The 46,602-nt window shown below is 59.7% G+C and carries 44 protein-coding genes and 3 pseudogenes (1 of these 47 running past the window's edge); 26 read left to right on the top strand and 21 right to left on the bottom strand.

Annotated elements, in window-relative coordinates:
* The 3 genes from EAH74_RS29975 to EAH74_RS29965 form a co-directional block, all read right to left on the bottom strand.
* Positions 1–420: carbohydrate ABC transporter permease (locus EAH74_RS29975; RefSeq protein WP_140683765.1), on the bottom strand; the 420-nt coding region annotated here is incomplete at its 3' end.
* A 10-nt stretch (positions 421–430) separates the two neighbouring features.
* Positions 431–1,357 (bottom strand): carbohydrate ABC transporter permease, encoded by a 927-nt coding sequence (locus tag EAH74_RS29970; RefSeq protein ID WP_024164558.1) that lies wholly within the window; start codon positions 1,355–1,357, stop codon positions 431–433.
* Between the two features lie 144 nt (positions 1,358–1,501).
* Entirely contained in the window at positions 1,502–2,809 is a 1,308-nt protein-coding gene (locus tag EAH74_RS29965) for an ABC transporter substrate-binding protein (RefSeq protein ID WP_140683774.1), read from the bottom strand.
* A 287-nt stretch (positions 2,810–3,096) separates the two neighbouring features.
* Between EAH74_RS29965 and EAH74_RS29960 the strand changes: the two genes are divergently transcribed.
* The 3 genes from EAH74_RS29960 (at position 3,097) to EAH74_RS29950 (ending at position 5,607) form a co-directional block, all read left to right on the top strand.
* Positions 3,097–4,047, top strand: coding sequence for an AraC family transcriptional regulator (locus EAH74_RS29960; RefSeq protein ID WP_140683763.1), 951 nt, complete (start codon positions 3,097–3,099; stop codon positions 4,045–4,047).
* Positions 4,048–4,118: 71 nt separating this feature from the next.
* Positions 4,119–5,018: a carbohydrate kinase family protein gene (locus EAH74_RS29955; RefSeq protein WP_140683762.1), complete on the top strand. Its 900-nt coding sequence runs from the start codon at positions 4,119–4,121 to the stop codon at positions 5,016–5,018.
* Between the two features lie 148 nt (positions 5,019–5,166).
* Positions 5,167–5,607, top strand: a complete 441-nt coding sequence (locus EAH74_RS29950; protein ID WP_140683760.1) for a hypothetical protein — start codon at positions 5,167–5,169, stop codon at positions 5,605–5,607.
* A 16-nt stretch (positions 5,608–5,623) separates the two neighbouring features.
* Here the strand turns inward: EAH74_RS29950 and EAH74_RS33510 are convergent.
* A pseudogene (locus EAH74_RS33510) lies at positions 5,624–5,834 on the bottom strand (hypothetical protein); the annotation flags it as partial.
* A 97-nt stretch (positions 5,835–5,931) separates the two neighbouring features.
* Between EAH74_RS33510 and EAH74_RS29940 the strand changes: the two are divergent.
* On the top strand, positions 5,932–6,858 hold the full coding sequence (locus EAH74_RS29940) for a universal stress protein (RefSeq protein WP_140683758.1): 927 nt from the start codon (positions 5,932–5,934) through the stop codon (positions 6,856–6,858).
* Between the two features lie 135 nt (positions 6,859–6,993).
* Here the strand turns inward: EAH74_RS29940 and EAH74_RS29930 are convergent, their stop codons facing one another.
* The gene (locus EAH74_RS29930) at positions 6,994–7,809 is read right to left on the bottom strand and encodes a class I SAM-dependent methyltransferase (protein ID WP_140683754.1); all 816 of its coding nucleotides are present in this window, start codon (positions 7,807–7,809) and stop codon (positions 6,994–6,996) included.
* 37 nt (positions 7,810–7,846) lie between these two features.
* Complete coding sequence (locus EAH74_RS29925; protein WP_140683752.1) at positions 7,847–8,116, bottom strand: DUF4242 domain-containing protein; 270 nt, start codon at positions 8,114–8,116, stop codon at positions 7,847–7,849.
* A 183-nt stretch (positions 8,117–8,299) separates the two neighbouring features.
* Between EAH74_RS29925 and EAH74_RS29920 the strand changes: the two genes are divergently transcribed.
* Positions 8,300–9,292 (top strand): AraC family transcriptional regulator, encoded by a 993-nt coding sequence (locus EAH74_RS29920; protein WP_140683750.1) that lies wholly within the window; start codon positions 8,300–8,302, stop codon positions 9,290–9,292.
* Positions 9,293–9,301: 9 nt separating this feature from the next.
* Here the strand turns inward: EAH74_RS29920 and EAH74_RS29915 are convergent, their stop codons facing one another.
* The 3 genes from EAH74_RS29915 to EAH74_RS29900 form a co-directional block, all read right to left on the bottom strand.
* The gene (locus EAH74_RS29915) at positions 9,302–10,513 is read right to left on the bottom strand and encodes a cytochrome c biogenesis protein DipZ (RefSeq protein WP_140683748.1); all 1,212 of its coding nucleotides are present in this window, start codon (positions 10,511–10,513) and stop codon (positions 9,302–9,304) included.
* 171 nt (positions 10,514–10,684) lie between these two features.
* Positions 10,685–10,897, bottom strand: a complete 213-nt coding sequence (locus EAH74_RS29905) for a hypothetical protein (protein ID WP_140683746.1) — start codon at positions 10,895–10,897, stop codon at positions 10,685–10,687.
* 48 nt (positions 10,898–10,945) lie between these two features.
* Positions 10,946–11,209 (bottom strand): DUF2790 domain-containing protein, encoded by a 264-nt coding sequence (locus EAH74_RS29900; RefSeq protein ID WP_140683745.1) that lies wholly within the window; start codon positions 11,207–11,209, stop codon positions 10,946–10,948.
* A 305-nt stretch (positions 11,210–11,514) separates the two neighbouring features.
* On the opposite strand from EAH74_RS29900, the gene EAH74_RS29895 reads away from it, so the two are divergent.
* On the top strand, positions 11,515–12,255 hold the full coding sequence (locus EAH74_RS29895; RefSeq protein ID WP_033060285.1) for a response regulator: 741 nt from the start codon (positions 11,515–11,517) through the stop codon (positions 12,253–12,255).
* The gene (locus tag EAH74_RS29890; protein WP_140683743.1) at positions 12,252–13,553 is read left to right on the top strand and encodes a sensor histidine kinase; all 1,302 of its coding nucleotides are present in this window, start codon (positions 12,252–12,254) and stop codon (positions 13,551–13,553) included. The genes EAH74_RS29895 and EAH74_RS29890 overlap by 4 nt, the downstream gene beginning before the upstream one ends.
* Before the next feature lie 120 nt (positions 13,554–13,673).
* Here EAH74_RS29890 and EAH74_RS29880 read toward each other — a convergent pair whose 3' ends face one another.
* From EAH74_RS29880 to EAH74_RS29870, 3 genes are read right to left on the bottom strand one after another with little or no spacing between them, the layout of a single operon-like run.
* Positions 13,674–14,084, bottom strand: a complete 411-nt coding sequence (locus tag EAH74_RS29880) for an SRPBCC family protein (RefSeq protein WP_140683740.1) — start codon at positions 14,082–14,084, stop codon at positions 13,674–13,676.
* A 27-nt stretch (positions 14,085–14,111) separates the two neighbouring features.
* Complete coding sequence (locus tag EAH74_RS29875) at positions 14,112–14,909, bottom strand: SDR family NAD(P)-dependent oxidoreductase (protein ID WP_140683738.1); 798 nt, start codon at positions 14,907–14,909, stop codon at positions 14,112–14,114.
* A 2-nt stretch (positions 14,910–14,911) separates the two neighbouring features.
* Positions 14,912–15,928 (bottom strand): aldo/keto reductase, encoded by a 1,017-nt coding sequence (locus EAH74_RS29870; RefSeq protein WP_140683736.1) that lies wholly within the window; start codon positions 15,926–15,928, stop codon positions 14,912–14,914.
* Between the two features lie 118 nt (positions 15,929–16,046).
* Between EAH74_RS29870 and EAH74_RS29865 the strand changes: the two genes are divergently transcribed.
* From EAH74_RS29865 to EAH74_RS29830, 8 genes and pseudogenes are all read left to right on the top strand, one after another.
* Positions 16,047–16,961 carry a LysR substrate-binding domain-containing protein gene (locus tag EAH74_RS29865; RefSeq protein WP_140683734.1) on the top strand — a complete coding sequence of 305 codons (915 nt, stop codon included), beginning with the start codon at positions 16,047–16,049 and terminating at the stop codon, positions 16,959–16,961.
* A 163-nt stretch (positions 16,962–17,124) separates the two neighbouring features.
* Positions 17,125–19,194 (top strand): type VI secretion system tip protein VgrG, encoded by a 2,070-nt coding sequence (locus tag EAH74_RS29860; RefSeq protein ID WP_140683732.1) that lies wholly within the window; start codon positions 17,125–17,127, stop codon positions 19,192–19,194.
* On the top strand, positions 19,191–20,045 hold the full coding sequence (locus EAH74_RS29855; protein WP_170206648.1) for a DUF4123 domain-containing protein: 855 nt from the start codon (positions 19,191–19,193) through the stop codon (positions 20,043–20,045). The genes EAH74_RS29860 and EAH74_RS29855 overlap by 4 nt, the downstream gene beginning before the upstream one ends.
* Positions 20,042–20,824 (top strand): hypothetical protein, encoded by a 783-nt coding sequence (locus tag EAH74_RS29850; protein ID WP_140683731.1) that lies wholly within the window; start codon positions 20,042–20,044, stop codon positions 20,822–20,824. Before EAH74_RS29855 ends, EAH74_RS29850 begins: the two co-directional genes overlap by 4 nt.
* Positions 20,825–20,828: 4 nt before the next feature.
* A complete protein-coding gene (locus tag EAH74_RS29845) occupies positions 20,829–21,623 on the top strand; it encodes a hypothetical protein (RefSeq protein WP_140683729.1) in 795 nt (264 codons plus the stop codon).
* Between the two features lie 12 nt (positions 21,624–21,635).
* Positions 21,636–23,822: a lipase family protein gene (locus EAH74_RS29840; protein WP_140683727.1), complete on the top strand. Its 2,187-nt coding sequence runs from the start codon at positions 21,636–21,638 to the stop codon at positions 23,820–23,822.
* A 52-nt stretch (positions 23,823–23,874) separates the two neighbouring features.
* A pseudogene (locus EAH74_RS29835) lies at positions 23,875–24,045 on the top strand (DUF6124 family protein); the annotation flags it as partial.
* A gap of 164 nt (positions 24,046–24,209) precedes the next feature.
* Positions 24,210–25,130 carry a LysR substrate-binding domain-containing protein gene (locus EAH74_RS29830; RefSeq protein WP_140683724.1) on the top strand — a complete coding sequence of 307 codons (921 nt, stop codon included), beginning with the start codon at positions 24,210–24,212 and terminating at the stop codon, positions 25,128–25,130.
* On the opposite strand, the gene EAH74_RS29825 is transcribed toward EAH74_RS29830, so the two are convergent.
* From EAH74_RS29825 to EAH74_RS29810, 4 genes are all read right to left on the bottom strand, one after another.
* A complete protein-coding gene (locus tag EAH74_RS29825; protein WP_123366452.1) occupies positions 25,051–25,647 on the bottom strand; it encodes a DinB family protein in 597 nt (198 codons plus the stop codon). The genes EAH74_RS29830 and EAH74_RS29825 overlap by 80 nt on opposite strands.
* A 236-nt stretch (positions 25,648–25,883) precedes the next feature.
* The gene (locus EAH74_RS29820; RefSeq protein ID WP_140683722.1) at positions 25,884–26,999 is read right to left on the bottom strand and encodes an NAD(P)/FAD-dependent oxidoreductase; all 1,116 of its coding nucleotides are present in this window, start codon (positions 26,997–26,999) and stop codon (positions 25,884–25,886) included.
* A 16-nt stretch (positions 27,000–27,015) separates the two neighbouring features.
* A complete protein-coding gene (locus tag EAH74_RS29815) occupies positions 27,016–28,329 on the bottom strand; it encodes an MFS transporter (protein WP_140683720.1) in 1,314 nt (437 codons plus the stop codon).
* Between the two features lie 281 nt (positions 28,330–28,610).
* Positions 28,611–29,399, bottom strand: coding sequence for an SDR family oxidoreductase (locus EAH74_RS29810; protein WP_140683718.1), 789 nt, complete (start codon positions 29,397–29,399; stop codon positions 28,611–28,613).
* Between the two features lie 382 nt (positions 29,400–29,781).
* Between EAH74_RS29810 and EAH74_RS29805 the strand changes: the two genes are divergently transcribed.
* The 3 genes and pseudogenes from EAH74_RS29805 to EAH74_RS29795 form a co-directional block, all read left to right on the top strand.
* Positions 29,782–30,948 carry an iron-containing alcohol dehydrogenase gene (locus tag EAH74_RS29805; protein WP_140683716.1) on the top strand — a complete coding sequence of 389 codons (1,167 nt, stop codon included), beginning with the start codon at positions 29,782–29,784 and terminating at the stop codon, positions 30,946–30,948.
* Between the two features lie 13 nt (positions 30,949–30,961).
* The gene (locus EAH74_RS29800) at positions 30,962–31,276 is read left to right on the top strand and encodes an NIPSNAP family protein (RefSeq protein ID WP_046055817.1); all 315 of its coding nucleotides are present in this window, start codon (positions 30,962–30,964) and stop codon (positions 31,274–31,276) included.
* A gap of 125 nt (positions 31,277–31,401) precedes the next feature.
* Positions 31,402–31,632 (top strand): annotated as a pseudogene (locus EAH74_RS29795) (cyclase family protein); the annotation flags it as partial.
* Between the two features lie 22 nt (positions 31,633–31,654).
* Here EAH74_RS29795 and EAH74_RS29790 read toward each other — a convergent pair.
* From EAH74_RS29790 to EAH74_RS29760, 5 genes are all read right to left on the bottom strand, one after another.
* Positions 31,655–32,584 carry a LysR family transcriptional regulator gene (locus tag EAH74_RS29790; protein ID WP_140683714.1) on the bottom strand — a complete coding sequence of 310 codons (930 nt, stop codon included), beginning with the start codon at positions 32,582–32,584 and terminating at the stop codon, positions 31,655–31,657.
* Between the two features lie 227 nt (positions 32,585–32,811).
* Complete coding sequence (locus EAH74_RS29785) at positions 32,812–33,750, bottom strand: cyclase family protein (RefSeq protein ID WP_140683712.1); 939 nt, start codon at positions 33,748–33,750, stop codon at positions 32,812–32,814.
* Positions 33,751–33,913: 163 nt separating this feature from the next.
* The gene (locus EAH74_RS29780) at positions 33,914–34,282 is read right to left on the bottom strand and encodes a DUF6124 family protein (RefSeq protein WP_140683711.1); all 369 of its coding nucleotides are present in this window, start codon (positions 34,280–34,282) and stop codon (positions 33,914–33,916) included.
* A gap of 1,333 nt (positions 34,283–35,615) precedes the next feature.
* On the bottom strand, positions 35,616–36,956 hold the full coding sequence (locus EAH74_RS29765; RefSeq protein ID WP_140683707.1) for a PQQ-dependent sugar dehydrogenase: 1,341 nt from the start codon (positions 36,954–36,956) through the stop codon (positions 35,616–35,618).
* Positions 36,957–37,208: 252 nt separating this feature from the next.
* A complete protein-coding gene (locus EAH74_RS29760) occupies positions 37,209–38,132 on the bottom strand; it encodes a LysR family transcriptional regulator (RefSeq protein WP_059406013.1) in 924 nt (307 codons plus the stop codon).
* Between the two features lie 175 nt (positions 38,133–38,307).
* On the opposite strand from EAH74_RS29760, the gene EAH74_RS29755 reads away from it, so the two are divergent.
* The 8 genes from EAH74_RS29755 to EAH74_RS29715 all read left to right on the top strand — a co-directional run.
* Positions 38,308–39,447, top strand: a complete 1,140-nt coding sequence (locus tag EAH74_RS29755) for an iron-containing alcohol dehydrogenase (RefSeq protein ID WP_140683705.1) — start codon at positions 38,308–38,310, stop codon at positions 39,445–39,447.
* A 75-nt stretch (positions 39,448–39,522) separates the two neighbouring features.
* Complete coding sequence (locus tag EAH74_RS29750; protein ID WP_140683703.1) at positions 39,523–40,302, top strand: enoyl-CoA hydratase-related protein; 780 nt, start codon at positions 39,523–39,525, stop codon at positions 40,300–40,302.
* A 1-nt stretch (position 40,303) separates the two neighbouring features.
* Positions 40,304–41,509 carry a CaiB/BaiF CoA transferase family protein gene (locus EAH74_RS29745; protein WP_140683701.1) on the top strand — a complete coding sequence of 402 codons (1,206 nt, stop codon included), beginning with the start codon at positions 40,304–40,306 and terminating at the stop codon, positions 41,507–41,509.
* A 166-nt stretch (positions 41,510–41,675) separates the two neighbouring features.
* Positions 41,676–42,719 (top strand): TRAP transporter substrate-binding protein, encoded by a 1,044-nt coding sequence (locus EAH74_RS29735; RefSeq protein WP_140683699.1) that lies wholly within the window; start codon positions 41,676–41,678, stop codon positions 42,717–42,719.
* Between the two features lie 15 nt (positions 42,720–42,734).
* Positions 42,735–44,633, top strand: coding sequence for a TRAP transporter large permease subunit (locus EAH74_RS29730; protein WP_140683697.1), 1,899 nt, complete (start codon positions 42,735–42,737; stop codon positions 44,631–44,633).
* Between the two features lie 40 nt (positions 44,634–44,673).
* The gene (locus tag EAH74_RS29725; RefSeq protein ID WP_140683695.1) at positions 44,674–45,132 is read left to right on the top strand and encodes a thioesterase family protein; all 459 of its coding nucleotides are present in this window, start codon (positions 44,674–44,676) and stop codon (positions 45,130–45,132) included.
* 15 nt (positions 45,133–45,147) lie between these two features.
* Positions 45,148–46,107, top strand: coding sequence for an amidohydrolase family protein (locus tag EAH74_RS29720; protein ID WP_140683693.1), 960 nt, complete (start codon positions 45,148–45,150; stop codon positions 46,105–46,107).
* Positions 46,100–46,602, top strand: partial view of an amidohydrolase family protein gene (locus EAH74_RS29715; RefSeq protein ID WP_140683691.1) — the 5' portion only. Its footprint extends 457 nt past the window's final position; the window shows 503 of its 960 coding nt (coding positions 1–503); it begins with the start codon at positions 46,100–46,102; its stop codon lies off the right edge, out of view. The genes EAH74_RS29720 and EAH74_RS29715 overlap by 8 nt, the downstream gene beginning before the upstream one ends.

Raw genomic sequence — 46,602 nt, 5'->3', positions numbered from 1 at the left:
GCGCGTATCGAGCAGGCCGAAACTTTTGGCCAGCAGGTAGATCGGCATCAGTACGCCCACCGGCGGCAGCATCTTGGTGGAGAGCATCCACAGCAACGTGCCTTTGGTGCGCTTGGTTTCGTAGAACGCCATCGAGTAGGCCGCCGGCACCGCGATCAGCAGGCACAGGGCCGTGGCGCTGAACGAAATCACCACCGAGTTCCAGGCGAAACTGAAGTAATCGCTGCGCTCGTTGATGTGCAGGTAGTTCTCCAGCGTCGGCGTGAAGAGGAACTGTGGCGGCGTGGCGAAGGCGTCGATTTCGGTTTTGAAACTGGTCATCACCATCCAGAAGATCGGGAAGAAGATCAGGATCGCGATGGCCCAGGCCAGGGTGCCGAGCAGCAGGCTTTGCAGACGGCGGGATTGTTGAAGGGTCATGGCGCAGGCCTCAGGCTTTGTCTGTCAGGTTTTTGCCGATCATGCGCACCAGCACGATGGCTGCGATGTTGGCGATCACCACCGCGATCAAACCACCGGCGGACGCCATGCCGACGTCGAACTGCACCAGCGCCTGGTTGTAGATCAGGTAGGCGAGGTTGGTCGAGGCGTAGCCGGGACCGCCGTTGGTGGTGGTGAAGATTTCGGCGAACACCGAAAGCAGGAAGATGGTTTCGATCATCACCACGACGGCAATCGGCCGTGCCAGGTGCGGCAGGGTCAGGTGCCAGAAAATCGCGATCGGCCCGGCCCCGTCGAGGCGCGCGGCTTCTTTCTGTTCCTGGTCGAGGGACTGCATGGCGGTCATCAGGATCAGGATCGCGAACGGCAGCCATTGCCAGGACACGATGATGATGATCGACAGCAGCGGGTAGTGCGCCAGCCAGTCCACCGGCTGCGCGCCGAACAGCTTCCAGACGTAGGCGAGGATCCCCGAGACCGGGTGGAAAATCAGGTTCTTCCAGATCAGCGCACCGACGGTGGGCATGATGAAAAACGGCGAGATCAGCATCACCCGCACGATACCGCGACCGAGAAACTCACTGGCCTCCAGCAGCGCACTGATCAACACGCCGAACACCACGCTGATCAGCAGCACGCTGCCAACCAGCAACAAGGTGTTGGTGGCGCCGGGCAGGAAACCCGAGTCGCTGAGGAAGTAGCTGAAGTTTTCCAGCCCCACGAACGCGTTCTCGCCGGGGTAGAGCAGGTTGTAGCGAATCAGCGAGAAGTAAACGGTCATGCCCAGCGGCACGATCATCCACAGCAGCAACAACGCCACCGAGGGGCTGACCAGAAACCAGCCGGGGTTGGCCAACCGGCTTTTACGCACCGGTTGGGGAATGTCCATGTGAGCTTTGGCAGTTGAAATATTCATGGCTTCAAACCGATTAGGAACAGACATACAAAGATCGAAATGTGGGAGCGAGCCTGCTCGCGAAGAGGCCGGTACATCCGATGCCTCTTTGGCGATTGGAATGGCGCTTTCGCGAGCAGGCTCGCTCCCACAATAGGTTGCGGGTTACTTGGGATAACCGGCGCGCTTCATTTCACGTTCGGTGGAGGTCTGTGCGGCGGCGAGGGCTTGATCAACCGACATCTGCCCGGTGAGCGCCGCCGAAAACAGTTTCCCTACAGACGTGCCGATCGCCTGGAATTCGGGAATGGTCACGTACTGGATGCCAACGTAAGGAACAGCCTTGATCGATGGGTGCGCAGGATCGGCGTGCTGCATCATCTGCAAGGTCACTTGCGCGAACGGTGCGGCCTTCAAATAGGCCTTGTTGTAGGTGGACTGCCGAGTGCCTGGCGGCACGTTGGTGATGCCGTCTGTTTTAGCGACAAGTTGAATGTATTCTTTTGACGTTGCCCACGTGATAAAGGCCTTTGCTGTGTCTTTGTGCTTGGAGGTTGCCGGTATCGCCAGCGACCACGCATACAGCCATGACGAACCTTTGTCGGTGACCTCAGTTGGTGCAGGCGCAAAGCCCACGCTGTCGACAACCTTGCTCTGCTCTTTATCGGTGGTGAACGAGCCTGCGACGCTGGCATCCACCCAGATGGCGCATTTACCGCTGTTGAACAGCGCGAGGGTTTCGTTGAAACCATTGCTCGACACGCCTGGCGGCCCAAACTTCTTGAGCGTATCAATGTAGAAGTGCGCCGCTGCTGTCCACTCCGGGCTGGACAGTTCCGGCTGCCACTTTTCATCAAACCAACGGGCACCAAAGGCGTTGGAGATGGTGCTCATCAGCGCGATGTTCTCACCCCAACCGGCCTTGCCACGCAGGCACATGCCGTACTGCCCTTTGTCAGGCTGGTGGAGCCTGGAGGCAAATTCGCCGAGCTGCGTCCAGGTCGGGTGCTCCGGCATGCTCAGGCCTGCTTGCTTGAACAGATCGGTGCGGTAATAGGTGATCGTGCTTTCGCCATAGAAAGGCAAGGCGTAGAGCGTGTTGTTGACTGACAGGCCTTGGCGTACCGAAGGGAAGATGTCTTCCAGGTCGTACTCCGGTGGCAGCCCCGTGATCGGCTCGAGCCAACTCTTGGCGCCCCAAAGCGGCGTTTCATAGGTACCAATCGTCAGCACATCAAACTGTCCGCCCTGAGTGGCGATGTCGGTGGTCAGGCGTTGACGCAGGACGTTTTCTTCCAGCACCACCCAATTGAGCTTCACATCAGGATGCTGCTGTTCAAACACTTTGGAGAGCCGCTGCATCCGGATCATGTCGCCATTGTTGACGGTGGCAATGGTCACTGTTTCAGCGGCTTGACTGACAAGGGCGAAGGATAGGCCAGCGGAAAGGAAAAGCGCTTTCGGGATGTTCATCGTAGTGCTCTCCGCTCCGCGCCTTGGACGACGGGAGCTATTATTTTTGTTTGTTAACCACCGCTGATCAAATACGTCTGACCGGCAATGGTGGACGACTGGATTACAACAGCTTAAAAAAGCCCGGACAAACGCGTAGCGGATGCTCATCTGATACTTTTTTAACCGAACGCGGTATAGCGGCCCGAGATCAAAAAAGTATCAGTTGCAGGCAATACGTGAGCTAGCAGGTGCCGGACGAGTAGGCGTATGTTGGTCGCATTCGAAGAACAAAAAAGGGGCATGAGATGCCTGATTCCCGAGCAGCCCTGTTTGAGCAGCGACCCGCCGAGCTGGAGGTCATTCTTCCAGAGCCCGATCATTGCTTTCGCTGGTACGAACACGATTACCCCTACTCCCTGGCTCGCTGGAACCATCACCCTGAATTCGAAATCCATCTGATCCGCCAGGGCAGCGGCAAGCTCGTCGCGGGCGATTACATCGGTGCGTTCGGTGCAGGTCACGTGGCGCTCATCGGCCCCGACCTTCCCCATGACTGGATAGGGGATCTCGCGCCAGGTGAGTACCTGGCGGGGCGCGATGTGGTGCTGCAGTTTGATGGCTCAGCCATTTTGGCCTTACGCGCAACGATGCCTGAGCTGGGCGAGCTGCAACACCTTTTCGAACAAGCACGTCGCGGCCTGGAATTCACCGGAGCAACGGCTGCACAGGCAGCGCGACTGCTGGAGGACATAGGCCCGGCGCAAGGGCTCGAGCGTTTGATTCTGTTCCTGCAATTGATCAACGCGCTGATGAAAGCACCCTCGCCTGACGTTCACTTGCTCGCCAGCGCGTGTTACGCGCCCACCCTGGATGCCCGTAGTTCCGAGCGCATCAATAAGGCATTTGACTATCTACTGACTGAGCTCACAGGCGACATTCGCCTGTCGGTTATCGCTCAGCGCCTGGAGATGAGCGAGCCCGGTTTTTCGCGTTTCTTCAAAAGGATTACCGGCCACGGCTTCATCGATCTCATGCGCAAGCTCAGGGTTCAGCGCGCGTGCAGGCTGTTGCTGCAAACGGAGATGTCAGTGGCGGACATCTGCTTTGAGGTTGGCTATGAAAACCTGTCCAACTTCAACAGGCACTTTCGCATCGAAATGGAACAGACACCCAGCGAATATCGTCGCGAAACGGCGATGACGATGTTCAACCGCAACGGTGCTCACCCCTCCCTGCCTTTCACCAGAACCCATTGAGTGAGTGATACCCGGCGGTCGACTCTGATCAGCCAGCAGTAATCGCTCTGAGAAATATTGAGGAAATGACCATGGTATTGCCTCGCGCAGTCGTATTTGGCGAAGCCCTGACCGACCTTGTCCAAGGCATCCCCGGACAATGGAAAGGCTATCCAGGCGGCGCGCCCTGGAACGTTGCACGAGCGCTGAGTCGCTTGGGCATCAGCAGCGCCTTCGCAGGCTCTATCAGCACGGACTCCCTGGGCGACGAGATCGCCAGGCAGTCAGAGGCGGCAGGTCTGGACGGGCGATTTATCCAACGAGTAGACCGAGATCCGTTGGTGGCCATCGTTCCATCGAGCCGTCCTCCACGATATTTTTTTGCTGGAGATGCCGATCAGTTTTTCGACCCGGGTCTGATGCCAGATGGATGGATTGACCATGCCCAGGTGTGCCATTTCAGCTGTATCAGCCTGGCTCGTCAGCCGATTGGAGACAGATTGGTAAAAATCGCTCAGTTGGCCAAAGGAGTGGGCAAACGGATTAGCTATGACCCGAACTGGCGTAATTTGATGGACAGCCGTTATCGGCAGCAGACGTTCCCGACGATGACCGCCCTGGCCGACATGATTAAACTTTCCGACGAAGACCTTCGGCACATTTATCCGGGGCTGACCGAACACCAGGCATTGGACGAGCTTCGCGCACTGAATCCAGTGGCTGAAATCCTGTTTACCCGAGGTGAACACGGCATGGTTCTCTATACCCCCGACAGGCGGTACGAGCAGCCGGCTATCGCCGTAGACGTCGCAGATACCGTAGGTGCAGGAGACGCTTGCATGGCCGGCTGGCTGGCATCGGAGTTGCTCGGAATGACCGACTTGGCGGATCGCTTGCGATTTTCATCAGCCTGCGCATCCCTCTCCTGCCGCCATGCCGGGGCCCATGCTCCGACGTTGGTCGATGTTGAAGGGTTACTTAATGCGCCATAATCTTGAAGACACGCAGCTCCTTTACTACTGTAATTTGCATTGACATTGGACGGGGCTGGACCGGGTTCCGGTGCTACGCTTTCATTTCCTGATAGAGAACGAAGCGATGCCCACCGAACTCTCAACCCCCGGACTCACGACTGTAGCCATGAAACGGATCCTGATCGGTGGTATCACCGTAGCGATTATCGGCACGATGACGTATGGATTTTTCCAGTGGAAAACCGTCGAAAGCCAAAAACACGAGATGCTGTGCGGGCAGGCCAAGCAGACGCTGAAAGGCGTGGAAATCCGGGCGCGGGCGTTGGCTGCCGGACTGTCTGTAGAAGACTATGGCAAGGCTGAAGAACACGAAGTGGCGACACTCATTGGTGCGCTCGACGCCGCCAAGAGCGACGCTGAGGTCGACTCGGTCATAGAGGCTCATGCTGCCACCATAGAAGCAGAGGATGCGGCTATTGACGCTCAGGTTGATACCCGAGGCGATCAGACATTCCTCGAGCAACGACTGGTGAAACAGCGGATACCGGTCGACGTCAAACAAGAACTGCAACGCGCCGCGAAGGCCGTTAGCGTCATGTGCAGCTAGTGTTCAACAATGCCCTACCCCACGGCCCCAAGTAATAGTTCTGGATATCCTCGCGCGCGGCCAACTCGGCAATATCGCCAATCTTGACCTCCCCGCGTTCCGCCCCGGAAAACCCGGAGCACATGATGTTCGGGGCACATCAGCACCTGTTTGTCGCTGAGTCCATCGGGGATCGGGCACAGGTTCGCCAACGCATCCGGCACCCGTACGAACCTCAGCCTGCTCCCGGTTTGCGGACGGGAGGTTGATCATGGTCAATACTTAGAGACTGGATGTACGTCGCACGAGCCGCACGTCGGGCGGCTAATCCACGGGAGGTTCGTCATGTCTGGTCAATCCCGCTTCATGCTGGTTGCATCACCGCTGATGGAACACAGCCCCGCTTTCGACAGGGCCGCTGCGCTGGCCAAGGCCGAAGACGCCGCGCTGCACATCGTCGCCTTCGATTACCTTGAAGGCCTGGCGACCGCCAGTCTGGTCAACGAAAAGGCCCTGGAACAGATGCGCGTGGGCTACGTCGAGCGCCACCGCCAATGGCTTGAGGAACAGGCCCGCCCCTTGCGCAAGATCGGGGTCCACGTCACCACCGAAGTGGCCTGGGTAGAACGCCCATTGGAGGAAATCCTGATTCACCTCAAAGAGCAGCCGATGGATGTGCTGATCAAGGCGCTGGAGCACGAATCGCTGCTGTCGCGGCTGATGTTTACCCCGCTCGATGTGCACTTGTTGCGCGAATGCCCGGTGCCGCTGCATTTCGTCAGCCATGCCATGCACGCCTTGCCGCGAAAGATCGTCGCGGCGGTGGACCCCTTTCATCGCGATGACCATTACAAAACCTTCAACGACCGGATCCTTCACGAGGCGGCGAAACTGGCGAGCGCCTGTAATGCCGAGCTCGATGTGGTCTACGCCTATGACCTTTCATCCATCAGCGCCGACGAATTCGGCTTCGACAACGGTTCGGCGTTCTTCTCATCGGGCAAGGCCAAGACCGTATTCGATTACCAGGAGGATGCCTTCAACGACCTGGCCGAGCGCAACGGCATCGCGCCGGAGCAGCGGCACATGATCATGGGCAACCCGGCCAAGGTCCTCACCCGCTATACCGATGCCTATGACGTTGACGTGATTGTCATGGGCCGGATAGGCCATCGCGGCATGGGCCGGCTGATCGGCAGTACGGTTGAGCATCTGCTGTACAAAATGCCGTGCAGCGTTTGGGTGGTGTACACCGAGCGGCTGGATGAGTGATTACTCTCTTAGACACCACTATCCAATGTGGGAGCGAGCCTGCTCGCGAAGAGGCCATTACATTCAACATTGATGTTGAGTGAACGACCGCCTTCGCGAGCAGGCTCGCTCCCACAGGGGGGTTGTGTTGGCAGTTCAACGCAGGGTGATCACCACCTCCAGGTATTCACTCGGCACCACCATCGATTTCTCTCCCGCTCTGTTCATGCGGTTGATCAGTTCGGTCATGTCGTTTTCCAGCGCTTTGGCGCCTTCAGGAGGCAGTGCCGCGAAGGCTTTGTGGACCGGGCCGTACCAGGTGCGGAACGTGTCGATGAAGTGCGCGGCCGAGCGGTAACGGAAGTTGAAGGTCTTGCGCGTCACCTGGAGCAGAAAGTCACGTTCGTCGAACTGCGTGTGCAGCCAGGCTTCGGTGCCCCAGTTCGAAGGCGGTTGTGCCCCCGGCGGTGGCGGCGGCAGGTGGCGACCGAGGGTCTTGAACATCTGGCCGACAAACCCTTCGGGCGTCCAGTTGGCCAGGCCGATCCGCCCTCCGGGGCGACAGACCCGCGCCAGCTCCGCGGCGGCCTTGGGTTGGTCCGGCGTAAACATCACCCCGAAGGTCGAAAGCACGGCATCGAAGCTGGCATCCTCGAACGGCAAGGCTTCAGCGTCAGCCACTTGAAACGTGACTTCCAGGCGTTCCGCCCTGGCCCGGTCTTCGCCGCGTTCCAGCAGCGTGGCCACGTAGTCGGTCGACGTGACATGGCAACCACGGCGCGCGGCAGCGAGCGTCGCGTTACCGTTGCCGGCGGCCACGTCGAGCACGCGTTCATCGCAAAGCAGGTCGCAGGCCTCGGCCAGTTGCTCGCCGACGATCTGCAAGGTGGTGCCGATCACGGCATAGTCGCCGCTGGCCCAAGAGGCCATCTGACGGTTTTTCAAGGCAGAAAGATCAATGGGTGTACTCATGAATTCCGCTCCGTTGCGGGTTGGAACGCAACCCGGCTTACTCGGCCGTGGTGGGATCGATGATGGCCGTGACCTGGGAAATGCGGTTGGCCGGGAAACCGCTCTGCCTGGCGTGTTCCTTGATCGACTCTTCGTTGGGCGCGATGTACACGCAGTAGAGCTTGTCACCGGTGACATAACTCTGCTGCCACTGCACTTCTGGCAAGTCGCGCAACGTCCTGCAGGACTTTTGCGAAGCCGCTTTCAAATCCCTTTCTGACAGTGTTCCAGCACCCGGAATCTCGCGTTCTATAACGAACTTAGGCATGGCAACCTCTCATTCTTGTTATTGATGACAGGGTCGGCAGACCCTGTGTGCCAACTATCGCGCCGGGCAACGCTGGCGTCCTGCCCGATCGTCGGCCAACCCTGTCCGATCGTCCGGAGATTTCGCGTTACGCGGCGACAGGGTCACAATCAAAAGCCGCCCCGCCAACACGGGAAAACCACCATGGATGCCTTGTCACAGACGCTGCGCGTCGTCCGCCTGGTCGGCGCGATTTTCATCAATGCCAGGTTTACTGCACCCTGGTGCTACCAATCGCCGAGCGCCGACACGGCGGCGCCGTTTCTGGAACCCGGCGCCGAACGCGTGGTGATCTTCCACTTGATCACCGAAGGCGAATGTTATGTCGAACAGGGTGATGATCCCCCGCTCCTGCTGACGGCCGGCGATGTGGTGGTTTTCCCTCAGGGAGATGCCCATCGCATGAGCTCACAACCTGGGCTCGCGCCTGCCACCGGTGCACGGCTGGACGTGATGCTGGCGCGCCGTCCACGGCAATTGAGCTATGGCGGTGGCGGCGCGGTGACGCGTCTGGTGTGCGGCTATCTGGCCTGCGATACCCGTCTGGCCGGCATGTTGCTGACCGGGTTGCCGGCGGTGGTCCGGGTCAATGTGCGCGGCTCGAATGCCGGTATCTGGCTGGAATCGTCGGTCCGTTATGCGCTGGCCGAAGCGCGCTCGCCCCGCCCCGGCGGCGAAGGTGTGCTGGCGAAACTGGCCGAGGTGTTGTTCATCGAGGTGCTGCGCCTGTACATGCACGAACAGGGCGAAGGCCGCACCGGTTGGCTGGCGGGTGTGGGCGACCGGATTGTCGGCGCCGCCCTCAACGCGTTGCACAAAAAACCGTGTCACGCCTGGACGCTGGATGAACTGGCGCGCACTGCCGGCACGTCAAGATCGGTGTTGGCGGAGCGCTTCCAGCAACTGGTGGGGAGTTCGCCGATGCAATACCTGACGCAATGGCGCATGTTGCTGGCGGCTAACCTGTTACGCAGCAGTAACAGCTCGTTGATGCGGATTGCCGAAGAGGTGGGCTACCAGACCGACACGGCGTTCAGTCGGGCCTTTCGCCGAGAGTATGGAGCGCCGCCAGCGGCGTGGCGACGCAGTCAGGAGAAAAAACCAATGGCCCACCGCGTGCAGCCTGTGAGCCATTGATTTGAAGCATTACGCAGCGGGTGCTTTAGCCTCTTCCAGCAACTGCTGGATCACTTTCTCCTGAGTCTCGTAGCTGCCTTCACCAAAGTGGGTGTAACGCACCTGCCCCTTGGCATCGATCAAGTAGTGAGCCGGCCAGTACTGGTTGTCGAAATTACGCCAGATCGCATAGTTGTTGTCGATCGCCACCGGGTAGGTAATGCCGAGCTTTTTCACCTGATCCTTGACGTTGTCGATGATGCGCTCGAAACCGTACTCAGGCGTGTGCACGCCGATCACCACCAGGCCATCCTTCTCGTATTTCTTCGCCCAATCCTTCACGTAGGGCAAGGTGTGCTGGCAGTTGATGCAGTCGAAGGTCCAGAAGTCCACCAGCACCACTTTGCCTTTCAGGGACTCGTTGGTCAGGGCTGGCGAGTTAAGCCATTGCACTGCGCCGGCAATGGACGGCATGGCGCCTTTGGCGTTGTCCATGGACGCGTCTGCGTTGACCTTGCTGACGAAGTAATCGACGACTTTCGGTACGGTTTCCAACACCCCCTTCTCAATGCTGCTGACGCCTTCGGACGAAGTGCCAGCCAGCAGTGTTTTGTCGACGCCGGTGGAAATCACCGCCGCAGCCGCCAGCACCGCAACACCCGTGCCACGACGCAGCCAACCGGTGACCGGAATCGACGACTTCAAGCGATTGACCAGGCCGCGACCGGCGAAGATCAAAGTGCCCAGGGACAATGCGCTGCCCAGGCCGTACGCCACCAGCAACAGGCTGGTTTGAGCGTTTGCGCCTTGCAGCATGGCGCCCGTGAGGATGACCCCGAGGATCGGCCCGGCGCACGGTGCCCAAAGCAGACCGGTAGCAACGCCGATCATGACCGAACTCAACGGGCCGGACATTTTGCGAGTGTCCGGATCGAGGCGGTTGCCCAGCGCCACGAAGGGACGGGCCAGCCAGTCACCGACACGGGCGGAAATCAGCGACAGGGCGAACAGCACCATCACGATCAGCGCTATGTGGCGACCGGTGTTGTTGGCGTGTACCACCCACTCGCTGCTGACCACGGCCAGGCTGGAGATCAGGGCGAAGGTCAGGACCATGCCGCCGAGGGTGAGCAGGATCGAGGAACGTGTACGTTTAACACCGGCGAACAGGAATGGCACGACCGGGAGGATGCAAGGGCTGAGGACGGTCAATATGCCGCCCAGGAAAGCGATGAGAAACATGGGGATCACCTTTGAATATAGAAAGGGCGACACACCACACATCCCTGTGGGAGCGAGCCTGCTCGCGAAGAGGCCATCACATTCAACATTTTCGTTGACTGACACCCCGCTTTCGCGAGCAGGCTCACTCCCACATTGGAACTGTGGTGTTCACAGAAACAGTGTCAGGCCTCAGGCCGTCTGGTTTTCCAGTTGCTGCCCCTGCGGCGTACGGCTCGAACCATCCTCTGCCAGAAAAGCGTTCCCGCCCTTCTCCGCCACCGGCGTCAGTTGGAAGCAAGTCGCGCTGCCGCAGCTTTTTTGTTCAACGGCAGCGTTGGCATGGGCAGCGGCGCCAGCCGCGGAGAAGGCAATGGCAGTCAAAAAGCGGCTTACGTTGTTCATGATGTGCTTCCTGTTTCAATTGGGATGGGCAATGGGTCAGCGCAGGACTCAGTTGTCCGAGTTGCAGCCATCAGCCAATTTGCGATAGTCCAGAACCTGGGTTTTGTTATGGGAATCCAGGTAAGTCAGCTGGGCATCCACAACCCCACAGGAAGTCGAGGCGTCCTGTTTCAGCGACACCACTTTCTTGATGTCCAGGTTTGTGCCGTAGGTGTAGGTTTTAGCGGTGACATCGGCTTCGGCGCGGGCCGACAAGGTGCAGATGTTCAGGGCGGCAAACAGGCAAGCGGCGTAGACGGCTTTGGTGTTCATGGTGGTTTCCTCAAGGCTTCAATAGGTCAATCGTTGATTGGGCCGAGGCGGTTTGATTTGCCTCGATGGAACCTATTAGAAGCCCGCGAGGTATCTCGACTGTGTCGGGAACAGGCGCGTGTAAATCGGTACGTATCAGAACCGGGCCGGGATACAGAGCGATACAAAAGCCCTGAAAATGGGTGTTTTTGCGTCCACGTGTATCCGCCGACAGGCCAGATACACTGCAATACAAAGGACTGCGGGCGAGCGGGCCAAGGCTCGATAGACTGCGCGACATCCCCCATCTACAGAGGCCTGGCCAAATGGAACACGTCGATCACATTCTCATCGTGGACGATGACCGCGAGATCCGGGAACTGGTAGGCAACTACCTCAAGAAAAACGGCCTGCGCACCACCGTCGTGGCGGATGGACGACAAATGCGCACCTTCCTGGAATCCACGCCGGTGGACCTGATCGTGCTTGACATCATGATGCCGGGCGACGATGGACTGATGCTGTGCCGTGAGTTGCGCGCCGGCAAACACAAGGCCACGCCGGTGCTGATGCTCACCGCGCGCAACGATGAAACCGACCGCATCATCGGCCTGGAGATGGGCGCCGACGATTACCTGGTCAAGCCGTTCGCCGCCCGTGAACTGCTCGCCCGAATCAACGCCGTGCTGCGCCGCACCCGGATGCTGCCACCCAACCTGGTGGTCACCGAAAGCGGTCGCCTGCTGGCCTTCGGGCGCTGGCGCCTGGACACCTCGGCCCGGCACCTGCTCGATGAGGACGGCACGATGGTCGCGCTCAGTGGCGCGGAATATCGGTTGCTGCGGGTGTTCCTCGATCATCCTCAGCGTGTGCTCAATCGCGATCAATTGCTGAACCTGACCCAAGGCCGCGATGCCGACCTGTTCGACCGTTCCATCGACTTGCTGGTCAGCCGCTTGCGCCAGCGCTTGCTGGACGATGCCCGCGAACCGGCCTACATCAAAACCGTGCGCAGCGAAGGCTATGTGTTTTCGCTGCCGGTGGAAGTCCTCGGGGCGCCCTCATGAACTTCACCGTTCGCTGGCCCCGCACCCTCGCCTCGCGGCTGTCGCTGATCTTCCTGATCGGCTTGATTCTCGCGCAGGCGCTGTCCTTCGGCGCGCAGTACTACGAGCGCTACGAAAGCACGAAGAACACCATGCTGGGCAATCTGGAAACCGACGTCTCGACCTCCATCGCCATCCTCGACCGCTTGCCGGCCGAAGAACGCATGAGCTGGCTGCAACAACTGAATCGACGTAACTACCGCTATTTGTTGAACGAAGGCTCGCCGGGCCTGCCCATGAGCGATTCGCCAATCGCGATGACTTCAATCAAAGAGGCCATCGGCAAGGATTACCCGATGACGGTGACCGACATCCCCGGACCGGATAAACATTTTCAGGTCCACCTGAAACTGGCGGACGGCAGCCCGGTGACCATCGACGTGCGACCCTCGATGGTGCCGTTGTCGCCGTGGTTACCCATCGTGTTGCTGGGGCAACTCGCACTGATGCTCATCTGCACCTGGCTGGCCGTGAGAATTGCCATCCGCCCCCTGACCCGCCTGGCTCAGGCGGTGGAGACCCTGGACCCCAACACCCACGCGGTGCACCTGGACGAAAAAGGCCCGACCGAAGTCGCGCATGCCGCCATGGCCTTCAATTCGATGCAGGCGCGCATCGCCGCGTACCTCAAGGAACGCATGCAACTGCTGGCGGCGATTTCCCACGACCTGCAAACGCCGATCACCCGCATGAAACTGCGTGCCGAATTCATGGACGACTCCGCCGAGAAAGACAAACTCTGGAATGATCTTGGCGAGATAGAACACCTGGTGCGCGAAGGCGTGGCCTATGCCCGCAGCGTTCATGGCGCCACCGAGGAAAGTCGCCGCACCAATCTGGATTCGTTCCTCGACAGCCTGGTGTTCGACTATCAGGACATGGGCAAAGACGTTCAGCTGGGCGGTAAAAGTGACGCGGTGATCAATACCCGGCCGCACGCCTTGCGGCGGGTGCTGGTGAACCTGACGGACAACGCGCTGAAGTTCGCCGGCGCCGCCGAATTGAGGGTGGAAGCGAAGGCTGACGGCAGTTTGTCGGTGAAGGTGATGGACCGCGGGCCAGGGATTGCCGAGGAAGAATTGGCTCAGGTGATGGAACCGTTTTATCGCGTGGAGAACTCACGTAACCGCAGTACCGGCGGGACCGGGTTGGGGTTGGCGATTGCACAGCAGTTGGCGTTGGCGATCGGGGGATCGTTGACGTTGAGTAATCGTGAAGGGGGTGGGTTGTGCGCGGAGCTCAAATTACCGGCTGCATGATCGTTCCCACGCTCTGCGTGGGAATGCCTCAAGGGACGCTCCGCGTTCCAGCTCTGGAAAGGGACGCGGAGCGTCCCGGGCTGCATTTCCACGCGGAGCGTGGGAACGATCAGTACGGCGTCAGGCCGGGTAATTGGCGCGCAGGGCTTCGAGGCCGCCTTGGTAGATACCGGTAAACAGCGCCACCACTTCCTCGTCACTCACACCGACAGGTGCAAACCGCCCGGACCACGTCACTCGCGCGCCCTGCCCCTGCGCTTCAACACTGATAGTCGCCAGATAGTCAGTAGCCGGAAACGGCGCCTGCAAAATCGAATAACTGTAAGTCTTTCCAGCGTTATCAAACGCCTCCAACCGCTCAACCACCACCGCCCCGTCCGCCGTTTGCAGGCTACGCACCCGGCCGCCTTCACTCAGCTCGCTTTGGGGAATAAACGGCAGCCAGTCCGGCAGCGAGTTAAAGCCGCCAATCAATCGCCAAACCTGGTCGGCGGTCGCCGGGATATCAATAAACGCTGATGCAGTTGCCATGAAATGTTCTCTCTTAATCAATAAGGTTCAGATCGCCATGCTGTCGACGACGCCGCCGTCGACTCGCAACGCCGCGCCAGTAGTGGCCGAAGACAGCGGCGAGGCGATGTAGGCCACCAGGTTGGCGACCTCCTCGACATCCGCCACACGCTGGATGATCGAGGTCGGCCGAGCCTTGCGCACGAAGGCGTCGGCTTCTTCCCGAACGCTGCGCCCCGATTTGGCAGTGGCGTCTTTGAGCATCAGCTCCAGGCCATCGGTCAGCGTCGGGCCAGGCAGGATCGAATTGACCGTCACCCCGGTGCCCGCCAGCCGCTTGGCCAGACCATGGGACACCGCCAGGTTGGCGCTTTTGGTCACGCCGTAATTGAGCATGTCGGCCGGTGTTGCGACCCCGGATTCCGAGGACAGGAAAATCACCCGCCCCCAACCCTGCTTGACCATGTCTGGCACGTAATGCCGTGACAGGCGCACGCCGGAGATCACGTTGACCTCATAAAAACGCGTCCACTCGCTGTCCGGTGCGTCGAAGAAATCCACATCGTTGAAGATCCCGAGGTTGTTCACCAGGATGTCCGCCCGTGGTTCGGCGGCGAACAACAGCTCGGCACCTTCGGCAGTGCCCAAGTCGGCGGTCAGGCCACGCAACTGCGCGTCCGGCACGCTCTGGCGAATGCTCGCCAGCGCCTGTTCGACTTTGGCCGTCTCGCGGCCGATCACCACCACCGTGGCGCCGGATTCGGCCAGCGCCTTGCTGATGCCCAGGCCAATGCCGGCGGTGCTGCCGCTGACAATGGCGAGTTTTCCACTCAGATCGATTTTCATGCTCAACCTCCAATAATCGGCAATGGCGCACGTTCGGACACCAGTTTCGCGTCGCGCATCGCCTGCCAGAAAGCAGCGGGAATGACAGCCGCAATCGCCGCAACGTCTTCAGCAATCCGGTCCGGACGGCTGGACCCCGGAATCACCGCCGCCACGGCCGGGTTAGCCAGGGAGAACTGCAACGCAGCTGCCTTGATGTCGACACCATGCGCGGCAGCGATGCGTTTGATCTGCTCGACTTTATTGATGATCGCCGGGCTGGCTTTCTGGTACTCGAAGTGTGTGCCACCGGCCAGAATGCCCGAGCTGTAAGGACCACCGACCACGATCTCGACGTCCTGCGCCAGCGCGGCGTCCATCAGACGTTGCAAAGCACGGTCGTGGTCGAGCAGCGTGTAGCGACCCGCCAGCAGAAAACCGTCCGGCTGGGCTTCGGTCAGATCCAGGGTCAGCTCGCACGGTTCAACCTTGTTCACGCCCAGGCCCCAGCCCTTGATCACGCCTTCTTCGCGCAAGCGGGTCAGCACTTTGAAAGCGCCGGTGCGGGCCTGGTTAAAGTATTCCAGCCATTGATCGCCATAGAAGTCCTGGGCGATGTCATGCACCCAGACAATGTCCAGACGATCGGTTTGCAAGCGCTTGAGGCTGTCTTCGATGGAGCGCATCGTGGCGTCGGCGCTGTAGTCGTTGACGATCTTGTTCGGGCGGCCGTGTTCGAACACACCGCTCTTTTCGCCCAAGTCACGGGCCGCGGCGTCTTCGACTTCATCGAGAATCACTCGGCCGACTTTGCTGCTGAGTACATAGTCGTCGCGGTTGTACTGGGCCAACGCGGCGCCCAGACGAATTTCCGACAGGCCCGAACCGTAAAACGGTGCGGTGTCGAAGTAACGCACACCGGCATCCCAAGCGGCGTGCACGGTGGCCAGCGCCTCGTCTTCAGGAATGGCGCGGAACATGTTGCCCAATGGAGCGGTGCCGAAACCCAGCGCGCCGGGCAGTTTGTCTTTCAAGCTCATGGGTGAATCCTCTTGAGTGTCAGGGGTCAGCTGATGTGACCGATGAGCAGATCCTAGATTGCGATGATCGGACCGTCCAAGACATAATGCGCACCACTTGAGTCCCTAGAGGTCTGACATGATCGACATTCGCCAATTGCGCTACTTCGTCGCTGTCGCCGAAGAAGAACACGTCGGTCGCGCCGCCGAACGCCTGCACATTTCCCAATCACCCCTGAGCCGGCAGATCGCCCAGCTCGAGGAACGCCTGGGCCTGACCCTATTCGAGCGGAGCCAGCAGCGCATTCGTCTGACCCGCGACGGCCAGACGTTTCTGGCTGAAACCCGTGCCCTGCTGACCCATGCCAATCGCCTGGAATCCCTGGGCAAGCGCCTCGGTCGTGGCGAAGAAGGCGGCTTGTGCATCGGCTACATCGAAAACGCCATGCACGCCGGCGTCTTGCCCAATGCCTTGCGGGTACTGCGGGTCGACCGACCGAACGTGCACGTCGCGCTGTACAACCTCAATTCCGCCGAACAACTCGAAGGCCTGCGTCAGCGTAGTCTGGATATCGCACTGGTCAGCGAACCGCCCGTCGCCGACGACCCGGACCTGCTGGGTTTTCAGGTGCTGGACGATCCGATGCTACTGGCCTTGCCCGAACATCATCCTTTGGCGAACCACACAACACTGACCCCGGCGGACCTGGCCGACCAGGAATGGATCGGCGTGCAACCCCGCCAAGACGCCGCCAGCCGCGACGACTTCGTCAGCGCCTGCATCCGCGCCGGTTTCACCCCGGACATCCGCATGGAAGCCACTGAACCATTTACCGCGTTGGGATTAGTGGCGTCGGGGCTGGGGATCGCGATGATCCAGAAAGGCTTGAGCCGCAACGCACCACCCGGCGTGGTGCTGCGGGAAGTGCCATGGATTTCCTTCACCACACCGCTGTGGGCCGCGTGGCACCGGATCAATTTGCGACCGTTGGTGGAGACGTTCAGGAAAGTGCTGACGGAGCCAGGCCCGGGTCACACCCAGACGGTTGTGTAACAGCATTTTGGGAAGCGTCTGACATCAATTCCTATGCGCCCTTGGTAGCGTTGCACCGAACCCGGCTCCAGGACGTCTTTGTGATCTGGCCATGGAAGGCCTTTCACACGTGTTGCATCAACGTCCCGGAGCCTGTGCCACGTCACAGGACAAGGAATCATGGATGTTCGACGCTAACCCTCATTCCCGTTTCAGCCTCACGATCAAAGACTTTGAACATGACCTTCAGGTGCTCACGTTCACCGGCAAGGAGTTCATCAGCCAGCCTTACGCCTTTGAGATCGAACTGGTCGGCGACAGGCAGGACCTGAACCAGGACAGCTTGTTGAACAAACAAGCCTTCCTCGCCTTCAACGACGCTGGCAACGGCATTCATGGGCAGATTCATTGCGTGGGCAAAGGCAGCCTCGGTAATCGCCTGACCCGTTATACCGTGACTCTGGTGCCTCGATTGGCGTATCTCGACCACCGCACCAATCGCCGTATTTTTCAGCAAATGACCGTCCCGCAAATCATTGCGCAGATACTGGAAGGCCACGGCATCAATCGTGATTTTCACCAGTTTCAGGTGGGCAGCGTTTATCCGGATCGTGAGTATTGCGTTCAGTACGGCGAGTCAGATCGCCAGTTCATAGAACGCCTATGCCAAGAAGAAGGCCTGCACTATCACTTCCAGCACAGCCGCGAAAAACATGTGTTGGTGTTTGGCGACGACCAGACCGTTTTTCCCAGGCTCGACCGTCCAACGCGCTATAAGCATGACAATGGCATGGTCGCCGAAACACCTGTGATCAACCACTTTGACGTGCAAGTGAAAGCCGGTACCAGCCGCACCACTCGCCGCGATTATGACTTCAACAAAGCGCGTATCTTGCTGGAGGCCGAGAGCAGGTCTGATATTTCCAGGACTCAGCCGGATCTGGAGGATTACCAGTACCCCGGCCGTTTTTCCCAGCGCGATCGCGGCAAGCTGTTGAGTCGACGCGCACTTGAGCGTCACCGCGCCGAGTGCCGTGTGGCGCGGGGTAAAAGCGATCAACCAGCGCTGCTCTCCGGGCACTTCCTGCCACTGTCCGAACATCCGGATGAAGAATGGAACGACCTGTGGTTGCTGACCGAAATCGAGCATGAAGGGGCGCAACCGCAGGTCCTGCAACAGTACGCGGCCTACACCGGCACCGGCGATAAAAACGGCTTTCAGGGTTATCGCAACCAATTCCTCGCCACGCCTTGGGATGTGATCTACCGCTCGCCGCTGACCCATGACAAACCACGCATCGCCGGCAATCAGAGCGCAGTGGTCACCGGCCCGAAAGGCGAGGAAATCCACTGCGACGACTATGGTCGGGTCAAGGTGCAGTTCTTCTGGGATCGCGAAGGCTGTCACGACGATAAAAGCAGTTGTTGGCTGCGGGTCTCCTCCCTACTGGCCGGTAATTCCTTTGGCGGCGTCGCCGTGCCGAGAGTCGGCATGGAGGTCCAGGTCAGTTTTCAGGAAGGCGACCCCGATCATCCCGAAATCATTGGATGCCTCGCCAACAGCGCCAACCCGGTGCCCTACGAATTACCTGCAAATAAAACCCGTAGCGTATTCCGCTCCCGCAGTTCGCCGGACAGCACGGGGTTCAACGAACTGCACGTTGAAGACCGTGCCGGCCAGGAGTTGATTTACCTGCGCGCCCAGCGGGACATGGAACAAAGAATAGAAAACGACAGCCGTCTGGAAGTCGGCAACGAGCTGCGCACAACCGTCAAGGGCGACAGCTTTACCGTGCTGCAAGCCACGGAGCATCGAACCACGACCGGTGATCGGCACATACAGCTCAAGGCCAACGATTACCTGCAAGTTGCTGGCAACAGCCACACCCACGTTGATCAAACGCTTGCTCTTAGCGCCAGCCGGGTAGTTGTTATTGAAGCCGACCTAATCATTCTGAAGGCCGGGACCAGGTTCTCGATCGAAGCCGGTGGTGAACATTTACAGGTAGGCGGCGGCGGAATATTCGGCAGCAGCGAACTCCAGATCGGTGGTACTCCAATGCGAGTGCCAGCCGTTTCAGTCGCTGCGCCTCGGTCAGTTGACGGCTTGTCTGTTCCACCTGAACTGCCGCCTATGCTCGCGTCGTCCCAGCCCGCACTGATGGCGGCAAGCAACGCGCTGGCGGCGGACTTTTGCCCGATCTGCGAAGCCTGCCGTGATGGCGTCTGCCTGACGGAAGGAGCGGCCGCATGATCAACGCACTCCCCCGCCAATGGATGAACGAACAACGCCGCTCGGGCCATGAGTTGTGCCTGGTGCTGGACTCGCAGAACGAACGCGAAACCCGTCAGCTGCTGTTGAAGTCCAGCGGACATGACCAGTACTTGCGCGTCTACAACGGCACCAGCATCGCGAATCTGTCCGATGCCGGTCCATTCATCTTCATATTGGATCCGTCCGGCGACAGACGCCTCGATGACCTACTGAATCATCCCGAACGCAACTGGGGCTGGCTCGCGAGCGCGGAAAAAGGTGCCTTGCACCAACTGGTCAGTCACTGGCAAGACCGGTTGATTGTCGGGACGCGTCCCTATCAGGCGCTGTACCGCTTTCACGACAACCGGGTGTTGAGTCGCGCGCTGCAACATTTGCCGGTCGAAGCGTATCCGGCCTTCCTCGGGCCGGCGATCAGCGTGTGTTACTGGGACGGCACAGCCTGGAAAACAACTCTTAACCCCGCCCCCGGTACGTATCCGGTGCCGGACAACCCCCTCTGGTTGCGCACGCCCCTGCCTCAACCGCAGGCCTCGGAAATTCGCCGGCTCAACGCCCACCGTTACTTGTTGGCCGAGCACGTGGAGGCCTACGCCAACCTCGCCGAAGTGCATGACCCTGACGTGTGGTTGCGTGAGCGCTTGGCCCTGGCGGAAGCATGGGGCTGGTTGGAGCCGCAGCAGTTGGAATTTCTATTGATTCAGAGTTTGCAGGCGCCAGGTTTTACGTTGTCACCGCAGTGGGAGGTGCGAGGTGATGAGAGTCCGGTGGAGCACTTTGAACGAGTGCGGCAGTTGGTGGGTTTTTGGCAGGGGGATGCGCCGATATGAAACGGATAGCAGGCATTGCAGGTGTGGGTTGTCGTCTTGCGTTGGTCACGGGTTGCTCTACTGGGCAGCCTAGTACATTCACCTTCACCGCCGATTTACCGCCCGATTTTGCCTATAAGGCCATCGCCGAGTATGTACCCGCCAAAGGTGAAACCTGCACCGTGCCGGGGGGAAGAAATACTGCAGTCGGATACAACATGAAGTGGCGTGAAAGTTACACGCCGAATTCTAAAGTTGCCATGTATCGGACAGTCAATGGGTGTCCGCTGGTGATCAGGCGCATCAACCTGGAAATCAACTCTTCGTATTGGACACATCGGGGGGATTTCGGTGGGGACAGCGCAATGGTCGTCGTCCGCGAGGACTTGGAGGAACAATACAAAGGCACGTTCAGTGAGTCTGGTGAAAGCACTTTTTATGGTCAGTGCCAGTGGCTATTTCGTACTTCGGGTGCCCAGCGACGCATCGTCAAAATCCTAGATTGCAAAGAAACCAACGCTCGAGGCGAGCTGGAGCGTGGCCACCCAGTTTCGGGGTATAGCCTCGATCAGCTACCGGGTAAGACCGTGAAGATGAAGATTACGTTGGCTGGCGAGGAAAGGCCTTATATGGATGATACCTGGGTAAAAGTTCCCAAAGGCTGGAAGCGCTGCATGGGAGACAACTTTGAAGATCAATACGCCTTTTGCTTCGGCAACTTCAAAGACTTCAGCAGTTTCCGGATGCCGGATGGGCGCATCTGCACTATTTACCCCGGTTGCACGGAACAAGGATCTTAATCAAATGCCAATTTTGTCTTCGCAGTTGAAGTTGCTGCTGAAATTTTCTGCTTTGAGTTGCTGCATCGCACTAACCACTGGCTGCGCAAAGAACAAGCCAGACACATTCACTTTCACCGCCGACTTACCGCCCAACTTTGCCTATCAGGCAGTCGCCGAGTACGTGCCCGCCAAGGGTGAAACCTGCACCGTGCCGGGGGGAAGAGATATGGAAGTTGGGTACAACATGAAATGGCGTGAAAGTTACGCGCCGGACTCTGAAATCGCGATGTACAGGACAGTCAGTGGCTGCCCGTTGGTGATCTGGAAAATTGATCTGGAAATCAATTCGTCTTATGGCAAAACACGACGGGATTTTAGCGGAGATGGCGCCGCAGTAGTCATTCGCGACGAGGTGGAAGACCAGTACAGAAGTACTTTCAATGAAGCGGGCGAAAGTACCTTTTACGGTCAATGTCAGTGGCTGTTTCGCACTTCAGGCAAGCCTCGCATCCTTAGAAAAATCCTTGACTGCAAAGCAGCTGATGCACAGGGCAAGCTGGATCGGGGCCATCCATTTTCGGCTTACACCCTTGACCAACTGCCGGGTAAAACCGTGAAGATGACGATCAAATTGGCGGATGAGGAAAAACCCGGCTGGGGAGACACATGGGTCAAGGTGCCCGGTGGCTGGAAGCGTTGCATGGGCAAAGGTTTCGAGGATCAAGACGCATTTTGCTTCGGTAACCACACCGATTTCAGCACCTTCCAAATGGTGGATGGGCGCATCTGCACTATTTACCCCGGTTGCACGGAATAAGGAAATATTGACATGACGTCATTAGAAAAGGATTTGGCATCAAGTTTGAGCAGTCGCGTGCTCGCCTGCCCTGTACAAGGTAAATGGACCGGTTTTCAGTTGGTCGACGAGTTCGGCTCTGGCGAACCGTATGCCGGGTTGGCCTATACCGCGATTGACTCGGAAGGCCAGAGATATAGTGGCCATCTCGATATTGCGGGTGCAGGTACAATCACCAACCACTTTGCGGGGCCTGTTACGTTAGTTCTCGAGCAGAAATACGAAGGACAGGAAACGGTATATGTGCGAGCTAAAGAACGTCCGCACTATCCTCTCGAAATTACCGAACTCCAAGTTCGCGCCGAGCAAACCCGCTACCTGAATAAAAATTCAACCCGCACCAAAGAAAACCCCGCACAAGCCTGCGCCGACGCATTCTTTCAGGTAGAAGTGCGTAATCTGGTTAAACATGTCACGCATTTACCTCCCGAAGTTTATCGCCATTACCCCCACAGCACGGGGACGGCGAAAATCATGGGCAAGCATCGCAAGCTAGGCGTTGCCCTGATGCCACAAAAACACACAGTCCTGGAAGTGCGCCCTTTGCGGGCCTTACGCCCTATGCTGTCTACGGGTCTCGAGTTCTGTGCCCTGAATCTCTATCAACTCGCATTGATGGCTACATTGAGCTATTGCCCCTTTGGCATGAAACCGGAAAAAAACCCCATTGAAGAAGCGCCTGTAAGTTTTCCATTGCAACCCAGCATAGGAAACTGGTTCGGCGATGCACTGGCAAAGTCGGATGAGCTATGGCGTGTCGATGCGGCGCAAACCAAAGCTTTCTACCCGCTGTATGAAGATGTGCCGTACTCCAAACATCTGGAAATAGTGCCATTCGATCCAGATCTTTATGCCGTCAACAAACCTGGTCTGAAAGATGATCAGGAAAATCCTGCGAAAATTCACTTTCTCGATGACAGAAAGCAAGGGGCGAAAGCGACTGATACCCAAGCATTCATCACCCACAACGACGAACTGATCCTGATTGCCGTGCGTGGCACATCCGAACTATTGGCGGATGGCTTGCGCGATGCCGATGCCTCTCAAGTGCCTTTTGAAGATACGGAAAGCAAAGTACATCGTGGCTTCTACGAGTCTGCGCAAAAAGCTCACGACTTCGTCGTAAATTATCTGGATAGATTCTACGCCGGGCAGAAACTGCTGATTTGTGGCCATAGCCTGGGTGGCGCAGTGGCACTGTTACTCTCTGAGATGCTCCGTCGCAGTCCTGAAAGCTACTCCATCCAGCTCTACACCTACGGCGCCCCCCGCGCGGGCGACGCCAACTTCGTCGCAGGCGCGAAGGACCTGGTGCATCACCGCATCGTCAACCACAACGACCCGGTGCCGAGCGTGCCCGGTAGCTGGATGGACACCAAGCCCGGTCTGTTCGGGGCAGGTTTGGCGTTGACATTTGTCAACGTGCCAGCCGGATTGTCGGTGTTTTTTGCGGGCATCACTAACTGGACGGGCGAGCCATACGATCACCATGGCTCGTTGCGGCACTTCATGCCGGTGGAGTTTGAGCGTGGGAAAATGTCCGCGATCCTGTGGGACCCTGGCTGCGACACCATCACTCAACATGCGGCGTGCTCCTTGGCGCTTCAGCAGAAAAACGGGTTGCCGAATCGGCCGCCATTGCTGGCGCAGATATTCCAGGCTGGGAATCATTCGATGACCGGCGGGTATATTCCGGCGTGTTGGGCCGTTCTGCTGCGATGGAAGGAAGCGCACGAATCGAAAAGGTCGCGGGTTACAGAACTCGAGTTCAATTCGGTCGCCGGGGCGCTGGCACGAATCACCCGACAGCTCAGTGATGAAGAAGATAATTTGCCGGCGCGTTCGGACGCTTACGCTCGCACCCGAGAGAACAATATCCGCGCGTTGAGACTTGAACGGAGCAAGATCGAAACCACCGTCAACCGACTGAAAAAGATTCGACCTGAGAGGATTAGCGCACAAGCGCTTTACGGATCGCTGTCAGAACAGCCCGAGGAACTAACGAAAAACGTCGATCGTTGGCTGGCGCATCCTGAGAACAAGGTCAAGGACCCATTGGCCATGGCGCCGGTGGACCCGGATCGGGACGCGCTGATGGGTTCGATCTATGGGCAGACCATCGGGGCGCCGTATACGCTGGATATCGATTCGATCTGTTAAACATTCCCTTGTTTAAAAGCCTTCCAGGTTGCTTCGCGAAAGCTACAGCGCCTTGCTAGCCCATGCGTGCGAATCGCTGGCCTCGGCCAATGTCATGACCATGGATCTGGCGGATCATATGGACGGGCCGAGCCGCAACTCCCTGCTGGCCATCGCGCAAATCATCATGCTGGGTGAACTCGCGGTAAACCGGGCGCTGGATCAACTCGACCCGCCGGAGTAACCACCTAACCCCGTGGCGAAGGGGCTTGCCCCCGTCGGCCGGTCCGCGCTCTGGCGCAACAGTCCCATTTCCGGGACTGCTTCGCGACCGAGGGGAGCAAGCTCCCTCGCCACACGTTTGGTGCTTTACTGAAAAGACCCCCGAAATCCTGCGAGTAACCCCGCATGAACCGCAACGACCTGCGCCGCGTCGATATGAACCTGCTGGTGATTTTCGAAACCCTGATGTTCGAAAAGAACCTGACCCGGGCCGGGGAGAAGCTGTTTCTCGGTCAGCCCGCCGTCAGTGCCTCACTGGCCAAGTTGCGCGACCTGTTCGACGACCCGCTGCTGGTGCGTAACGGTCGGGTGCTGGAGCCGACCCAGCGGGCCCTGGCGATTCTCAAGGAGTTGCAGCCGGCGATGGACACCATCTCCGGTGCGGTCAGCCGGGCCAAGGATTTCGACCCGTCCACCAGCCGCGATGTGTTTCGCATCGGCCTGTCCGACGACGCCGAGTTCGGCCTGTTTCCGCCGCTGCTCAAGCAAATACGCGAAGAGGCGCAGAACATTGTGGTGGTGGTGCGGCGGGTGAATTTTCTGCTGATGTCGTCGATGCTCTCCACCGGGGAGATTTCCGTCGGGATCAGCTACACCACGGAGCTGCCGGCCAACGCCAAGCGCAAGAAGTTGCGTGACCTGAGCGTCAAGATCCTGCGCGGCGATAACCGTCCCGGCACCCTGACGCTGGATGAATACTGCGAACGTCCGCACGCGCTGGTGTCGTTTTCCGGGGATTTGACCGGTGCCATCGACAATGACCTTGCGCGCATCGGCCGCTCGCGCCGGGTGGTGCTGGCGGTGCCGCAATTCGCCGGCCTGCGCGCCTTGCTGGCCGGCACCGATATGCTGGCCACGGTGCCGGACTACGCGGCGTGCGCGCTGATCGAAGGCAGCAGCCAGCTGCGGGCCGACGACCCGCCGTTTGACATCGTGCTGTCCGAACTGTCCATGGTCTGGAACGGCGTCAACGATAACGATCCGGCAGAACGTTGGTTGCGCTCGCGAATTTCCCAACACATGTCGGCGCCGCTGCCGGGGCATTGACCGATTGGAAAGCAGCAGGGTCGGTCTCACGCAGGTATACCGGCAGGTCAGTGACCGGAGGCATGACCGGGATCTCGAAATACATCTGGATCACCCAACCGCGGTGATAACTGGCGTGATTGACCACATGCATCAGTATCGCGCCGGCGCTCATGATGCCGCTTTCCCCCGAGACAAAGCTGAACTCGACGGGTTTATCCAGCGAAGCATCGGTCTGCCGTTCGCTCCAGTCGCAGTACCAGTGATCGATGTCCTTTTGCGCCAGGCGCAGCTCGGCGAGGTCGGGATGCAGCAGATCATGTGAAGTTTTAAAGCCGTGCCCTCGGCCTTCGAGGTGGGCCCGCCAGATGCAGTCCACCACGTAGATGTGGTTCAGGGTGCCGATCATGTTCTTGAACACCGATACGCGCTCTTTATTGACCTCACCCGGCGGCAGTGCGGCCAGGCTGTCAAAGAGGCGTTGATTGGCCCAGCGTTTGTAATCGGCAAGCATGCGGGCAGTGCGTACGTTGATCATTGGAGGTCTCCCATTGTGATGGGCGCACTGCAAAGCATAGCCCTCAGGGCGAGCGGCATTGCAAACGCTGATTACCGGTAGCTTCGCGACCTGTGTAGCAGCTGCCGAGCAACGCGAGGCTGCGTTCGGCGGCGAAGCAGTCGTAGTCCGGCGAATGCGGTCTACCTGATGCAACGCGGTCTCAGGTTTTACGACGGCTTCGCCGCCGAACGCAGCCTCGCGTTGCTCGGCAGCTGCTACAAAGAATGCAGAGTCAGATGGTCCACCACCCGATCAGCCAGCGCGAGGCAACTGGTCAAGCCCGGTGACTCGATTCCAAACAGGTTCACCAGCCCCGGCACACCATGCTCGGCCGGACCACTGATGACAAAGTCGGCCGCCGGCTCGGTCGGCCCGGTGATTTTCGGGCGGATGCCGCTGTAGGCCGGTTGCAGGCTGTTATCAGGCAATGCCGGCCAGTAGCGTCGGATCGCCTCGTAGAAGCCATCGGCCCGGCGTGGATCCACACGATAATCGACCTGATCGACCCATTCGACGTCCGGCCCGAAGCGCGCCTGGCCGCCAAGGTCCAGCGTCATGTGCACGCCCAGCCCCGCACTTTCCGGTGCCGGATACACCAGATGCCGGAACGGCGCCCGACCACTGAAACTGAAATAACTGCCCTTGCACAATCGTGCCTCGGGAACGTGCTGCGACGGCAAGCCTTCAATCCGGCTCGCCACCTCAGGCGCAAACAATCCGGCGCAATTGATCAACTCGCGGCAACTCAATGCCATCGGTTGGGCGCCGCCCATTTGCAGATCAAAACCTTGCTCTGTGCAACGGGCCGACGCCAGTGGCGTATGAAAAACCAGCGACGTGCCGCTGGCCTCGGCATCTGCCTGAAGCGCCAACATCAGGGCATGGGAATCGACAATCCCGGTGGACGGCGACCAGAGCGCAGCAACGCAGGACACTGCCGGTTCAAGTTCCCGCGCCTGTCCGGCATCAAGCCATTGCAGGTCATCAACGCCATTGCGCCGGCCCTGCGCTAACAACTTCTGCAAGGCTGCGCACTGACCGTCATCGGTGGCCACGATCAGCTTGCCCAGGCGCTGGTAATCAACGCCGCGTTCATCGCAATAGGCGTAAAGGCGTTGCTTGCCCTCCACGCACACTTGCGCCTTGAGGCTGCCGCTCGGGTAGTAAATGCCGGCGTGGATCACTTCCGAGTTGCGCGAACTGATGCCCACGCCGATGCCCTCGCCCGCCTCGACCAGGATCACTTCCCGCCCGCTGCGAGCCAGGGCTCTGGCGACCGCCAGCCCGACCACTCCGGCCCCGACCACCACGCATTCGATATCGACGCTCACCTGCCCTCCGCTCCTTTCACGCCAACCCTCGTTCCCGATAATCGATCAGGCTGGAGAATATCGCCAGCAGCATGGCCATGACCACGAAGAAGATCAGCACCAGGAAATACGACCCGGTGAACTGCACGATCAGCCCGATCAGAATCGGCACGATCACCCCGGCCATGTTCCCGCAGAAGTTCATGGTGCCGGCCAGTACGCCGGTTTTCGAGGTGCCGCCGAGGATCGAGGGAATGCACCAGTACATGCCGCACCACCGAATGAAAAACATCGCCACGCAGAGCAAGCCGATCGCTTTGCTGGCCTCACTCGCATACGCCACCGCCAGCATGCACAGGGCCGCCACAAGCGCCGAACCGCTGAACATGCTGCGCATCACCAGGTTTGGCGAAGCACCGCTGGACTTCCATTTATCCCCCAGATAACCGCCGACCAGCTCGCCGACAAAACCGCACATGAAGATCAGGAACGTCGCCCCGCCCATGCTCGAAATGTTCAGGCCGTGGGTCTGGTGCAGGTAGCTCGGCATCCAGGTCAGCAGCCCGTAGAACACGCTGAGAATGCAGCAATAACCGGCGAACATCGCCAGCACCGAACGATCCTTGAGCAGCTCCTTGAGAGCAATGCTGGTGACCGCTCCGGGTTGGCTGACTTTGATATTGCCCTCGGTGATGTGCGCCAGTTCTGCGGCGTTGACGCCGGGGTGTTCGCCGGGATGGTTGCGGATGTATTTCCAGGCCAGCACGCCGGCAAGCATGGTGCCGATGCCGGCAATCACGAAGGCGATGCGCCAGGAGTCAAACCAGCCGATCAGGCCGGCAATGATGATCGCGCCGAAGGCACTGCCCAGCGGTGCGCCACCGTCGACCAGCACTGCGCCGCGCCCACGTTCGTTAGGCGTCAGCCAGGCGCCGTTGAGCTTGGCCCCGGCCGGCATGATAGGCGACTCGGCAATGCCCAGGCCCATGCGGGTGATCAGCAGCGTGATCCAGTTGTGCGCGCCGGCAGCCAGGGCCTGAAAGGCGCCCCAGGCGACGGTCGCGATGACGATCACACGGCGGGTCTGGAAACGATCCAGCAGCATGCCGCCGGGAATCTGCATCAACGCGTAGGACCAGAAAAACGCACTGAGCATCAAGCCTTCCAGCGCCGGCGGGATCTGGAACTCACTGGAAATCAGCGGCAAGGCCACCGACAGCGAGGCGCGGTCGATGTAGTTGATCGCGGTCAGCAGCAACATGATGAGGAAGATCCGCCAGCGCACGCTGGTCGGGCGCTCGGTTGCAGACGCGGCGGTCAGCCGCAGGGTTTCGGCACTCGGATTGTTCATGAGGGGCGCTCTTATTGTTGTGGAGACAAGCGGCCCAATGCCTGTCAGTCAAGGTTCTGAACACCGCAATCCCTGTGGGAGCGAGCCTGCTCGCGATAGCGGTGCATCATTCAACAGGGATGTTGGCTGACAGTCCGCTTTCGCGAGCAGGCTCGCTCCCACAGGTTCTGCGTCTTGACTGACTGGCATCAGGCACGCGGCCCCACTCTAATCACGCACCCGACAGCTGAATAATGAGGGGATCTGATGGGGGGATCACCAATCGTCATCCCCCCATTCGATCAGAACGTACCGGGGTAACTGCCGCCGTCCAGCAACAGGTTTTGCCCGGTGAGGAAACCGGCGTGGGCGCTGCAGATGAACGCGCAGTAGGCGCCGAACTCGTCGGGCTGGCCGAAACGCTGGGCCGGCACGTGCTGGCGCCGCTGCTCGCTGATGCTCTCAACCGTGGTGCTGTTGGCTTCGGCGGCGGCACTGAGGGTTTTGTGCAAGCGCTCGGTCTCGAACGGACCTGGCAGCAGATTGTTGATGGTCACGTTTTTGCCGGCCAGCCGCGACTGACGCGCGAGCCCGGCGATGAAACCGGTCAGCCCGCTACGGGCGCCGTTGGACAGGCCCAGCACATCGATCGGTGCCTTCACCGCCCCAGACGTGATGTTGACGATGCGCCCGAACCCACGCTCGGCCATGCCATCGACGCAGGCCTTGATCAGCTCGATGGGCGTGAGCATGTTGGCGTCCAGCGCCTTCAACCAGTCTTCACGCTGCCAGTCACGGAAGTCACCCGGCGGCGGACCGCCAGCGTTATTGACCAGGATGTCCACCTGCGGACACGCCGCCAACACCTGCTCGCGCACCGCAGGCGTGCTGATATCCCCGGCCACCGTGCGCACTTCAATGCTCGGTGCCAGTTGGCGCAACTGGTCGGCGGCAGCCTGCAGCGTTTCATCGCCGCGAGCGTTGATCACCAGATTGACGCCCTCCTTCGCCAAGGCACGCGCGCAGGCCAGACCCAAGCCCTTGCTGGCGGCGCAGACGATGGCCCAGCGACCCGAAATAGCCAAATCCATGATGGTGCTCCTGTTGGTTGTGAGTTGAGGAAGACATGCGTTTAGGGTGGGGACGTGGTGTTTTGGGACTTTTCACCTGGCTTCAGAACCATCCCTCACCCTAGCCCTCTCCCGGGGGGAGAGGGAACTGACCGAGGTGTTTGCTCGGAATACGGCGACCTGAGAAATCGAGTCGAACTCAGGCTTCGAAAGCGACAGAGATCGGCTCCCTTTCCCCCTCTCCCCCGTGGGGAGAGGGCTGGGGTGAGGGGCTGGATCTTGAAGCCAACACATCCCGATCGGCAAGTGATGACAAACGGTGATCCCCAGATCAGACCTTTTCATTATCAGCCGCCTCCCACGCTAATTACTGTCTCCAGACCAATAAGAACCGGAGACACCCATGAACCCGTTTCAGTTTTATTTCCCCACAACCCTGAAAAGCGGTAACGGCCTGGTACGTCAGGCCGGTGCGCTGCTCAAGCCGCATGTTCGAAAAAAACTGCTGGTGGTCACCGACGAAGGGCTGATGGCGTCGGGCGTGATGGAAGGTTTTTTCACCTCGCTGGCTGACAGTGACATTCATTACGAAGTGTTCTCCGGCGTAGAACCCAACCCCACCACCGACGTGCTGGAGCGCGCCGTGGAGTTCCTGAAAAACCACGACTGCGACTCGGTGATCGGCGTCGGTGGCGGCAGCAGCATCGACACGGCCAAGGGTGTGGCGGCCATGGCCACCAACCCTGGCAACATCCTCGACTACGAAGGCTACGACAAGCTGCTGCACCCTCCTCTGCCGATCTTTGCCATTGCGACCACCTCCGGCACCGGCAGCGAATGCACAGCCTCCACGGTCTTCACCAACACCAAAACCCTGTTCAAGACCGTGATCATCAGCCCGGCGCTGTTTCCGAAACTGGCGATTCTCGACGCCGAACTGACGCTCAAACTGCCGCCGTCGATCACTGCTTCCACGGGCATGGACGCCTTGACCCACGCCATCGAATCCTACGTATCCAAGCAGGCCAACCCGGTCAGCCAGGCCCTGGCGCTGCAAGCGATCAAGATGATCTGCACCCACCTGCCGAAGGCATTTTTCAGCGGCTCCGACCTGCACGCCCGGGAACAGATGCTGCTCGGTTCGTTCCTCGCCGGCGTCGCGTTCGCTCAATCGAAACTGGGCAACGTGCACGCGATCTCCCACACCTTCGGCGGCGTTTTCAACATTCCCCACGGTATCGCCAACGCGACGCTGCTGCCCTACGTCATCGAATACAACCTGGCGGCCTGCCCGGAGCTGTTTCGTGAAATCGCCATGGCCATGGGCGAGAACGTCGATGGCCTGAGCGTTGCCCGCGCCGGGCACAAAGTGGTGGAGCACGTGGTGGCGCTGAACAAGGCCATCGGCATTCCCGACAACATCAAGGACCTGGGCGTGGACCTGGACTACATGCCGCAAATGGTCAGCGACTCGATGCGCAGCGGCAACGTGCTGGTCAATCCACGCCTGACCACCGCCGCCGATATCGAACGAATCATCAGCAACGCCTGGCACGGCACTCATTCTTAAAGAGACGACGCCCATGTTTTACGAAATGCGCACCTACACGATTCAAATCGGAAAAATGCAGACCTACCTCAAGCACTTCGAGGAAACCGGTCTGCCGGTGATCTCCCGCTACACCACGCTGGTGGGCTGGTGGTACACCGAAATCGGCGAGCTGAATCAGGTCATCCACATCTGGGCCTACGAGAGCCTCGATGACCGGATCAAGAAACGGGCCGCGCTGTATCAAGACCCGGACTGGCTCGAAGGCTTCGTGCCGAAGGCGTTCCCGATGCTGGAAAAGATGGAATCCAAATTGCTGATCGCAGCGGATTTTTCGCCCATCAAATAATCCCTGACCTGAAGCCATGCACAGAACCTGTGGGAGCGAGCCTGCTCGCGAATAGGGACTGTCAGTCAACATTGATGTGTCTGACACACCGCTTTCGCGAGCAGGCTCGCTCCCACAGGGGAACTGTGCAGGTCTGCCATCCAAAAGGCGAACCGTTATGGCCCGGCCGACGTCCATCGATGCGCGTCAACGTGCTGGACAAGGGCCATTTCCTGGCCGGCAAGACCCACTTCGACGGCCATCTGGAATACGCCGACGACGTGATCTTCATGCACCTGCAAGGCTCGACCCAATACGACGCGCTGGGCCACGTCTGGCACGACAACAAACTGTGGAATGGCTATGACGCCATGAGCGCACCGGTGAATCCGATCGTGATCAAGTAATCAGGTCCTGCTGCAGTTCGTTGATCAGCAAGGTCGCCGCCGGAGAAAGATCGGCGCCGGCCCGGCTGATCACACCGTAAGGCTCGATCAATGCACGCATCGACACCGGCAGCTTCACCAGCAAGTCGAATTGCTCGCAGAACCTGGCCACTTCCACCGGGATCACCGCCAACAAGGCCGGGTCTTGTTGCACCAACAAAATGGTGGCGAAAATCGACGAGGTTTCCAGCGGATAACGCGGAATCCCCAGCCCTGCCTCATTCAGCTCACGTTCCAGGGTCTGACGCATCGGCATGTCTTTGGGATAGACCACCCAGCGGTAGTCGCTCAACTGCGACAGCTGCAAAGACTCGGCACTGGCCAATGGATGGTCCTTGCTGGCGACCACCGCCAAGGGTTCTTCACTCAGTTCGATGCAGTCATAAGCGTCCGAGCGCTGGCCGACGCTGGTGCGACAAATCGCCAGATCCAGCCGTCCCTGATCCAGCAACCCGAGCAACGCGGCGCTGGTGTTTTCCACCAGTTCGACCGACAGCTCGGGCTGCTTCAGGCGCAACTCGGTCAGGGCCCGGGTCAGCAACGGCACCGCGCCCATGATCACCCCCACCGAGAGCCGCCCGCCCTGGCCTTGCATGATGCTGAGCATTTCTTCGCGCAAGTGCTCGACATCGCTGTAGATCAACCGTGCGTAACGAATCATGCAACGGCCCATTTCGTTGGCCACCAGACCTTTGGGCTGGCGTTCGAACAGCGGCATGCCGAGCAACGATTCGACTTCACCCAACGCCTTGGTGGCGCCGGACTGGGAAATCGAAATCTGCTCGGCGGCCTTGTGCAAGGAGCCGCGATCATCCAGCGCGATCAACAACCGCAGTTGTTTGAGGCGCAAGCGTGCAGCGATGTTGCCAAGGGAAGGAACCATGTCCGTGTGTTCTCGAATTCAGGAAAAAAAGGCTCAGGCGAAAAACAGACTTTGTAGCAGCTGGCGAAGCCTGCGTTCGGTTCGGGCCGCGTTCGGACGCAGCAGTCGTAAAATCAATCGACGAGGTGTATCAGAAGGACCGCGTGCTCAGGTTTTACGACTGCTGCGCAGTCGAACGCAGGCTTCGCCAGCTGCTACAGGTGCGTTACGGCTTCGAACGGGGGCTATCAGTGAATAGCGACCGGGTTGATGTTGACCTGGGTCGAGCCCTTGTACAGCGGCTGCCCCAGCACGAACATGAATTCCCACGCCTTGTCTTTCACCAGCGCTCGGCTGTCGATCAACTCAAGGTTGTAGATGCCGTTCTTGGCCAGCATGAATTGGTTGACCGGGAATTCCTGGCCGTCTTTGGCCGGGTAGATTTCCGAAGCCCAGGTGTCACCGCCGAACGCGACGATCTGTTTGTCCACCAGCCACTTGGCCGCTTCCATGCCGATGCCGGGCTCCACGGCGAGGAATTTCTCATTGTCCTTGCCCAGCAATTCCAGCCAACCGGTGTTGAACAGCACCACATCGCCCTTCTGAATACTGATGCCTTGCAGGTCCAGTGCCTTCTGAATGTCGGCGACGCTGAACTCGGTTTTCTCCGGCACGATGGCGCTGCCATAAACGGCGGTCATGTCCAGCACTACGCCGCGAGTGACAATGGGCGGGACCTTTTCGATGCCGAGTTTTTTCACGCCTTCGACGGTGACGAAATCGGCGGCGCGGTTGCCGTTGTAGTAGACGTTGTCGATGCCGATGTGGCCGATGCCGTTGAGCTGGGTGCCGACACCGGTCCAGCCCACCACCAGTTCATCGTTGAAGGTGAATTTGTTCGGCCCCATCGTCGTGCCGCCCGCTTCGCCCGGCTGGATGTTGGTCAGGTGAAAGCTGCGATGACGGAACGCCGGCAACGTCTTGTCGATGGGCACGGCCAAGGGGTAGGTTTTGCCGGTCTTGATCAGTTTCGAGGCGTTGATCACCGACTCGGCGTTCAGCAGGTTCAGCGCGCCGATTTCATCATTGGCGCCGTATTGGGAGGGGTACCATTTTTCAGTGTCTGCGGCCTGGGCGGCGCTGAAGGTGAAGAGCAAGGTGAAGGGCAGTATCAAGCGATTCAGCATGAGGGGGTCCTTTTGGAGTAGCAGTGGACCCAAGGTACGCAGCCCTTCTGTGGGGAAACAGACAGGAATGGGCAATACATTTGTTCTGGATTGTCACGAGTGATGCGAGTGCTGTAGGAGCAAGGCCATCGCGAGCAAGCTTTGCTCCTACAGTGCCTGGCTGCTACCCAGGCTTGTGGTTGTCCAATACCCGATTGACCGCTAACTCACCCAACATGATCATCCGTTGCAGCACCAGCATCGTTTGCCGTCGCGGGCCGTCCGTTACGTCGGCGAGATCGTTGACCATAGCGCTGGCTGATGCCAACGATTCACAGGCCTCGACGAGCAACGTTTCGTCATCCACCGCTGCGTCGATGGTGAAAATGGTGCTGGGTTTGCGGGGCGGTATCTGCGTTTTCGACGCCCCGGGGTTGAGGTAGAAGCTGAGCGCGCGGTCGGCCGCCTCTTTCATTTTCCTGGGGTCAAGATCGAGAAAGGCGTCGTAGGGTAACGGACTGGTATTCGGGGGGTTGGGCGTAACTTTGAACATAGATGAAAACTCCTTGTTGCAAATTTTAAGGAGCCATCACGCTCGCTACCAAACGAGGGTGGCGGCCATGCGCGGATTGGTAGACCGGTGCAACAGGAAAAACCGGCGCTCACTAAGGAGCCCCACGCATGACCACCATATAAAACAGAGTCCCAAAAAAGAGACGTCATAAGGCGTTGCCATACGGCTGTTACAACGGGCTACCAAACCCGATCACTGTTTTGCAGTGACCCGGAAACGATATAGCCCACCCCAAAGCCGCACAAGCCGGCGGATTCTGGCGTACGCGTAGGTAACGACGCAAGGTGTTGTAGCCGCTTATGACGTAACACCGAGTGTCTTTAAACAGTCGTCGTTAAACATGTTTATGCACTGCGCCAGATCCGACGCCATCGCGAGCAGGCTCACTCCCACAGGGCCCGGTGTCGGCCACAAATCTCGCGAACAACACAAAACCAATGTGGGAGCGAGCCTGCTCGCGAAAGCGGTATATCAGGCGACAGTGTTGTTGACTGGGCCACCGCCTTCGCGAGCAGGCTCGCTCCCACAGGGTCCGGTGTCGGCCACAAATCTCGCGAACAACATAAAACCAATGTGGGAGCGAGCCTGCTCGCGAAAGCGGTGTATCAGGCGACAGTATTTTTTGACTGTGCCACCGCCATCGCGAGCAGGCTCACTCCCACAGGGCCCGGTGTCGGCCACAAATCTCGCGAACAACATAGAACCAATGTGGGAGCGAGCCTGCTCGCGAAAGCGGTGTGTCAGGCGACAGTGTTTTTGACTGGGCCACCGCCATCGCGAGCAAGCTCGCTCCCACAGGGTCCGGTGTCGGCCACAAATCTTGCGAACAACATAAAACCAATGTGGGAGCGAGCCTGCTCGCGAAAGCGGTGTGTCAGGCGACAGTGTTTTTGACTGGGCCACCGCCATCGCGAGCAAGCTCGCTCCCACAGGGTCCGGTGTCGGCCACAAATCTTGCGAACAACATAGAACCAATGTGGGAGCGGGCTTGCTCGCGAAAGCGGTGTGTCAGGCGACAGTGATTTTGACGGTGCCACCGCCATCGCGAGCAGGCTCACTCCCACAGGGCCCGGTGTCGGCCACAAATCTCGCGAACAACATAAAACCAATGTGGGAGCGAGCCTGCTCGCGAAAGCGGTGTGTCAGGCGATAGTGTTTTTTGACTGTGCCATCGCCATCGCGAGCAGGCTCGCTCCCACAGGGCCCGGTGTCGGCCACAAATCTCGCGAACAACATAAAACCAATGTGGGAGCGAGCCTGCTCGCGATGACGGTAGCTCATCCAGCATCCATCTAACTGGCCTACCCCATCTCTAGGGTTTGGCGATCGCGATACGCCAAACCTTGTTCCCGACATCATCGGCCACCAACAACGCTCCGCTCTGGTCAAGCGTGACGCCCACCGGACGCCCTTGGGCTTCGCCATCGGCATTGAGAAAACCGGTCAAAAAATCGACCGGCATGCCTGAAGGCTTTCCGTCGGTGAACGGGATGAACACCACCTTATAGCCCGCCTGGGGGTTACGGTTCCAAGAGCCGTGCTCACCGACGAACACGCCATTGGCGAAATTAGCGGGCATGCCTCGGGCATCAGAGAACGTCAGGCCCAAGGGTGCGACGTGCGTGCCCAGCGCGTAGTCCGGCGCGATGGCCTTGGCCACCCTGTCCGGACGCGGCGGGTCTACGCGGATGTCGACGTGAGCACCGTAATAGCTCCACGGCCAGCCGTAGAACGCGCCGTCCTGCACCGACGTCAGGTAATCCGGCACCAGGTCGCTGCCGATTTCGTCGCGTTCATTGACCACAGTCCACAGCTGCGTCGAGCCGGGTTTCCAGGCCAGGCCATTGGGGTTGCGCAGACCACTGGCGAACAGGCGCTTGTCGCCGCTTGTGACGTCAACTTCCCAAATCGCCGCGCGCCCTTCTTCCGCATCAAGGCCGTTCTCGCCGACATTGCTGTTGGAACCTACCGTGACGTAAAGCTTGGAGCCCTCGGGGTTGGCGAGGACATTCTTGGTCCAGTGGTGATTGATGCCTGCGGGCAGGTCGGTGACTTTTATCGGCGTTGCACTCACCTCGGTTTGCCCCGTGCTGTAAGGCACTTTGACCAGGGCGTCGGCATTGGCAATAAACAGTTCATTGCCCACCAATGCCATGCCAAAAGGCGACGTCAGGCCGGACATGAACACCTTCCGGACTTCCGCGTGGCCATCACCGTCGGCATCGCGCAACAAGGTAATGCGATTGGCGCTGGGGGCATCAGCGCCAATACGGCCCATCACAAAACCCATGACTGTGCGTTTTGCCCAGGCGATCGGGCCGGTGCCTCCGTCGGTCGCCCCTTCCGGCATGGGCGGGTGGTTGCTCTCGGCAACCAGGACATCGCCATTGGGCAGCGTATACACCCAGCGCGGGTGATCGAGGTTCTCGGCCAGCGCGGTCACTTTGAAACCGGCAGGTGCCTTGGGCATGTCATTTCCTGCCCAGCCGATTGCTTTGGACACCTTTAACGTAGGGATCAGCGAGGTGGTGGGTTCAGGCAATTGCGGGGCCGGGCCGACGCTGGCCTGAGACGGCAATTTGGAAGACTCACCACACGCGGCGAGCAGTGCGGCAGTGGTCATCAAGAGCGCAAGTCGGTTGGACACATTCATTGTTCTAACCTCGCGACGGCCATCCATGGGCCAATTATTGGGCAGGCAAAAGCCCGGCGAAGTATCGCGGCGTTGATCCGTTTCCAACACTGCGCCTGGCACAAATCAAATTTTCCTAAAACGCACGAATGCGAGCCTGCAAAGCCGGGCACTATCCCAAGGACCTGTAGGAGCTGCCGCAGGCTGCGATCTTTCGATCTTGTTTCTATGTCTCTTTTAACACCGCCAAAAGATCGCAGCCTGCGGCAGCTCCTACAGGGGGTTCAACAATGCCTCACGTAACAGCCTGGCTGCCGGCGAGTCCGGCACGCCTTTGCGCGACACCAGTTCATACGGTTCGCTGCGCGAGGTGATGGGCAGCGGCAGCGTGGTGGTGAAACCGTAGCCGGAGCAGAACTTCGCCACGTCGGTCGATACCAGCGCGACGAGGGTCGGGTTTTCCTGAAGCAGCGACAAGGTGGCAAACGCCGACGTGGTTTCCAGCAGGTGCACCGGGAAACGCAGGTCGGCTTCGTGAAACTCGCGTTCCAGCAGCAAACGCATCGGCATGTTGGCGCGATAGACCACCCAGCGGTAATCCACGAGGTCCTTCAGCGACAGCTGCCGGGCATAGGCGAACGGATGCTGAGTGCTGGCGATCACCGCCAGGGTTTCTTCGACAAAGGTCGAGCTCTCATACAAGTAGGGCGTGGTGCTGATGGTCGTGCGGCAGATCGCAAGGTCGAGGCGCCCGGCGTCAAGCTGGCTGAGCAGTGCGGCGCTGGTGTCTTCGACGATCTCGATGGACAGCTTCGGGTGGTCGGCAATGACCCGGCTGATCGCGGTGGTCAGCAGCGGGACAGCGCCCATGATGGTGCCGACGGACACCCGTCCGCCCTCGCCGCTCATGATGCCGATGATCTCCTCGCGCAGGTGTGCGAGGTCGGTCTGGATCAAGCGTGCGTAACGAATGACCGAGCGTCCGGCATCGTTCGGCTCAAGCCCGCGGTTAGTACGGGTGAACAGCGAGGTGCCGAACGTGGTTTCAATTTCTTGCAGCGCCTTGCTGGCGCCGGGCTGGGTCAGCGCGACCTGCTTGGCCGCGCCCAGCAAGGAGCCGTGTTCATCAAGGGCTATCAACAAGCGCAGCTGCTTGATGTGCAGGCGGGACATGATCGAATTGAGTGAGGGCGTCATCAGGATTAACTAAAAGTTATAGAGGTATCGAAAGTTGTCAGTATCGAGGCTCGCCACGACGGCCCTATAGTCCACCCCACAACCAGGCAATGCAATGGGTTTGACCGAAGAGCGAAAGCCTTCCTGCCGCAGACCGATTGCAACAATAACAATCCTGTATAACTTGTGGTGAATCATGTCCCTCATCAATTACGTCACCAAGATCCAGTTCGGCTACGACAGCCTGCAGCATCTGGCCGCCGAAGCCGAGCGTGCGGGCATTACCCGGCCGCTGATCGTCACCGATATCGGCGTGCGCAATGCCGGCATCGTCGACAAGGTCATCGCGGCCCTCGGCGCCAGCCTTCCCCCTTCGATTTTCGACGCCACCCCGTCCAACCCTAACGAGCACGCCGTACGTGAAGCCGTGGCGCAATACCACCTCGACGAGTGCAACGGCATCATCGCGGTCGGCGGTGGTTCTTCCATCGATCTGGCCAAAGGCGTTGCTGTCTGCGCCACGCACGACGGTCCTCTGCACAGCTTTGCGGTGATCGAAGGCGGGCTGGATCGCATCACCTCTGCCACCGCGCCGCTGATTGCCATTCCCACCACGGCGGGCACCGGCAGTGAAGTCGGCCGAGGCGCCATCCTGATCCTCGACGATGGTCGCAAGGTGGGCGTCATCTCACCTTATGTGGTGCCTCGCGTGGCCATCTGCGACCCCGAACTGACCCTGGGCCTGCCGCCGATGCTGACCGCCGCCACCGGCATGGACGCGATCGCTCATTGCATCGAGACGTTCATGGCGCCGGCCTTCAACCCGGCGGCGGATGGTATCGCCCTCGACGGCCTGTGGCGTGCCTGGGAACACATCGAGCGCGCCACCGCCGAACCCGGTGATCGCGAAGCGCGAATGAACATGATGAGCGCGTCGATGCAGGGCGCACTCGCTTTTCAGAAGGGATTGGGCTGCGTGCACAGCCTGTCCCACGCCTTGGGCGGCATCAATCCGAAGCTGCACCACGGCACCTTGAACGCCATCTTTCTGCCAGCGGTCGTGGACTTCAACGCCAACGCCCCGACCGTTCGCGACGAACGCAAGCTCGAACGCCTGCGACATGCCATGGGCCTTGAGGCCGACGCAAACATCGGTACGGCCATCGAGGACATGACCCGCCGCTTGGGCCTGCCGACCCGCCTGAGCGAAATCGGCGTCGATGAGAGCCTGTTTGCCGGCATCGTTGAAGGCGCATTGCACGATCACAGCCACAAGACCAACCCCCGCGAAGCATCGTCCGCGGACTACCTGTCGATGCTTGCGCAGTCTTTGTAAACCGCCGCTATCCAACAACAATAAATCAGGAGGCAGCCGCAGCGTCGAACGTGATTCGACGCCAGCGGAACAATCATGAAGCCCACCGTCCTTATCGAACGGCAAGAATCCATTGCCATCGTCACCCTCAGTCACTCGGGAAAAATGAACGCCCTGACCTTGTCCATGTGGCAGGACCTGGGTGATGTCATGACCGAGTTGTCCGCCGACGCCACCGTGCGCTGCGTCGTGTTGCGCGGCGCCGGCGAACAAGCCTTCGCCGCCGGCGCCGATGTCAGCGAGTTTCCGACGGTACGCGCCAACGCAGCACAGGCCCGGGTCTATGCCGAGATCACCTCGGCGGCCATGCGTGCAGTCGTGGACTGCCCGCACCCGGTGATCGCGATGATCCATGGCGTGTGTGTCGGCGGTGGCCTGGAAATCGCTGCGCTGTGCGACCTGCGTATCTGCGGCACCTCCAGTCGTTTCGGCGCGCCGGTCGGCAAGCTGGGGCTGGTCATGTCGTATGACGAAATGGCCGGTCTGGTGGCGCTGGCAGGACGCTCGACGACCCTGGAGATTCTTCTCGAAGGCCGCATCCTCGACGCCCATGACGCCTACGTAAAAAACCTCGTGACCCGCGTCGTACCTGATGCCGAGGTCGAGTCCGAAACCCTCGCCACTGCCAAACGCATCGTCAATGGCGCGCCCCTCGTCGCCCGCTGGCATCGCCAGGCCGCACGCCAGCTTGAGGCCGGCGTTGCACCCACCGTCGAGCAGATTGACGCGAGTTACTTCTGCTACGACACCGAAGATTTTCAGATCGGTCTGAACGCTTTCATCGAGAAAGCCAAACCACAATTCAAGGGGAAATAACATGGGACCGCTGACAGGAATGCGCGTGGTAGAACTGGCTCACATCATGTCCGGCCCAGTGTGCGGAATGATGCTGGCCGACATGGGCGCTGACGTGGTGAAAGTCGAGAAAGTCCCGGGCGGTGATGATTCGCGCCGCTTCTCGCCGATCATGGCCAGCGGTGAATCGGCTTCGTTCATGGTGGTGAACCGCAACAAACGCGGTATTGGCCTGAACCTGAAAACCGAGGGCGGGCGCGACGTGTTGCGCCGCCTCTTGATGGACGCCGATGTGGTGACGGAAAACTTCCGTGCCGGCACCATGGAGAAATTCGGCCTGGGCTATGAAACGCTGAAAACCCTCAATCCAGGGCTGATCTACTGCGCGATCTCCGGTTACGGGCGCAGCGGGCCGTTCGGCGAGAAAGGCGGCTTCGACCTGATCGCCCAGGGCATGAGCGGCATGATGAGCATGACCGGTGAAGCCGGGCGCGAGCCGGTCAAGGCCGGTTCGCCAGTCGCTGACATCAACTCCGGCATTCTCGCCGCCCTCGGCATCTGCGCAGCGTACGCCGCCAAGCAGAAAACCGGGCTGGGGCAGATGGTCGACACCTCGCTGTTCGAAGCCGGTCTGCAACAGATGTACTGGCCAGCGGCGGCATATTTCGCCGACGGCACCATCCTGCCGAAGATGGGTTCGGCCAACTCCACCAGCGCGCCGTATCAGGTGTTCCGCACCGCAGACGGCTGGATCAACATTGGTGCCGCCAACCAGGCCAACTACGAACGGCTGGTCGAGGCGCTCGCCGTGCCACAACTCGAAGCCGACCCACGCTTCGCCAGTAACGCGTTGCGCATGGAGCACCGTCTGGCCCTGGTGGAAATCCTCAACGAAGTCCTGGTCGCGCGCACCACGGATGAATGGATGGTGCTGTTCGACAGCCTCGGCCTGCCGGCCGGGCCGGTCCTCGATATCGCGGCGGCGCTGGCTCATCCGCAAACCGAAGCACGCGGAATGGTCGTCGAGACCCAGCACCCGACCGAAGGCCGGGTACGCGGCATGGGCCTGCCGATTCATTTCTCCGACATGGACAACGCCGCGCCGCCGACCAGTCGGCATGCCCCGCTGCTCGGTGAACACACCCGTGAAGTGCTGAAAGAAAGCGGCTACGCGGAAGATGAAATCGACGAGTTGATTCGAAGCCAGGCCGTCGTGGCACTGGCGTAACGCAAACCTGCGGGAGTGAGCCTGCTCGCGAATGCGGTGGGTCAGTCAACATAGATATCGAGTCTGACGACCTCATCGCGAGCAGGCTCGCTCCCACAAGGAGCAGCGTTCACTTAACTGATTCGCTGTTTTTTAGAACAACTACAAAAACAATAAGGTGAACATCATGAGCCGTATCTTGACCGAGGCCGTCAGCCGCCGATCATTTCTAGTGTCTGCCGGCGTCACCGTCGGTGGCGCATTCGCCGCCAACCTGCTGCCTTCCAGCGTCTTCGCCGCGACCAAACCCATTGTGTTGCGCTACACCAGCAGCCTGCCCGACACCCATCCGCTGAACATACAAATGAAGGCGGCTTCGCTAGCCATCAAGGCCGAAACCAACGGCGCCGTGGACCTGCAGGTGTACGCCAACGGCGCCATGGGCGGCGACACCGACATGCTCTCCCAGGTGCGCGCCGGTGCCATCGATTTCATTCCATTGCCAGGCGCGATTCTCTCCACACTGGTCCCGGCCATGTCGATTGAAAGCATGCCGTTCGCGTTCAAGGACTACGACAGTGTCTGGGCCGCGCTTGACGGCAAGCTGGGCGAGTACGTACGCGCCAAGACCGAGAAGGTCGGCCTGATCCCGATGGAAAAAGTCTGGAACAACGGCTTCCGCCAGATCACCAGCTCGACACGGCCGATCTACACACCGCAAGACCTGGCCGGTTTCAAACTGCGTGTGCTGGTCAGCCCGTTGTGGACCTCCATGTTCAGCGCCCTGGGCGCCTCCCCTACCGGCATCAGCATCAACGAAACTTACTCGGCGCTGCAAACCAAAGTGGTCGACGGTCAGGAAAACCCGCTGGTGGTGGTCGAAGCCGCACGTTTCTATGAAGTGCAGAAATACTGCTCCATGACCGACCACATCTGGGGCGGTTTCTGGATCGTCGCCTCGGGCAAGACCTTTCCAAAACTGCCGGCGGACGTGCAGGAAATCGTCTCCCGGCAAATCAACGCTGCCGCGCTGGTTCAGCGTCAACAGGTGATCGATCTCAACTCCAGCCTGGAGCCGTCCCTGACCGCCCATGGCATCACCTTCAATAAAGTCGACCGTTCATTGTTCAGGGCTGACTTGCAGTCCAAAGGCTTCTACACCCAATGGAAAGAAAAGTACGGCGATGAAGCCTGGAGCTTATTGGAGCAGTACGCGGGTCAACTGTCCTAAGCCGGAGACAAGGTCATGAAAAACGAAATACCAATGACGGATGTTTCTCCCGCTGAAGGACTCAGCACGCGCCCCACTACGTTTCGCCTCGGTCGCGCTTTGGACACCGGGCTGCGCTGGCTGACCGAGGGCAGCGCGGCGTTGCTGGTGGTGATCGAAGTCACGCTGCTGTTTTGCAATGTGTTCTCGCGCTACGTGCTCAATCAACCCATCGTCTGGGGCGACGAACTGGCCTCGCTGCTGTTTCTCTGGCTGGCGATGCTCGGTTCAGTGGTGGCGATGCGTCGAGGCGAGCACATGCGCCTGACCTCGTTCATCGGACGGCTGCCGCTGGAAAAACGCGCCTTTGTCGACACCTTGGGCGCCGTGATCGTCATCACGTTCATTGGGTTGCTGTTCACGCCGGCCTGGGAGTACGTCAGCGACGAGTGGATCATCACCACCGCCGCCCTTGAAATCCCTAACGCCTTTCGCGTGTCCGCCATCGCGGTCGGTCTGAGCCTGATGCTGATGACCTGTGTCGCGCGTCTGCTGACCAGCGCCCGGTTGATCGACTTCTCCGTGTCGGTGGCGATGCTGGCTTCCCTGGCCGCGTTGTTGTGGGTGGCTGAAGGCTGGATGTTGCTGATGGGTAACTGGAACCTGATCATTTTCTTCATGATCGGCGTGATGGCGATGATCGTGATCGGCGTGCCGATCATGGTGGCGTTCGGCCTGGCCACGGTGGCTTATCTGTCGACCATGACCGGCACGCCCTTGACCCTGGTGGTGGGCCGGATGGACGAAGGCATGGCGAGCCTGATCTTGCTGGCCATCCCGTTGTTTGTATTTTTGGGTGCGTTGATCGAAGCCATGGGTATGGCTCGCGCGATGATCCACTTCCTTTGCTCGTTGATCGGCCATGTCCGTGGCGGCCTGTCTTATGTGCTGATCGGGGCCATCTACCTGATTTCCGGCATTTCCGGCTCCAAGGCTGCCGACATGGCGGCCATCGCACCGGCGCTGTTTCCGGAAATGAAAAAACGCGGTGAGGATGAAAACGAACTGGTGGCGATGCTCAATGCCTCCGGGGCGATGTCGGAAACCATTCCGCCGAGCCTGGTACTGATCACGATCGGCTCGGTGACCGGCGTGTCGATTTCCGCCCTGTTCACCGGTGGTTTCATGCCGGCGGTGGTGGGCGCCATCGCCATGGCAGCGGTGATCTGGTGGAAAAACCGCAAAGGCGAGGCCTCCACCGGTAAACGCGCCTCAGGCAAGGAAATCGGCCACTCGCTGCTGGTTGCGTTACCGGCACTGGCCCTGCCCTTCGTGATCCGCACCGCGGTGGTTGAAGGGGTCGCGACCGCCACCGAAGTCGCCGCCATCGGCGTGGCCTACACCTTTATCGTCGGCTTGCTGTGCTACCGCTGCTTTGACTGGCGCCGGCTGTATCCGATCCTGGTCAGCACTGCCTCGCTGTCCGGCGCGATCCTGATCATCATCGGCAGCGCGACCGCCATGGCCTGGGCATTGACCCAGTCAGGCTTCTCGCACCAGTTGGCGCAGGTGATGTCGACGGTGCCGGGTGGCGCGATGGGCTTTTTGATCATCTCCGCCGTGGCGTTCATCCTTCTGGGCAGTTTTCTCGAAGGCATCCCGGCCATCGTGCTGTTCGGGCCGCTGCTGTTTCCGATTGCCAAGGCCATGGGCATCAACGACGTGCATTACGCCATGGTCGCGATCTTCGCCATGGGCCTGGGTTTGTTCGCCCCCCCGTTTGGCGTGGGCTTCTACGCCGCCTGCGCCATCGCCAAGGTCGACCCCAGCGGCGCCATGCGCCGGGTCTGGCCGTATCTCGGCGCACTCGTTGTAGCCCTGGGCGTGCTGATCGCCGTGCCATGGGTTTCCATCGGTTTCCTGCCCAACGCCTGAATCACCTTTTGACTGTCAGCACTCAAATACGAGGTTTCTCATGAATTTCTCCACACTCGAAGCCGGCACCGCCACCGAACGCCGACTGGTCATCGACAAGCAACGCACCATCTCGTTTCTGGGCGAGGACTTGCGCATCTACGCCACGCCCCGGTTGGTGGATGACATCGAACAGACCTGCCTTGATTACCTGCTCACCTTCCTCGATGAGGGCGAAAACACCGTCGGTGCGGCCGTCGACATCCGCCACGTCGGGGCCACGTTGCTCGGCATGTCAGTCAGCATCGTCGCCACGGTCACCCGAATCGACGGCCGCAGCGTCACCTTCAACGTCGAAGTGCGCGATGACGTCGAGCTGGTGGCCACGGCGGCGCATACCCGGGTGGTGGTGAACGTCGCCAAACTGCGCAGCCGCGTTCAGGCCAAGGCCGAGGCGGCGGCCGCCGGAGAAGTCGAAGACAGCGTGCTCAGCCCTTCCCAATTCGCCGCGTCACGCTGAGCAAGGGACGACCTCATGATCACGCTGCACGAACGCAATGGCTTGCCCAACCTTGCGGCCGAGGATGCGCTACCGATTGTCGATGCTCACCACCACCTGTGGGACCTAGGCAACGGTCGTTATCCCTGGTTGCAGGACGACTATCACGAGGATTTTTTTCTCGGCGACTATCGCAGCCTGTGCCGTGATTTCTTGCCGGAAAACTTTCTTGCCCTGACCGAAAGACAACGGTTGGTGGGCACGGTGCACATCGAGGCTGAACGTGCTCGCGATGAGCAAGTTGCCGAGACACGCTGGCTGGAACAGGTGAATGCCCGTTACGGCTTCCCGAATGCCATCGTTGCCCACGCCTGGTTTGATCGTGAGGACAGCGCTGACATTCTCGCGGCTCAGGCCGCCAGGCCGTTGGTGAAAGGCATCCGCTCCAAACCGGTGACTTCGGCATCGCCGGACGTGTCGATTGCCGGGGCCCGCGGCACCATGCAAGACCCGAAATGGCTGGAAGGCTTTTCGCGGCTGGCTGATCACGGTCTGTCGTGGGACCTGCGCGTGCCGCCGTGGCACCTGGTCGAGGCCGCCGAAGTGGCGGCGATGTTTCCGCAGATCCAGATCGCCCTCAATCACACCGGTTTCGCCTGGGATCGCAGCCCGCAAGGCATGACCCGCTGGCGCAAGGGCCTGGAAGCACTGGCCTTGCAGCCCAATGTGCACATCAAGCTGTCGGAGTTCGGGTTGAAAGACTCGCCCTGGAACTATGACGACAACCGGATCGTGGTGCTGACCGCATTGGAGATCTTCGGCCCCGAGCGCTGCATGTTCGCCAGCAATTTCCCGGTCGCCGGATTGCGCGCGTCCTACGACACGATTGCCGATGGCGTGGCCGCAATGCTCGCGCCACTGGGACGTGCCGTGCAGGAAGCAGTGTTCGCCGGCAATGCACAACGCTTTTATCGTTTGGAGGAACAGCATGGATAACCCATCCGTGATCGACTGGCGTGCACGCTTTCTGGCCAGCGGCGAAGATGCGGACTTACCCATCGTCGACGCCCATCAGCACTATTTCGATATCGAGGCCCATTACTACCCGTGGCTGAACGACCGCCCGTTGCGCCCTTTTCGTTATGGCGATTACTCATCGATCTGCCGCAACTTTCTGCCTGAGGACTATCGCCGGCTGACGGGCAACCATCGCATCGTACAGACCGTCGTTATCGAGGGTGAATGGGACCCCGCGACGCCGGCCGATGAGGTGAGGTTTGTCGAGTCACTGGCACACAACGAACCGACCCTGGCGGCGATGGTGGCGCAGGCCTGGCTTGATCGTGAAGACGCATCGGACCTCTTGCGGCTGTACGGCGATCATCCGTTGGTAAGCGGCGTGCGCCACAAGCCTGCGGTCACCACCCTTGAGGCATGGCGCGAAGATTTCGTGGCGCCGGGCTCCATGCGCGACCCTCGTTGGCGCGAGGG

The organism is Pseudomonas mandelii, assembly GCF_006438925.1.
Lineage (GTDB): Bacteria > Pseudomonadota > Gammaproteobacteria > Pseudomonadales > Pseudomonadaceae > Aquipseudomonas > Aquipseudomonas mandelii_C.
Note: the sequence above shows the minus strand (reverse complement) of the source record. Positions and strands in the feature narration are given on the sequence as shown.

What these genes read in the sequence shown, in the direction of transcription:
- EAH74_RS29960 (WP_140683763.1), top strand. Translation starts at nt 3,097, where the DNA reads ATGCCTGATTCCCGAGCAGCCCTGTTTGAGCAGCGACCCGCCGAGCTG.
- EAH74_RS29760 (WP_059406013.1), bottom strand. Translation starts at nt 38,132, where the DNA reads ATGACGCCCTCACTCAATTCGATCATGTCCCGCCTGCACATCAAGCAG.
- EAH74_RS29870 (WP_140683736.1), bottom strand. Translation starts at nt 15,928, where the DNA reads ATGAGCTTGAAAGACAAACTGCCCGGCGCGCTGGGTTTCGGCACCGCT.
- EAH74_RS29950 (WP_140683760.1), top strand. Translation starts at nt 5,167, where the DNA reads ATGAAACGGATCCTGATCGGTGGTATCACCGTAGCGATTATCGGCACG.
- EAH74_RS29735 (WP_140683699.1), top strand. Translation starts at nt 41,676, where the DNA reads ATGAGCCGTATCTTGACCGAGGCCGTCAGCCGCCGATCATTTCTAGTG.
- EAH74_RS29860 (WP_140683732.1), top strand. Translation starts at nt 17,125, where the DNA reads ATGTTCGACGCTAACCCTCATTCCCGTTTCAGCCTCACGATCAAAGAC.
- EAH74_RS29855 (WP_170206648.1), top strand. Translation starts at nt 19,191, where the DNA reads ATGATCAACGCACTCCCCCGCCAATGGATGAACGAACAACGCCGCTCG.
- EAH74_RS29790 (WP_140683714.1), bottom strand. Translation starts at nt 32,584, where the DNA reads ATGGTTCCTTCCCTTGGCAACATCGCTGCACGCTTGCGCCTCAAACAA.
- EAH74_RS29895 (WP_033060285.1), top strand. Translation starts at nt 11,515, where the DNA reads ATGGAACACGTCGATCACATTCTCATCGTGGACGATGACCGCGAGATC.
- EAH74_RS29750 (WP_140683703.1), top strand. Translation starts at nt 39,523, where the DNA reads ATGAAGCCCACCGTCCTTATCGAACGGCAAGAATCCATTGCCATCGTC.
- EAH74_RS29865 (WP_140683734.1), top strand. Translation starts at nt 16,047, where the DNA reads ATGATCGACATTCGCCAATTGCGCTACTTCGTCGCTGTCGCCGAAGAA.
- EAH74_RS29940 (WP_140683758.1), top strand. Translation starts at nt 5,932, where the DNA reads ATGTCTGGTCAATCCCGCTTCATGCTGGTTGCATCACCGCTGATGGAA.
- EAH74_RS29785 (WP_140683712.1), bottom strand. Translation starts at nt 33,750, where the DNA reads ATGCTGAATCGCTTGATACTGCCCTTCACCTTGCTCTTCACCTTCAGC.
- EAH74_RS29850 (WP_140683731.1), top strand. Translation starts at nt 20,042, where the DNA reads ATGAAACGGATAGCAGGCATTGCAGGTGTGGGTTGTCGTCTTGCGTTG.
- EAH74_RS29800 (WP_046055817.1), top strand. Translation starts at nt 30,962, where the DNA reads ATGTTTTACGAAATGCGCACCTACACGATTCAAATCGGAAAAATGCAG.
- EAH74_RS29825 (WP_123366452.1), bottom strand. Translation starts at nt 25,647, where the DNA reads ATGATCAACGTACGCACTGCCCGCATGCTTGCCGATTACAAACGCTGG.
- EAH74_RS29900 (WP_140683745.1), bottom strand. Translation starts at nt 11,209, where the DNA reads ATGAACACCAAAGCCGTCTACGCCGCTTGCCTGTTTGCCGCCCTGAAC.
- EAH74_RS29845 (WP_140683729.1), top strand. Translation starts at nt 20,829, where the DNA reads ATGCCAATTTTGTCTTCGCAGTTGAAGTTGCTGCTGAAATTTTCTGCT.
- EAH74_RS29925 (WP_140683752.1), bottom strand. Translation starts at nt 8,116, where the DNA reads ATGCCTAAGTTCGTTATAGAACGCGAGATTCCGGGTGCTGGAACACTG.
- EAH74_RS29840 (WP_140683727.1), top strand. Translation starts at nt 21,636, where the DNA reads ATGACGTCATTAGAAAAGGATTTGGCATCAAGTTTGAGCAGTCGCGTG.
- EAH74_RS29765 (WP_140683707.1), bottom strand. Translation starts at nt 36,956, where the DNA reads ATGAATGTGTCCAACCGACTTGCGCTCTTGATGACCACTGCCGCACTG.
- EAH74_RS29965 (WP_140683774.1), bottom strand. Translation starts at nt 2,809, where the DNA reads ATGAACATCCCGAAAGCGCTTTTCCTTTCCGCTGGCCTATCCTTCGCC.
- EAH74_RS29890 (WP_140683743.1), top strand. Translation starts at nt 12,252, where the DNA reads ATGAACTTCACCGTTCGCTGGCCCCGCACCCTCGCCTCGCGGCTGTCG.
- EAH74_RS29970 (WP_024164558.1), bottom strand. Translation starts at nt 1,357, where the DNA reads ATGAATATTTCAACTGCCAAAGCTCACATGGACATTCCCCAACCGGTG.
- EAH74_RS29755 (WP_140683705.1), top strand. Translation starts at nt 38,308, where the DNA reads ATGTCCCTCATCAATTACGTCACCAAGATCCAGTTCGGCTACGACAGC.
- EAH74_RS29830 (WP_140683724.1), top strand. Translation starts at nt 24,210, where the DNA reads ATGAACCGCAACGACCTGCGCCGCGTCGATATGAACCTGCTGGTGATT.
- EAH74_RS29875 (WP_140683738.1), bottom strand. Translation starts at nt 14,909, where the DNA reads ATGAAAATCGATCTGAGTGGAAAACTCGCCATTGTCAGCGGCAGCACC.
- EAH74_RS29730 (WP_140683697.1), top strand. Translation starts at nt 42,735, where the DNA reads ATGAAAAACGAAATACCAATGACGGATGTTTCTCCCGCTGAAGGACTC.
- EAH74_RS29805 (WP_140683716.1), top strand. Translation starts at nt 29,782, where the DNA reads ATGAACCCGTTTCAGTTTTATTTCCCCACAACCCTGAAAAGCGGTAAC.
- EAH74_RS29880 (WP_140683740.1), bottom strand. Translation starts at nt 14,084, where the DNA reads ATGGCAACTGCATCAGCGTTTATTGATATCCCGGCGACCGCCGACCAG.
- EAH74_RS29920 (WP_140683750.1), top strand. Translation starts at nt 8,300, where the DNA reads ATGGATGCCTTGTCACAGACGCTGCGCGTCGTCCGCCTGGTCGGCGCG.
- EAH74_RS29930 (WP_140683754.1), bottom strand. Translation starts at nt 7,809, where the DNA reads ATGAGTACACCCATTGATCTTTCTGCCTTGAAAAACCGTCAGATGGCC.
- EAH74_RS29810 (WP_140683718.1), bottom strand. Translation starts at nt 29,399, where the DNA reads ATGGATTTGGCTATTTCGGGTCGCTGGGCCATCGTCTGCGCCGCCAGC.
- EAH74_RS29905 (WP_140683746.1), bottom strand. Translation starts at nt 10,897, where the DNA reads ATGAACAACGTAAGCCGCTTTTTGACTGCCATTGCCTTCTCCGCGGCT.
- EAH74_RS29955 (WP_140683762.1), top strand. Translation starts at nt 4,119, where the DNA reads ATGGTATTGCCTCGCGCAGTCGTATTTGGCGAAGCCCTGACCGACCTT.
- EAH74_RS29780 (WP_140683711.1), bottom strand. Translation starts at nt 34,282, where the DNA reads ATGTTCAAAGTTACGCCCAACCCCCCGAATACCAGTCCGTTACCCTAC.
- EAH74_RS29915 (WP_140683748.1), bottom strand. Translation starts at nt 10,513, where the DNA reads ATGTTTCTCATCGCTTTCCTGGGCGGCATATTGACCGTCCTCAGCCCT.
- EAH74_RS29815 (WP_140683720.1), bottom strand. Translation starts at nt 28,329, where the DNA reads ATGAACAATCCGAGTGCCGAAACCCTGCGGCTGACCGCCGCGTCTGCA.
- EAH74_RS29720 (WP_140683693.1), top strand. Translation starts at nt 45,148, where the DNA reads ATGATCACGCTGCACGAACGCAATGGCTTGCCCAACCTTGCGGCCGAG.
- EAH74_RS29725 (WP_140683695.1), top strand. Translation starts at nt 44,674, where the DNA reads ATGAATTTCTCCACACTCGAAGCCGGCACCGCCACCGAACGCCGACTG.
- EAH74_RS29745 (WP_140683701.1), top strand. Translation starts at nt 40,304, where the DNA reads ATGGGACCGCTGACAGGAATGCGCGTGGTAGAACTGGCTCACATCATG.